We start from the raw sequence: 47,553 nt of genomic DNA, 5'->3' as shown, positions 1-47,553 counted from the left end.
ACCGCGGGTTCCGTCGACGACGGCAAGTCCACCCTGGTGGGCCGCCTGCTGCACGACTCCAAGTCGGTCCTGGAGGACCAGCTGGAGGCCGTGGAGCGGGTTTCGCAGGACCGCGGGCAGGACGCCCCCGACCTGGCGCTGCTGACCGACGGCCTGCGGGCCGAGCGGGAACAGGGCATCACCATCGACGTGGCCTACCGCTACTTCGCCACCACCCGGCGCCGGTTCATCCTCGCCGACACCCCCGGGCACGTGCAGTACACCCGCAACATGGTCACCGGCGCCTCCACCGCCGACCTCGCCGTGGTCCTCGTCGACGCCCGCAACGGCGTCATCGAGCAGACCCGCCGCCACGCCGCCGTCGCCGCCCTCCTGCGCGTCCCCCACGTCGTCCTCGCCGTCAACAAGATGGACCTCGTCGACTACCGGGAGAACGTCTTCGCCACGATCGCCGAGGAGTTCACCGCCTACGCCTCCGCGCTCGGCGTCCCGGAGATCACCGCCATCCCGATCTCCGCCCTCGCCGGCGACAACGTCGTCGAGCCCTCCGCGCACATGGACTGGTACGGCGGACCGACGGTGCTGGAGCACCTGGAGACCGTCCCGGTCAGCCATGACCTCACCGCCTGCCCGGCGCGTTTCCCCGTGCAGTACGTGATCCGCCCGCAGACCGCCGAGCACCCGGACTACCGCGGCTACGCGGGCCAGATCGCCTCCGGCGTCCTGCGCGTCGGCGAGTCCGTCACCGTCCTCCCGTCGGGGAGGACCTCGGTGATCGAGGGCATCGACGCCCTCGGTGAGCCCGTGGACATCGCCTGGTCCCCGCAGTCGGTGACCCTGCGACTGAAGGACGACATCGACATCTCGCGCGGCGACCTGATCGCGCCGAGCGCGAGCGCCCCGGCCACCACGCAGGACGTCGTCGCGACGGTCTGCCACGTGGCCGACCAGCCGCTGGCCGTGGGTGCGCGGGTGCTGCTCAAGCACACGACGCGCACGGTCAAGGCGATCGTCAAGGAGATCCCCTCGCGGCTGACCCTCGACGACCTGTCCCAGCACCCGAACCCGGGCCGGCTGGTGGCCAACGACATCGGCCGCGTCGTCGTCCGCACCGCCGAGCCGCTCGCGCTCGACGCGTACGCCGACTCGCGCCGCACCGGGTCCTTCCTGCTGATCGAACCGGCCGACGGGACCACCCTGGCGGCGGGCATGGCGGGCGAGTCCTTCGCCTCCAAGGCCGAGACCGTACCGGCGGACGAGGAAGGGTGGGACTTCTAGGTCATGCGAACCGACATCTACACCACCTTCGCGAAGGAGGGCGGCCGCGTAGGCAGCGGCGCCCTCGGCAGCGGCCAGGGAGGAGTGGCGCGATGTGCGCGATGACGTACGCGCACCGCATGCGCGCCCTCACCCCCCACGAGCCGTACCTGCCCCCGCTCCACAGACGAAGACCTGCGCCGTAGTCCCGAGACGGCGCGTCGAGAGGAAGTCCTCCCGTGCCTGCACCCCGTTCCACCGGTAAGACCCTGCGCCGCGGTCTCGCCGCCGCTGCCGCCCTGCCGCTGCTCGTCGGCCTCCTCGCCTCCTGCGGCTACGGCTCCCAGGCGCAGAAGGACGAGCCGAAGGCCACCGGCGCCTCCGCCGGCGGCAGAAAACTCTCCGCGTCCGAGGTCCGCATCGGGTACTTCCCGAACCTGACCCACGCCACCGCGCTGGTGGGCCTTCAGGAAGGCCTCATCGCCAGGGAACTGGGCGCCACCGCGATCAAGCCGCAGACCTTCAACGCCGGCCCCTCCGAGATCGAGGCCCTCAACGGCGGCTCCCTCGACATCGGCTTCATCGGCCCCTCGCCCTCCATCAACGGCTACGTCAAGGCCAAGGGATCCAACCTGCGGATCATCTCCGGCTCCGCCTCCGGCGGCGTCAAGCTCGTCGTCAACCCGGAGAAGATCAAGACGCCGGACGACCTCAAGGGCAAGAGGATCGCCACTCCCCAGAAGGGGAACACCCAGGACGTCGCGTTCCTCAACTGGATCTCCGAGAAGGGCTGGACGGTCGACCCCGAGTCCGGCAAGGGCGACGTCTCCGTCGTCCGCACCGACAACAAGGTCACCCCCGACGCCTTCAAGCAGGGCTCCATCGACGGCGCCTGGGTCCCCGAACCCACCGCCTCCAAGCTCGTCTCCGACGGCGGCACCGTCCTCCTCGACGAAACCTCCCTGTGGCCCGACAAGAAGTTCGTCATCACGAACGTCATCGTGTCCCGGAAGTTCCTCAAGGAACACCCCGACGTGGTCGAGGCCGTCCTGCGCGGCACCGTCAGGACCAACGAGTGGATCAACGCCAACCCGGACCAGGCCAAGGCCTCCGCCAACGCCAGGCTCAAGGCCGACAGCGGCAAGGAACTCGACGCCAAGATCCTCGACCCGGCCTGGCAGTCCATCCTCGTCACCGACGACCCCCTCGCCTCCACCCTCAAGACCGAGTCCGAGTGGGCCGTCAAGGCCAAACTCCTGGAAAAGCCCGACCTCACCGGCATCTACGACCTCACCCTCCTCAACAAGGTCCTCAAGGCCGCCGGCAAGCCCGAGGTCTCCGACGCCGGCCTCGCCGCCGAGTAACCCCGTAGTCCAGCAAACCCAGGAGGTGACGACCATGGCCACCACTCTCGCCAAGGCCGCCGAGGGCGCGGTTGCGGAACTGACGCACGCCGCGCGTATCGAGCACGTCTCGAAGTCCTTCTCCGGCCCGGCCGGATCGCAGCTCGTCCTGGACGACATCAGCCTCGATGTCGCCCCCGGCGAGTTCGTCACCCTTCTGGGGGCATCGGGGTGTGGCAAGTCCACCCTGCTGAACCTGGTCGCGGGTCTGGACAAGCCGTCCGCGGGGTCCATCGAGACCCCCGGCGGCCGTCCGGCGCTGATGTTCCAGGAGCACGCCCTCTTCCCCTGGCTGACGGCCGGCAAGAACATCGAGCTGGCGCTGCGGCTGCGCGGCGTCGCCAAGGCCGACCGCAAGGCGGAGGCCGAACGGCTGCTGGAGCTGGTCCGGCTCGGCGGCGCCCACGGCAAGCGGGTCCACGAGCTCTCCGGCGGCATGCGCCAGCGCGTCGCCCTCGCCCGCGCCCTCGCCCAGGACAGCCGCCTCCTGCTGATGGACGAGCCCTTCGCCGCCCTCGACGCCATCACCCGCGACGTCCTGCACGGCGAACTCACCCGCATCTGGGACGCCGCGAACACGAGCGGCTCCGCCGCGGGGGGCCTCTCCGTCCTCTTCGTCACCCACAACGTCCGCGAGGCCGTCCGCCTCGCCCAGCGCGTCGTCCTCCTCTCCTCCCGCCCCGGCCGGGTCGCCAGGGAATGGACCGTCGACATCCCGCAGCCCCGCCGCATCGAGGACGCCGACGTCGCCGAGCTGTCCCTCGAGATCACCGAACACCTGCGTGGGGAGATCCGCCGCCATGGCCACCACTGACACCACCCCCAAGGCGGCGAAGGGCGAGGACCTGGCCGGCCTGGAGGCCGGCCTCGACGCCCTCGACGCGGTCCAGACCCACCGCACCCCGGTGCGCGAGGTCCTCACCAAGAAGGTCCTGCCCCCGCTCCTGGCCGTCGGCCTGGTGCTGGTGGTCTGGCAGGTGCTCGTCTCGGCGAAGGTCACCGACGAGACCAAGCTGCCCGCGCTGTCCGCCGTGTGGAACAGCCTGTCCGACATGTGGCTGAAGGGCACCCTGCTCGACGTCATCTGGACCTCGGTCTCCCGCGGCCTGCTCGGCTTCCTCCTCGCCCTGGCCATCGGCACACCGCTCGGCCTGCTCGTGGCGCGGGTGAAGTTCGTCCGCGCCGCGATCGGCCCGATCCTCCAGGGCCTGCAGTCGCTGCCCTCGGTCGCCTGGGTGCCGCCGGCGGTGCTCTGGTTCGGCCTCGACGACGCCATGATGTACACGGTGATCCTGCTGGGTGCCGTCCCGTCCATCGCCAACGGCCTCGTCTCCGGCATCGACCAGATCCCGCCGCTGTTCCTGCGGGCCGGACGCACCCTGGGCGCCACCGGCCTGCGCGGCGCCTGGCACGTCGTCCTGCCGGCGGCCCTGCCCGGCTACGTCGCCGGCCTCAAGCAGGGCTGGGCCTTCTCCTGGCGCTCCCTGATGGCCGCCGAGATCATCGCCAGCTCCCCCGACCTCGGCCTGGGCCTGGGCCAGCTCCTGGAGAACGGCCGGAACAACATCGACCTGCCGGGTGTTTTCCTGGCGATCGTCCTGATCCTGGTCGTGGGCATCGCCATCGACCTGCTGATCTTCAGCCCGGTCGAGCGCTGGGTGCTGCGCAGCCGCGGTCTGCTGGTCAAGAACTGAGATCCGGAAATCCCATGTCCTCCCCCGCACTCCTGGTCATAGCCCACGGCAGCCGCGATCCGCGGCACGCGGCGACCGTGCACGCCCTCGTCGGGCGCGTCCGGTCGCTGCGGCCGGGGCTCCGGGTGGAGACGGCCTTCCTCGAATTCAACGGCCCGAGCGTCCCCCAGGCGCTGGCCTCCCTGTACCTGTCGGGCGTCCGCGAGGCCGTGGCCCTGCCGCTGCTCCTCACCCGGGCCTTCCACGCCAAGGCCGACATCCCGGCCGTCCTCGCGGAATCGGCGACCCGCCTGCCCGACCTCTCGGTCAGGGTCGCGGACGTCCTGGGCCCGCACCCCCTCCTGGTGGCCTCCCTGGAGCGCCGCCTCGCCGAGGCCGGCGTCGGCCTCACCCCGGCGGACCGCGCGAGGACGGGTGTCGTCCTCGCCTCCGCCGGCTCCTCGGACCCGGAGGCGATCGCAGTGATCGCTGAAATCGCGCGGGAGTGGCGGCACACCGGTTGGTGCGCCGTGCGGCCTGCGTTCGCCTCCGCCGCCCTTCCCCGCACGGAGGATGCCGTACGCGCCCTGCGCGCGGAGGGCGTCCACCGCGTGGCGGTGGCCCCGTACGTCATCGCCCCGGGCTTCCTCCCGGACCGCATCACGGGGGGCGCCCGCTCGGCGGACGCGGACGCGGTGGCGGCCGTTCTGGGCGCGACCCCGGAACTGGCCCGCCTCCTCCTCCACCGCTACGACGAGTCCGCCGCGGCCCACCCCGCCCGCCCGGCCCTGACGGCCTAGCACTCCGGCGGCCGGCACGGGTCGGGTGGACGGGGGGACGTCCTAGCCTCGGCGTTCGGCCTCGTCGGCGAGGGCGGTCAGGTCCGTGATGGACATGGTGCCCGGGGGCAGTGATTCACGGGCGAAGATGTTCGCCGCGTGGCGCAGGACGTCGTTGACCGGGGTGGGGACCGCGTGGAGGCGTCCCAGGAGGGTGATCTCACCGTTCAGGTAGTCGGCCTCGACGGAGCCCGTGCCGCGGGCCAGGCTCTGCCAGGAGGAGCCGCCGCGGACGCCCGCCGGCTGGTCGACCTTGCCGTCGCGGGCCGCCGACTGCTCGGCGTCCGAGGCGTAGGCGATGCCCGCCGCGTCGAAGGCGGCCCTGGCCTCGCGGACGGCGCGCAGCAGCAGGGCCGCCTTGGCCGGGTCGGGTTCGGGGCCGGTGGTCGCCTGGATGGCGTTGCCCAGGTTGCCGAGGAGCTTGGCGTACTTCCAGCGCATCACGTCCTCGACGACGGGCGCCTCGAAGCCGGCCTGGTCCAGGTCGGCGGCGACCGCGCGGATCCGTTCGTCGGCCCCGCCGGCGGCGCGGCCGAGGTGGAGGATGCCGGTCAGCGGGGTGCAGAGCGCCGAGACCACGCCCGGTTCCAGGAAGGTGGCGGGGAGCCAGACGCAGACCCCGTAGACGCGCGAGAAGCGGCGCAGGGCCAGGCGCTCGCTCTCCACGCCGTTCTGCGCGCACAACAGCGGCAGCCGCTGGGCGGCCGTGCCGCCGCCGGCGACCTCGGCCGCGCCCCACGTGTCGAGGGCGGCGACGGCGTCCTGGGTCTTCACGGTCAGCAGCAGGACGTCGTCGGGGCGCAGTGCGCCGAGGTCGGCCGGTTCGACGGCCACGGGGAGGCGGTGGACGCGCTCCCCGTAGGCGGTGGTGAGCCGCAGGCCGTTCGTCCGCAGCGCCTCGGCGTGCGCGCCGCGCGCGACGAGGACGACCTCCCGGCCGGTCTCCGCGAGCCGTCCCCCGATGGTCGCGCCGATCGCTCCGGCGCCGATGATGATGTACCGCATGTCCAGAGCCTGGCACACGGTGCGCGCCGCAGGCCCACCGGGCCGTGCTGAAGAACGAGTTGCCGCGGGCGGGGCGTCCCAGTGCGCCGGCCGCGGCCGCCTCCAGGGCACGCTCGTCCTGCGGGTCCCGCAGGGCTAGGCTTCCTCGTCCGCCGTGAGCTCGACGAGTTTGGCGACCGTGTTCCAGTTGCGGGTGGTCGCGTCGATGCCCTTGAGGAGGGCCGGCCGGTGGAGGGCGGCGCCCAGTTCCGAGGTGCCCAGGCCGCCCGGGGCGTAGAGGTAGAGGACGCGGTCGCCGAGGCGGTAGTCCTCGGGGTGGTAGGCGGCCGGGTCGAGCGCCGCGAAGCGTTCCGGGCGGGGCTGCTCCGAGAGGAAGGTGGCGTGCAGCTGCCTGCCCTCCAGTCCGGCGGCGGGGAAGGGGCAGGCCTCGGCGACGGCGCGCAGGTAGGCGCCGTCGACCACCAGGCACTTCACCGGGAAGCCGAAGCGGACCTCGACGGCCGCCTCCAGTTCCCGGGCGAGGGCGGCGGGGTCCTGGACCGCACTGCTGAAGACGGCGTTGCCGCTCTGCAGGTACGTCCGCACGTCGCCGTGGCCGAGTTCCTCCAGGACGGAGCGGAGTTCCGCCATCGGGACCTTCTTCTTCCCGCCGACGTTGATGCCGCGCAGCAGGGCCGCGTACTTCTTCCCGGGGGCCGGTCGCTTCGTCATGGCCGCACCCTAACCCCCTGCGGGAGGGCGGCCTCGATGAGGTCGGCGGCCCGCCGGGTGCCGCCCTCGGCGGCCATCTGCGTGCGGATCTCCTCGGCGCGCTCGGCGACCCGGGGGTCGGCGAGCAGTCCGAGGACGGCTTCCCGCAGGGTGGCGGCGTCGGCCTCGCCCATCGGGACGTGCCGGGCCACCCCGAGCGAGGCCAGCATGTCGGCGTTGCCGAACTGGTCGACGGCCTGGGGGACCGCGACCATCGGGGTCCCGGTGGCCAGGCCCTCCTGGCTGCCGCCCGCGCCGGCGTGGGTGATGAAGGCGTCGGCCTGGCGGAGGATGTCCAGCTGGGGAACCCATCGGTGGACCTCGACGTTGGCGGGGACCTCCCCGAGGTCGGCCTCGTCGGTGAACTTGCCGATCTGCAGGACGACGTGCCAGTCGGGCAGGCCCCCGAAGGCCTCGATGCAGGCGCGGTAGAAGGCGGGCTGCTTGGTGAAGGTGGACCCGAGCGAGACCAGCAGGACCTTCCTGCCCTCGGCGGACGCCGGCCGCTCCCAGGTGCCCTGGGTGGCGCTGCGGTCGCCCTGGCAGGCCCCGACGAAGGTGTAGACGGACTCGTCGACGCGGTCGGCGTACGGCTGGAGGGCGCGCGGGATCAGCACGATGCTGCGGCGCGGCCGGCCGACGAAGCGGTCCGCGTCCTCGTCGATGCCGTTCTCGTCGAGCCAGGCGCGGAAGCGGGCGTAGTACGCCCTGCCGCGCTCGCTCGCGCGGAGTTCGGCGGTCATCGGGGCGGCCACCTCCTCCTCGTACCCCTCCCAGGCCACCAGGTTCGGGGAGAGGGAGATGGCGGGGACCCCCCAGCGGTGGGCGAGGACGCCGGCCGGGTAGGAGGTGATGTCGTGGAGGACGAGGTCGGGTTCGTCGCCCTCGAAGGCGGCCGCGAGCTGCGGGAGCGCCTGGACGGCGTCGGTCAGGAAGGGCTCGATGTTGTCGATGAGCTCGGTGCCCCAGGCCTCCGGCTCGTCCTCGGTGGGCAGGACGGACGTCCAGACCACCGGCGTGGCACCGGTCTCGGCGACCTTCCCGGCGAAGGAGGCGGGGATCGCGTAGCTGACGCGGTGCCCCCGGGCGACGAGCTCCCGGATCACCTCGATGCTCGGGTTCACGTGCCCGGGGGCGGCGATGGAGAACATGGCGATGTGGGCGGGCTTGGCTGAGGTCATGGGAGCGACCTTAACGAGACGAGACGTCTCGTACAAAACGAATACACCCTTCGCGGCGGTCATGCGCCGAAAACCTCCCTTCCCCTCCCACCAGGTGTTTCCCCGCCGGAGGATGCGAGACTGGGCGGATCCGCGATCACCGGCACGACCACCACGAACCCCCGGCGAAGGACGAGACGAACGCATGGACGAGGCACGGGCCAGGGACGTACTGACGCAGGCGGGTCTCACGGCACCGGCCGAGCTGCTCGCCTTCGGCGAGAACGCCGTCTTCGCCCTCGGGGACCTGGTCGTCAAGGTCGGCCGGGAGGCGGGTCTGCTGGAGCGGGCCGAACGGGAGCTGGCGGTCTCCGGATGGCTCGCCGCCGCCGGGATCCCCGCGGTCCGCGCAGCGGAACCCGGGCCGCGGCTGGTGGCCGGGCACCCGGTGACCCTGTGGCACCGGCTCCCCCGGGCGGTCCGCCCGGCCGGCCCGGAGGACCTCGCCGCGCTCCTGCGACCGCTGCACGCTCTGCCCGCCCCGCCCTTCGCCCTGCCCGCCCGGGACCTCCTCGGCGGGGTCGAACGCTGGCTGCGGCTGGCCGGGGAGGCCGTCGACCCGGAGGACGCGGCCTACCTGCGGGCCCGCCGCGACGCCTTCGCCGGCGAGGCGGCCGCCCTCACCCCGCACCTGCCCCCGGGCCCGATCCACGGCGACGCCCTGCCCCGCAACGTCCACGTGGGCCCGGGCGGGCCGGTCCTGGTCGACCTGGAGACCGTCTCGGCCGACCTGCGCGAGCACGACCTGGTGGTGATGGCCCTCTCCCGCGACCGCTACGGACTGCCCGCCGCCGACTACGAGGCCTTCACCGCCGCCTACGGCTGGGACGTGCGCGCGTGGGAGGGCTGCGCGCTGCTGCGCGGCGCCCGCGAGACGGCCAGCTGCGCCTGGGTCGCCCAGCACGCCCCGGCCAACCCCAAGGCGCTGGCCGAGTTCCGCCGCCGCGTGGCCTCCCTGCGCGACGGAGACCCGGAAGTGCGCTGGTACCCGTTCTAGTGGACCTGAAGCTGCACCTCACCGTGCACGAGGTCCGGCGCGGCGGGGAGTTCCTCCGGGTCGTCCGCCCGGCCCGGGCGCCGGAGCGCGCCGAGCTCTTCGACGACGCCTGGTGGCTGAACGCGTACGTCGACCGGGACGCGGCCCTGCTCATGGCCGGGCTGTGGACCCTGGCGGCCGGCTCGCCGCGCTCGCTGGTCCACCTGCCCCTGCGGGGCCCCGCCCCGCCCGCGGGCTCCGGCCGGCTGGACCTCGTCCTGCTGCACCACTCCCTGCACGTGGCCCCCTCCCACTGGAAGGGTCTGCGGGGCCGGCTCTCCCCGGGCCGCCCGCGGACCGTGGACCTGAGGCTCGACGAGCCCGGCGAGGAGGACCACGCGTCCCTGCACCACGCGGAGAACCGGGACCGGTTCCACCAGGCCGTCCACGCCGAGACGCTGTTCATGACGGGCAGCGCCAGGACCTTCCGGCAGGGCGCCGCCGTCTTCCTCGACGTGGCCCGCAACGGCCCGGAGCACACCGTCGCCCACCCGGACCGCCCCTACCGGCACCGGCACTACTGCCGCAACGTGCTCTGCGACGCCCGGTTCCGCGACATCCACGTCGAATACCGCGAACCGCCGGCGCCCGAGGCGGATCCCGCCCGCGCCTGAGGCCAGCACCCACCCCCCGGGCCGTGCCCGGTTCAGGCCGTGACCGGCACCCGCATCGGCCACGCCGTGTCGATCACCGCGTCCGGGCTGCCCTGCCCCCGCAGGTACGCCTGGAAGTCGCGGGCCCACCGGGCGTGCCAGCCGCCCTGGCGGTCGTGCAGCTCGGCCGGGCTGAGCGCGGCCACCCGCGGGTGCCGGACGGCTATCGCCCGCGCCACCTGGACCGCCGCCAGCGCATCGGCCCCCGCGTCGTGCGCCGCTTCGAGGGTGACCCCGTACACCCCGCAGACCGCCTCCAGCGTCCGCTTGCCGCGCCGGTAGCGGTCCACGGCCCGGTCTATCGTCAGCGGGTCCACCACCGGCCCCGTCTCGGCCCCGCCCAGCCGGTCGGCGAGCGAGGGCAGGCCGTACCGGGCGAGCTCCGCCGTCAGCAGGGTGAGGTCGAAGGCGGCGTTGTACGCGACCACCACCGCGCCGTCGCGCCAGTGACCGACCAGCGCCGTCGCGACCTCGTCCGCCACCTCCCGCGCCGGACGGCCCTCCGCGACGGCCCGCTCCGTGCTGATCCCGTGGATCGCCGCCGCCTCCTGCGGGATCGGCGTCCCCGGATCCGCGAGCCAGCCCCGCCGCCCGCACACCTCCCCGGCCCGCACCTCGACCACCGCGGCCGTCACGATCCGGGACTCCGCCGGCTCCGTGCCCGTCGTCTCCAGGTCGAACCCGACCAGCACTCCCCCGTGCCACGCCTCCATGACGCGCCCCTCCCCCGTTTTCCGGTCAACGCGTTTCAGCCTGCCACGGGGCACTGACACCGGACGCGACCGCCCCCCGGGGCCCGGGGGTCAGGACACCGGACGCGAGTCCTCCCACACCGACTCGAACTCCTCGCGGTAGGTCTGGAAGAGCCCGTGGTCCGCGTCCTTCGGCACCCCCCGGCCGCCGCCGCGCAGCACCAGCACCGGGGCCTCCATGCCGCGGGCCCGGCGCAGGTACGACTGGACCACCGCGATGCCCGGGGACTGCCCCTCCACCAGGTAGGCGGTGAAACGCGGGGTCTCGTCGAAGACGTGGATGTCGAAGCGCGAGGGGTCCGTGAGCCCCGCCCGCACCCGGCGCACGTGCAGGATGTTCATCTCCACCGACCGGCTGAGCTCGCCCTTGCGCAGCCCCAGCTCCCGCTCGCGCCGCTTGACCGCGCTGCTCGCCGGGTTCAGGAACAGCAGCCGCACCCGGCAGCCCGCCTCCGACAGCCGCACCAGTCGGCGGCCCGAGAAGTTCTGCACCAGCAGGTTGAGGCCTATGCCGATCGCGTCGAGCCGCCGCGCGCCCCCGAACAGGTCCTCCGCCGGCAGCTGCCGCTGGAGCCGCACCCGGTCCGGGTGGACCGAGATGACGTCCGCGTACCGGTCCCCGACGAGGTCCTCGACCGCGTCGATCGGCAGCCGGTCCGCCGACGGGCTGCCCGAGCCCGCGCCCAGCACCTCGAGCAGCCGCGCCGACGCGCGCTCCGCCTGCTCCAGCACGGCCCGCGACAGCGCCCGGTTGCGCGAGACCACGTTCCGCGTGACCTCCAGCTCGTCGAGCGCCAGCTCGATCTCGCGCCGGTCGTCGAAGTACGGTTCGAAGCAGGGCCAGTGCTGGACCATCAGCTCCCGCAGCTGCGGCAGCGTCAGGAAGCTCAGCACGTTGTCGTCGGCCGGGTCGAGGAGGTAGCCCTTGCGCCGGCTGACCTCGCGGACCGCCACCGCCCGCTGCACCCACTCCTGCCCGGCGGGGCCCGCGGCCGCCACCACCCAGTCGTCCCCGCCGTGCACGGGCTCGTAGACCGGCCGCAGCACCGCGCCGACCACCGACCGCAGCCGCTGCTCGATGAGGTTCAGCCAGATGTACGCACGGCCCGCGCGCTGGGCCCGCGTACGGACCTCGCTCCACGCGTCCGCGCTCCAGTCCAACTCCGCCCCGGCCGCCGGCTGGGCCAGCGACACCGCCGCCCCGGCCGCCACCGCCCCCGGCACACCTCCTGGGGCGTCCGCCGGACCGCCCTCGTGGCCGCTGTCACCAGGGGGCAGCTCCAGACCTCCCGAGCTCACTCGTGCACCGCCTTCTGCGTCCGGACGCCCGTCTCCAGTGATCACGGAAGGGTACTCCGCGCGCGCGGCCCGATGCAGCCCGAAGCCGTCCGGGGTGACGCTGCGCACCCCGGTCCGGCTGTCCGTCGGACCATTATGTGATGCCCGGACGGTCCGTCGATCCGCATATCAGCTCTCCGGTTCACCCGGCAGGAGCATTCCAAGTCCACGCGTGCGGAGACTCTTTCGGGGAAGATTCGGCAGAGGCGCGATCCGCGCCGGATCGACCCGGACCAGGATGGAAAGAGACGTTGTCTATGCAGGTCTGGCCGGGACAGGCGTATCCGCTGGGTGCCACCTACGACGGCGCCGGCACCAACTTCGCCGTCTACTCCGAGGTCGCGCGCCGCATCGAGCTGTGCCTGCTGCACGACGACGGTTCCGAGACCGCCGTCGAGCTGCGCGAGACGGACGCCTTCGTGCGGCACGCCTACCTCCCCGGGGTGATGCCCGGCCAGCGGTACGGGTTCCGGGTGCACGGCCCGTACGAACCCGAACGGGGCCTGCGCTGCAACGCGGCGAAGCTGCTCCTGGACCCGTACGCGCGGGCCATCAGCGGGCGGGTCAACTGGGGCGAGGAGGTCTACGGCTACCACTTCGGCCGGCCCGACTCCCGCAACGACCTGGACTCGGCCCCGCACACCATGAGTTCCGTCGTGGTGAACCCGTACTTCGACTGGGCCAACGACCGGCCGCCGCGCCACGAGTACCACCACACGGTGCTCTACGAGGCCCACGTCAAGGGACTGACCATGCTCCACCCGGACCTCCCGGATGAGCTGCGCGGCACCTACGGGGCGCTCGCCCACCCGGCGGTCATCAACCACCTGGTGAAACTCGGGGTGACGGCGCTGGAGCTGATGCCCGTGCACCAGTACGTCAACGACCACCGGCTGGCCAACGACGGGCTCAGCAACTACTGGGGCTACAACACCATCGGCTTCTTCGCCCCGCACAACGGATACGCCTCGGGCGACCGGGGCCAGCAGGTGCTGGAGTTCAAGTCGGCGGTGCGGGCGCTGCACGAGGCCGGCATCGAGGTGATCCTCGACGTGGTCTACAACCACACCGCCGAGGGCAACCACCTGGGCCCGACCCTGTCGTTCCGGGGGCTGGACAACGCCTCGTACTACCGGCTCGCGGAGGACCCCCGGCACTACACGGACACCACCGGGACCGGGAACTCGCTGCTGATGCGGTCCCCGCACGTGCTCCAGCTGATCATGGACTCGCTGCGCTACTGGGTGACCGAGATGCACGTGGACGGCTTCCGTTTCGACCTCGCGGCCACCCTGGCCCGGCAGTTCCACGAGGTCGACCGGCTGTCGTCCTTCTTCGACCTGGTGCAGCAGGACCCGGTGGTCAGCCAGGTGAAGCTGATCGCGGAGCCCTGGGACCTGGGCGAGGGCGGCTACCAGGTGGGCAACTTCCCGCCGCTGTGGACCGAGTGGAACGGCAAGTACCGCGACACCGTACGGGACCTGTGGCGCGGGCAGCCGCGGACGCTCGCGGAGTTCGCGGGACGGCTGACGGGGTCCTCGGACCTCTACCAGGACGACGGGCGCCGCCCGCTGGCCTCCATCAACTTCACCACCTGCCACGACGGTTTCACCCTGCACGACCTGGTCTCGTACGACGAGAAGCACAACGAGGCCAACCGGGAGGGCAACCGGGACGGCGAGACCCACAACCGGTCCTGGAACTGCGGCGTCGAGGGCCCGACCGAGGACCCGGAGGTCCAGGACCTGCGCGAGCGCCAGATGCGCAACTTCACCGCCACCCTGATGCTGTCGCAGGGTGTGCCGATGCTCAGCCACGGCGACGAGTTCGCCCGCTCGCAGGGCGGCAACAACAACGCCTACTGCCAGGACAACGAGCTGTCCTGGGTGAAGTGGCCCGAGCCGGGCAAACCCGCGCCCTCGCTGCTGGAGTTCACCCGGCGGATGGTGTGGCTGCGGCGCGACCACCCGGTGTTCCGCCGCCGCAGGTTCTTCCACGGCCGGCCGGTGGAGGGCACCCACGACGAGCTCTCCGACATCGCCTGGTTCACCCCGCAGGGCGAGGAGATGCGGGCCCGGGACTGGCAGGCGCAGCACGCGCGGGCGCTGACGGTGTTCCTCAACGGCGAGGCGATCTCCGAGCCGGGCTCGCGCGGGGAGCGGATCACCGACGACTCGTTCCTGCTGATGTTCAACGCCGGCCCCGACCCGCAGGAGTTCACCATCCCCTCCGGGCACGGCGCGCGGTGGCGGCTCGTCGTGGACACCGCCCGGCCGGAGGTGCTGCCACCCGGCACCGGGCCGCAGTACGCGGCCGGGGACCGGGTGGCGCTGACGGGCCGGTGCCTGGCGGTGCTTCAGCGGCCGGCGTAGCCCGTGGCGCCGCCGGGCGCGCCCCCGAGCCCTCGGCGGCGCCGGTGCGCGGGGCCGGGACGAACGCCTTGACGGGTTCCGCGGCGGAGGCGCCGGAGGCCCGGGGCCGGGCCGACGGCACGCGGGTGACCAGCGCGACGGCCAGGCACAGCGCGGCCGCCGCCACGGCCACGGCGAAGGCCCGGCGGACCCCTACGACTCGGCGAGCCGTCCGGAAACGGCCAGCGCGACCGCCTGCCCGGCCACCAGCGAACTGGCCGCGAAGGCCATCGACCGCGAGGGCCCCGGCGACGAGGGCGGCGGTGGCCACGGCGTTGACCGCCGCAGCGACGAGGACGACGGGCCGCTGCCCGTGGCGGTCGGCGAGCCGCCCCAGGACGGGCCCGCAGACCACCTGGCCCGCGGAGAGGGTGCCGCCGACGATGCCGGCGGCGGCGAGGGAGCCGCTGGTCGCGGACACCAGCAGGACGCTCCCGAACTGGGACGTCGCGACGGGCAGGCGGGCGAGGAACGAGACGAGCGGGAGGAGGGGCCCGGTCAGGGCGATGACGTTTCGGTAGGTGCTGAGGGCTGAAACCACTTGATTGACCCTAACGCGGCGCAGTCACCCGGATGCATGGGGTAATGGCACGGAATGGCGCGGGCTGGGTACGTACGTTCTCATGAGCCTGCGGTATTCAATCAGCCAATCGGAATCCGACGTTCAAACGCCCGTCGTTCCCGCGTCGACGTACCGTCTCCAGCTGACGCCCGCGTTCCCCTTCGCGGCGGCCGAGGCAGCCGTACCGTACCTCGCCTCCCTCGGCGTGTCACACCTCCACCTGTCCCCCGTACTGGAGGCGGTGCCGGGTTCGGCCCACGGGTACGACGTCACCGACCACGGGCGGGTGCGGGAGGAACTCGGCGGCGAGCGGGGCCTGCGCGCGCTGGCGGCGGCGGCCCGGGAGCGGGGGCTCGCCCTGGTGCTCGACATCGTGCCGAACCACATGGCGGTCCCGTCGCCGCTGCGGCTGAACCGGCCTCTGTGGGAGGTGCTGCGGGAGGGGCCCCGGTCGCCGTACGCGCGGTGGTTCGACATCGACTGGGAGGCGGGGGGCGGGCAGGTCCTGCTGCCGGTGCTCGCGGAGCCGGACGAGCCCTTCGGGGTGGACGCCGCCGCCGGCCTGCTGCGCTGCGGGGAGAGGGAGTTCCCGCTGCGCGCCGGGACGTCCGGGCTGCCGCTGCCCGAACTGCTGGCCGCCCAGTGGTACCGGCCCGCATGGTGGCGCGAGGCCCGGACCTCCCTCAACTACCGCCGCTTCTTCACCATTTCGGATCTGATCGGGGTACGGGTGGAGGACCCCGCCGTCTTCGCCGCCACCCACGCCAAGGTGCTGGAGCTGGTCCGGGACGGCGTGGCGGCGGGCCTGCGGATCGACCACGTCGACGGACTGGCCGACCCCGAGGAGTACCTGCGGCGCCTGCGGACGGCCGCGGGGGCCGACTGCTGGGTGGTCGTCGAGAAGATCCTGGCCCGCGGCGAACGGCTGCCGCCGGCCTGGCCGGTGGCGGGCACCACGGGCTACGACGCGCTGCACCGGGTGGACGGGGTGTTCACGGACACCGCCGGAGCGTCCCGGCTGGCACGCGCGTACGCGGAGTCGACGGGCACACCCCCCTGGGAGGAGACGGCCTCGTCGGCCGCCCGGGAGGTGCTGACCGGCGACCTGGCCGCCGAACTCGGCACGCTGGAGCGCCGGGCGGGGCGGGACCTCGCCCCGGGAGTACGGGAGTTGCTGATCGCCTCTCCGGTGTACCGGGACTACCCGGGCGGCCCGGGACCGGACGCGCGGACCCTGGAGCGCGCCGCCGCACGGGCCGGGACGGCCGCGGTGGACGGCGTACGGGACCTGCTGCTGCGGGACCCGGCCTTCGCCGCCCGCTTCGCCCAGACCTCGGCGGCCCTGCGCGCCAAGTCCCTGGAGGACCGCGCCTTCTACCGCTGGGCCCCGCTGCTGTCCGCGACGGAGGTCGGCGGCGAACCGGGGTCCCCGGCGGTGTCGGCCGCGGAGTTCCACGCGTACTGCGCGGAGCGCGAGCGGGACTGGCCCGCCTCGGGCACGGTCCTGTCCACCCACGACACCAAGCGCAGCGCCGACGTCCGGGCCCGCATCGCGGCGCTGTCGCAGGCACCGGGGGCGATGGACGGGGCCGCATGCGGCGGGGCCGACCCGCAGCTGGCCTGGGTGGCCCGGCAGAGCGCGCTGGGGCTGGGCGACGTCCCCGAGCGGCGCCCCCGGCTGGCGGCGGCCCTGGTCAAGGCCGCCCGGGAGGCGGGGCTGCGCACCTCCTGGACCGACCCCGACGAGGCGTACGAGGCCGGCATCGCGGACCTCGTCCCCCGGGACCCGGTGGAGCTGCCGCCGTCCCTGGCGGAGGCGGCCCGGGCCAACATGCTGGGCATGACCCTGCTGCACCTGGCGATGCCGGGGGTGCCGGAGGTCTACCAGGGCTCCGAGTACGAGTTCCGTGCCCTGGTGGACCCGGACAACCGCCGCCCGGCCGCCTTCCCCCGGGAGGCCCTGGCCGCCCTGGACGCGGGCAGCGCCCCGCGGACCCTCGCGGAGGAGAAGCTCGCCCTGACGGCCGCCCTGCTGCGCCTGCGGCGCGCCCGGCCGGCCGTGTTCAGGGGCTACGCCCCCCTGACGGCGCACGGCCCGGCGTCCGACCACTGCCTGGCCTTCACCCGCCCGGGCGGGCTGGTGGCGGTGGCCACCCGCCTCTCCCACCGCCTGGCGGAGGCGGGCGGCTGGCGCGACTCCGTCCTCCCCCTCCCGCCCGGCCCGTGGCTCCCGGCCCACGGCCCCGCCCCGTCGGCTCCGTACGAGGGGGAGGTCCTGCTGACGCGGCTCCTGGCGACGGGCCCGGTGGCAGCCCTGGTCCGGGCGGGGTAGGGAGCCGCTCGCCGGCCGCTCCCCGCCCGGGCGGTACGGCGCCGGGGGCTCCGTACGGCACCGGCACAGAGATTCGGATGCAGTAGGCGGGGGTGTGGCGGGCATGGCATGGGGGTGAGCCTCCTCCGTGACATGTGCTACCCCGCCCCGCACGAACTCGCCCTGGCCGCCCGCGCGCTGGCGGGGGAACACCCCGCGCGGATGCGGCTGCGCCAGGTCGGGCAGTCGCGGGGCGGGCGGCCGCTGTGGGTGCTCTCCGTCGGCGGGCGGGGTGGGGGCGAGGTGCTGGTCGTCGCCGGGGCGCACGCCAACGAGCCCGTCGGCGGGGCGACCGCGCTGGAGCTCGCGCGGCGGGTGGCCGGGGCCCCGGGGGACGGTCCGGGGTGGCACTTCCTGCTGTGTGCCGACCCGGACGGCGCCGGGCTGCACCGCACCCCGTGCCCGGATTCGCTGCTGGACTACCACCGGCACTTCTACCGTCCGCCGGGCCCCGAGCAGCCCGAGTGGGCGCCGGCGCTGCTGCCCCCGGACCGGCTCCCGCCCGAGACCCTCGCCCTGACCGGGCTCATCGACGAGCTGCGTCCGGTCCTCCAGGTCTCCCTGCACGGCACGGACCTGGGCGGCTCGTGGGTGCAGCTCACCCGGGACCTGCCCGGGCTCGCCGAGCCCTTCCGGAAGTCGGCCGCCGAGCTGCGGATCCCGGTGGAGACCGGGGCGTCCGACGCCGCCGGCTGGGCGTCCCCCGGCCCCGGCGTCTTCGTGATGCCCAGCGGGGGCGTGATGGGGTCCCACTCCGAGGACACCCGGCTCAGCACCTGGTGCCACCGCGGGACCACCACCGCGATCGTCGAGGTGCCCATGTGGGCCTCCGACCTGGTGGCCGATCCCGCCCCGCACCCGGACCCGCGGGGCGCGCTGCGGGCGCTGGCCGGGCGGCTGGCCGGGGAGGCGGCGCGGGTGGCCGAGCTGCGCGAGGGGGTCGGGGCGGCGGACCCGGACTCCGCCGCGCTGCTGCGGGCGGTGGACTGGACGCTCCGGCTCATCCCGCAGGTCACCGCCGCCTGGACGGGGTCCGGGGCGGCCACCGGGACGACCACGGCCGCCCTGGCCAGTCTCGACGCCTTCGCGCGACGCCTGACGCTGCGCGCCGCCGCGATGCTGCTGCGGGCGGTACGGGCCCAGGGGCATCCGGCCGGGCCGGGCCTCGACCGGATGGTGACGGGGTGGTGCGAGGAGTTCTCGGCCCGCTTCCGGGCCCGGCCGGTGCCGGTGGCCACGCAGGTGGAGCACCAGTGCCGGACGGTCCTCGCCCTCCACCGGTGTCTTCAGACGGGCCAGGCGTAACGGCGCTTGGCCTGGCCGGTGGCCCCCAAGCGGTCGTAGAAGCGGATCGCGCCCTCGTTCCAGTCCGGGGTCTGCCATTCGACGTGGCCGAGCCGAGCTCGCGGGCGAGTCCGGCCACGCCCGCCATCAGGGCGGCGCCCAGTCCGTGGCCGCGGGCCTCCTCCGCCAGGTAGAGGCAGTCCATGTGGAGGTAGGGGGCGGCGGCCCAGAAGGCGAACTCCTCCGAACAGGCGGCGTACCCCGCCACCGCGCCGTCGGGGGTCTCGGCGAGCAGCACCCGGAGACGGGAGCCCTCGGCGAACAGCGGCGGCCCGAGCCGGTCGGCCAGGCCCGCGGGCCTGGGCGTCGACTTCTCGTAGGCGATGTGCTCGTGGATGAGCTCGGTGAGGCGGGGGAGGTCCTCGGGCCGTGCGGGGCGGATGCGCGCGTCGCGAACGCGGTCGCAATCGCTGTCGTGGTCGCGATCGCTGTCGTGGTCGCGATCGCTGTCGTGGTCGCGATCGCTGTCGTGGTCCATGGGAGGACATCCTGCCGTCGGCCGCCGCGTCCCGCGCGGGCCGGCCGCCCGGTCCGTCAGTCCGCCGACAGGCGGAAGGACATCTGCCCGAACCCCACCTGGTCCCCCGCCCGCACCACGGCCACCCCCGTGACCCGACGCCCGTTGACGGTGGTGCCGTTGGTGGAGCCGAGGTCCTTGAGCAGCCACACCCCGTCCCGCAGGCCCAGCTCCGCGTGCGCCCGCGAGACCGTGTCGTGGCTGAGCCGCAGCCCGTTGCCCGGGTCGCGGCCGATCCGCAGCGGGCCTGCCGCCGGATGCGGGAGCAGCAGCTTCGGCAGGCGTTCGGTCTGCCAGGCCCGCCGGACCCCCGCCGAGACGGCCGAGGCCCGCCCCACCCAGCCGAACAGACGGCGGGTCCAAGGGGTTTCGGCGCCGAACGGCCCCTCGCGGGTCTGGAGGTCGGCCAGCAGCACCGCCAGGTCCTCGGAGCGGCGGGCGACCAGTGCGAGTTCCATGCGGCGCAGGAAGGTGTCGTGCGACAGCCTCCCGAGGGCCGCGCCCTCCCTGAGCTGGCCCAGCGCCCGGTCCCGTTCCGCGTCGGACACGCGCGGGACGGGGTAGGCGGGGAACTCGAAACTCGACGTCACAGGGTGATTGTCGGCCCGTCGGGTGCGGAGTGTCCAGAACTCCCCCGGCCGTCCCGGAATGATGGGCACGATATGCAGGCCGGAGGACGCCGCCCGCTGCGACCGGGAGGGCCGGGCCCGGCGCGCTCCGGGCCGCGGCGACCGGAACACGGCCGAAGACGACGACCGAGACCGAGGGGACCGTCCGTGCAGTTCGAGGTGTGGGCACCGCTGACAGGCCGGGTCGCCATGCGACTGGGCGACACCGACCACGAGATGACGCCCGATCCGGCCCCCGGCCGCTCGGGCTGGTGGACGGCCGAGGCCCCGGCCGCCGACGGCGACCGGTACGGGTTCCGGCTCGGCGACGATCCGACGGTCCGCCCGGACCCGCGCGGCCGGCGGCTGCCGGACGGCACGGAGGGCCTCTCCGCCGTGGTCGACTTCGAACCGCTCACCCCCCGCACCGCGCCCCCGCACGTCCCGCTCCAGGACGCGGTGCTGTACGAGCTGCACATCGGCACCTTCACCCCGGAGGGCACCTTCGACGCCGCGGCCGACCGCCTCGGGCACCTGGCCTCGCTGGGCGTGACGCACGTGGAGCTGATGCCGGTCTGTCCCTTCCCGGGCCAACACGGCTGGGGCTACGACGGGGTGGCCCCCTGGGCGGTGCACGAGCCGTACGGGGGTCCGGCGGGGCTGGCCCGGTTCGTGGAGGCGGCGCACACGGCGGGCCTGGGGGTCGTACTGGACGTGGTCCACAACCACCTGGGCCCCTCCGGCAACCACCTCCCCGCCTTCGGCCCGTACTTCACCGACTCCCACCACACCCCGTGGGGCGCGGCGGTGAACCTGGACGCGCCCGGTTCCGACGAGGTGCGGGCTTACCTGATCGGGAGCGCCCTGGCCTGGCTGCGGGACTACCGGGTCGACGGGCTGCGGCTGGACGCCGTGCACGCGCTGGCCGACGGGCGGGCGCTGTCCTTCCTGGAGGAGCTCTCGGCGGCCGTGGACGCGCTCGCCGCGGAGTCGGCGCGCCCGCTGTTCCTGATCGCCGAGTCCGACGCGTGCGACCCGCGCCTTACCACGCCCCGCACGAGCGGCGGCCTCGGCCTGCACGCGCAGTGGAACGACGACTTCCACCACGCCCTGCACACGGCGCTGACCGGTGAATCCCAGGGCTACTACGCCGACTTCGCCGCGGCCTCGCTGGGCGCCCTGGCCAAGACCCTGACCCGGGCGTTCTTCCACGACGGGACCTGGTCCTCCTTCCGCGGGCGCTCCCACGGCCGGCCGGTGGACCGCCGCCACACCTCCGCGCACCGCTTCCTGGGTTACGCGCAGACCCACGACCAGGTCGGCAACCGGGCGCTGGGCGACCGGCTGTCGGCGTCGCTCTCCCCCGGGCTGCTGGCCTGCGCGGCGACGCTGGTACTGACGGGACCGTTCGTGCCGATGCTGTTCATGGGCGAGGAGTGGGGTGCGGGGACGCCCTGGCAGTACTTCACCGACCATCCCGATCCGGAGCTGGCGGAGGCCGTCCGCAGCGGCCGGCGCCGGGAGTTCGCGGCGCACGGCTGGAGGGCGGAGCAGGTCCCGGACCCGCAGGACCCGGCCACGCGGGAGCGGTCCTGTCTGGACTGGGCCGAGCCGGAACGGGAGTCGCACGCCTGGCTGCTGGAGTGGTACCGGACGCTCGTGCGGCTGCGCCGCTCGCAGCCGGACCTGCGCGACCCGGACCTGGCGGCGGTCCGGGTCGCCTTCGACGAGGAGCGGCGGTGGCTGACGTTCCGCCGGGGTGACGTGCGGGTGGTCGTCAACCTGGGGACGGAGTCGGTGACGGTCGCGCTGGGCCGCAACGGGGTGCGGGTGCTGGCCTCGTGGGAGCCGGTGGAGCACCCGGGCGCGGACGGGCGCATCCACGTGCCGGGCGAGTCGGCGGTGGTGCTGGGTCCGTAGCGCGGCGGGGCTACTCCACGACGGCCATCTCGCGCGGGGCCTCGTTGAGCCGCCGGCCGCCGTCCTCCGTGACCGTGACGATGTCCTCGATGCGGACGCCGAAGCGGCCGGGCAGGTAGACGCCGGGTTCCACGGAGAAGCACATGCCGGGGACGAGGGGCTGTTCCTCGCCCTCGACCATGTACGGCGGCTCGTGGGTGGTCACGCCGATGCCGTGGCCGGTGCGGTGGATGAAGCGGTCGCCGTAGCCGAACTCGGTGATCACGGCGCGGGCGGCACGGTCGACGTCCTGGCAGGCGGCGCCGGGGCGGACGGCCGCGAAGCCGGCCTGCTGGGCCTCGCGGACGATGTCATGGACGCGCTGCTCCTCGGCGGTGGGTTCGCCGACGTGGACGGTGCGGGAGATGTCGGAGCCGTAGCCGTGCTTGAGGCCGCCGAAGTCGAGGACGACCATGTCGCCGTGCCGGATGACCCGGTCGCCGGCCTCGTGGTGCGGGTTGGCGCCGTTGGGGCCGGATCCGACGACGGTGAAGTCCACCTGGGAGTGGCCGTGGGCGCGCAGCAGTGCGGCGAGGTCGGCGGCGACGTCGCTCTCGCGGCGGCCGGCGAAGGGGACGTGGAGGATCTGCTCGTAGGCGGCGTCGGCGGCGGCGCCGGCGGCCGCGAGCCGGGCGAGTTCGCGGTCGTCCTTGACGGCGCGGAGCATGGGCAGGACCTCGGTGAGCGGGGCGTAGGAGCCGGCGGGCAACTCCTTCTGCAGGCCGAGGAGGTGGAGCGCCCAGGTGTTGTCGCTGACGCCGAAGCGGCCGCCGGCGTCGAGGAGCGGGGCGGTGGTCCGGTACGGGTCCGTGCCGTCGGCCCAGTCGCGCAGGGTGAGGGCGCCGGCGCCGGGGGCCCTGGCGGCGTCGGGGGCCTCCAGGGCGGGGACGACGAGGACGGGCTCCCGGCCGCCGGCGAGGACGAGCACGGTGAGCCGCTCGGTCTCGGCGGTGGGGCGGTATCCGGTGAGGTGGGCGAGGTCGGGGCCGGGTGCGATGAGCAGGCCGGCCAGTCCGGCGTCGGCGGCGGTCCGGGCCGCGGCGGCCATGCGGGCGGCGTAGTCGGCGGTGGTGAAGGGGGCCGGGTCGGGGTGGGCGGACGCGGCGGGGGCGGCCTCAGGACGGGGTGCGGTGGTCATACGGGGATCCTGCCGCGAGGCGTGCGGCGAGCGCAGCGGCCGCGCCGGACACCGTCGCGGGTGCGAGGAGCTCCGTGCGGTGCACCAGGCGCGGGGTGTCGAGCGGTACGGCGACGCCCGCGCCGGAGGCCGTGGCGGCGGCTTCGGCGACGCCACGGGGCAGGAGGACGAGGCCGTGCCCGGCGGTGGCGAGGGCGCACAGGGCGTGCAGGTCGGTGCCGTCGTAGCGCAGGGACGTGCGCGCGGAGCCGTGGGCGGCGGTGAGCGGGAGTCCGGCGTCGGGGGCGTCGAGCCAGCGGGCGTCGGCGAGGTCGTCGAGCCGGACGGCGGCCCGCCGGGCGAAGGGGTGTCCGGCCGGGAGGAGGAGGGCCAGCGGCTCCTCCCCGACGCCGGTGGTCTTCAGCGGGGCCACGTCGGGCAGCCGGAGGGGGTCGCTGGGTGCGGCGAGGCCGTCCACGAGGCCGAGGTCGCACTCCCCGGCGGCGACGGCGGCGGGCACCCGGTCCGGGGGCAGGACGCGCAGGGTGACGCCGGTGGCGGGGAGTGCGGCGAGCAGGCGCGGGCCGACGGCGAGGGGGGAGGCGGCGAGGGCGACCCGGCCGGGCGGGGCGGCGGCCAGGCGCAGCACGTCGGCGCGGGCGGCGTCGAGCCTCAGCAGGAGGGGTCCGGCGTGTTCGAGGAGCCGGGACCCGGCGGGGGTGGGGGCGACGGGGCGGCGGGTGAGGAGTTCGGTGCGCAGGTCGGCTTCGAGGGCGGCGATGTGCTGGGAGACGGCCGACTGCGTGTAGCCGAGTTCGCGGGCGGCGGCGGAGAAGGAGGCGAGGCGGGTGACGGCGACGAAGGTGCGCAGGAGGTGCGGGTCCATGGCTCCATGATCGCAGCGGGGACGCCGGGGACATCAGCTCTGCTTATCGAGGATGCAGGAACAATCGTTGGCGCTGAAGTGGGACCGGCCCGCAGGATGATCCGCATGACCACCGCACAGGCCGCCGCACAGGCCGCTCCCGCCGACCCGTCCTCCTTCCCGCCGGCCTCGCCCCCGGCCCGGATCGCCCTGGTCGGCGACCGCTCCCCGCACGTGAAGTCCCACACCCGGCTCCCCCTCCTCCTCGACGCGCTGGCCGCACGCGAGGGGCTGGTCCTCGACGCCTACTGGATCCCGACCGGGGACGCCGCGGCGGAGGCCGCCGCCGGGACGCTGGCCCGGTTCGACGCGGTGTGGGTGCTGCCGGGCAGCCCGTACGCCAGCGAGGCGGGGGCGCTGGCCGCGATCCGGGTGGCGCGGGAGGAGGGCATCCCCTTCCTCGGCACCTGCGGCGGGTTCCAGCACGCCCTGCTGGAGTACGCCCGTACCGTGTGCGGTCTGACGGGGGTCGCGCACGCGGAGAACGACCCCGGGGCACAGGACCTGCTGATCGCGCCGCTCGCCTGCTCGCTCGTGGGGCACGAGGGGGTCGTGCGGGCCCAGCCGGGCTCGCTCGCGGAGTCGGTGCTCGGGGCGGAGCGGTCGATGGAGCGCTACCACTGCAGCTACGGTCCGGCCCCGCGGCATCTGCCGGTGCTCACCGCGCACGGGCTGCGGCTGTCGGGTCACGACGAGGAGGGGCAGGTGCGGATGGCGGAGCTGCCCGGGCACCCCTTCTTCCTGGCCACGCTCTTCCAGCCGGAGCTCGCCGGGGACGGTACGCGGCCGCACCCGGTGGTCCGGGCCCTGGCCGCGGCGGCCGTCGCGCACGCCGCGCGCCGCGCGGACGGTCTCGTCGCCCGGCTGGCGCAGAGCCTGGCCGGCAGCCGGGCCGGCGGATAACCCGGCGCGGAACCACCCATCTGATCGGCTATGCTGTGCTTGCACAACGAACGGGTGGTCCGCCGCCCTTCGTGGTGGGTGTAGCTCAGTTGGTAGAGCACCTGGTTGTGGTCCAGGTGGCCGCGGGTTCGAGTCCCGTCACTCACCCTTTCCGTCCCGTAGGGGGTACGAGGTCCGCCTCGTACCCCCTACGGGCGTTGCCGCCGGCGTTCACCCGCGGAGGAAGGCCTCCACCTCCGTGACGAAGGCCACGGGGGTCTCGTGCGGCGGGTAGTGGCCGGTGCCGGGGACCGTGACGACCGTGCAGTCCGGGTACCAGGCCTGCCAGGTGGCCCGCATCACGTCGGCCGTCAGGGCGAGGTCGTACTCCCCCACCAGGACCAGGACCGGGACGGTGTTGCCCTTGACGGCGGAGGCCAGGTCGCGGGGCTGCCAGTCGGCGAGGTAGCCGGCGAAGGCCTCCGGGCGGGAGACGGCCAGGGAGTGGGCGACCATCCGGTCCAGCCAGTGGCGGCTCGCACGGTGGCCGGTGACGAGGTCGAGGATGGTGCGGCGCTTGGCAGGGTCCTCGGCGGCGCCGTGGAAGAGGGCGTGGGTGGCGTCGTCCATCGCGTAGGGCGCGGCCGGGACGGGACAGAGGCCGATCAGCTTCTCGACCCGCTCGGGCGCCCGGACCAGGACCTGCTGGACGGCCTTGCCGCCCATGGAGTGGCCGAGCAGGGAGAAGGCGTCCCAGCCGAGCTGGTCGGCGAGTTCGAGGACGTCGTCCGCGATCTCCGGGAGGGTGTGGCGGCCGGGGACGTCGCGGCGCTCGCCGTAGCCGCGGTAGTCGAGGAAGGCGTACGAGAAGCCCTCGGGGTCCATGTAGTCGAGCGCGGAGCCCCAGTTGGCGGAGGTCCCGAACCAGTCGTGCAGCACGATGACGCGGACGGGTCCGGTGCCGATCCTGCGGTGGGCGATGGCCATGCGCTCTCCCTGGGTGAACGGGGACGGGGAATCCGACGCCGTTCGTTCTGCCCACCGCGCCTACGATCACACCGTGCAGCCGAAACCGCCCCGCAAGCCGCTGGTCATGGGGGAGTTCTCGCGGCCCGACGGGGCCCGCCACCCCCACCACCCCGCGCGCTACGAGATCGCCGACCCCGCCGAGATCCGCGAGGTCCGGGCCGTCCGCCGGATCGGGCGCCGGAGGGCGGCCGCGGCGGCCGCCGGAGGCGTCGTCTTCTGCGCCTGCGGGGACGACGACGGGACCGCGCACCCCACCCCCGAGTCGAACCGGCTGCTCGACCCGCTGTCCCCCGACGGGATCCCCGCCCGGCACCGGGAGCGGTGGGCCGCGGCGGCGCCGCAGGCCCTGCGGGCGTACGCCCGGGCGCTGGCCGGGGGCGAGGAGGAGCCCGGACCGCCGCGCGGGGTGCCGTACGCGGTGGTGTTCGGCTGGCTCGGCGCCGTTCGCGCGGAGCCCCGCGACGCGGCATGGCTGCTCGCCGAGCGGGGCCCCCGGCGGCTGCTGGCCGGGGTGTCCACGGAGGAGTTGGCCTGGGCGGTGCGGGGGACGGACCGGGCCGGGCTGGAGGGGGCGGTGCGGTTCTTCGCGAGCGAGGAGTTCACCACCCGCCACCCCAAGCGCCGCCGCGTCCCCGACACCGCCCGCGACCTGCTGCTCCGGCACGCCCGCAGCCACCGCCCCGCGGACCTGCCGGTCCTGGAGCGGCGGCTGCTGCACACGCCGGACGACCGGATCAGACGGTCCTGATCGCCGGGTCCGAGACGCCCGGGGCGCCCGTCTCCACGTGGCCGGCGAAGCGGCGCAGGAAGGTGCTGTCCGTGTCCGAGACCACCGTCACGTCGTACCAGCGGCCCGAGGCGCGCAGGTCGACGGTGCAGGGGACCGTGGCGCCCGGGTTGACCTTGAAGGTCTGGGCGGCGCCGCCGTAGGCGTGGGTGACCGTGAGGTTCACCGCGGTCGAGCCGCCGTTGGTCAGGGTCAGGGCCAGGTTGCCGGTGGCGTCCACGTGGCGGGCCGTGACCTCGGGGCCGGCCTTCTTCGCCGGGCCCTTCCAGGTGCGCAGGAAGCCGTTGGGGCCCCAGACGGTGAGGTCGATCTTGTTGCCGGTGGAGCTGCTGGTGCTCCAGGTGTCCGAGAGGGTCTTGCCCGCCTCGACCGTGTAGGGCCAGGGGCCGTCCGTCCGGTTGCCGGAGGTGCTGTGGAAGTGGGCGCCGAGCTTCGGGCCGGAGGAGAAGGTGAGCGTGAACTTGCCGGTGGAGGTGGTGCGGGAGCCGTCCACGTACGGGCTGTAGCCCAGGGCGCGGGTGGGCTTGGAGCCGGCCTCCTGCCTGGGCAGGGTGCCCGTCGCCGGCGGGACCGGGTGGTAGGAGGGGTGCGCGTTGTGGTCCGCCGGGACGTAGGCGCTGGTGGAGGGCAGGGACGCGGGGGTCGCGTCGGCCTGGGTGAAGTCGAACGCCGAGGTCAGGTCGCCGCAGACGGCCCGGCGCCAGGGCGAGATGTTGGGCTCCTGCACCCCGAAGCGCTTCTCCATGAAGCGGATCACCGAGGTGTGGTCGAAGGTCTCGGAGCAGACGTAGCCGCCCTTGCTCCACGGGGAGACCACGATCATCGGGACGCGCGGGCCCAGACCGTACGGGCCGGCCGTGTAGCCGCCGCCACCGGCGTACAGGTCGCGGGTGACGTCGGCCGTGGACAGGCCCCAGGCGGAGGAGGCCGGCGGGTACGGGGGCACGACGTGGTCGAAGAAGCCGTCGTTCTCGTCGTAGGTGATGAAGAACGCCGTCTTCGCCCACACCGCCGGGTTCGCGGTGAGCGCGTCCAGGACCTGGGAGATGTACCAGGCGCCGAAGTTGACCGGCCAGTTCGGGTGCTCGCTGAAGGCCTCGGGGGCCGCGATCCAGGAGACCTGCGGCAGGGTGCCGCCCATGACATCCGCGCGCAGCCGGTCGAAGTAGCCCTCGCCCGCCTTGGCGTCGGTGCCCGTGCGCGCCTTCTCGTACAGGGCGTCTCCGGGCTGGGCGTTGCGGTAGTTGTTGAAGTACAGGAGGGAGTTGTCGCCGTAGTTGCCGCGGAAGGCGTCGCCGATCCAGCCCCAGCCGCCGGCGGCGTTCAGGCCGTCGCCGATGTCCTGGTAGATCTTCCAGGAGACGCCCGCGGCCTCCAGGCGCTCCGGGTAGGTCTTCCAGCCGTAGCCGGCCTCCTGGTTGCCGAGGACGGGGCCGCCGCCGGTGCCGTCGTTGCCGGTGTGGCCCGTCCACATGTAGTAGCGGTTGGGGTCGGTGGCGCCGATGAAGGAGCAGTGGTAGGCGTCGCACACGGTGAAGGCGTCGGCGAGGGCGTAGTGGAACGGGATGTCGTTCCGCGTCATGTACGCCATGGTGGTGGACGTCTTGGCGGGCACCCACTTGTCGTACTTGCCGTTGTTGTACGCCTGGTGGCCGCCGGCCCAGTCGTGGTTGAGGCCCTCGACGAACTGCATGCCGAGGTCGTTGACCTGCGGGTTGAAGGGCAGGATGTCCTTCGTGCCGTTGGACTGGTAGAAGACCGGCTTTCCGTTGTCCTGGAGCACGGGCCGCGGGTCCCCGAACCCGCGGACGCCCTTCATGGAGCCGAAGTACTGGTCGAAGGACCGGTTCTCCTGCATGAGGACGACGATGTGCTCGATGTCCTGGATGGTTCCGGTGCTGCCCTGCGCCGGTATGGAGGCGGCGCGGGCGATGCTCTCGTTCAGCATCGCGGCGGCGGCGGTGCCGCCCGCGATCTGCAGGAACCTGCGCCGGTTCAGTTCAGCCATGGTGGACGACCTCTGGGGGTGAGGGGGGAGACGGGCGCCCCAAGGACAGCGGGCCCGGGGTACCGGACGGCGATCCCCGTCTGACGTCGGGCCGTACAGCGGGCGAACGGAAGCCGCCGGGGCGGAACTCCCGAACTGCTCGCACATCTGGTGGAATGACCTCCCACACACAGCACGGGGGGCGCGGGGCATGGCGGGGAACGGGGCCGGGTATGCCGTGCGCCGGGGCGGCGGAACGGGTCGGGAAGCGGTTCGGGACACGGTGCGGGGAATGACGGTACGGGCAAGAGGGCTCTGCGCAACAGACCCTGACGGCACGTCAGTGACGGGTGCGGCCGGGTCGGAGGGGGACGCGTGAGCCTTCCGCAGCTCCACTACGACGGCGGGCCCGGTTTCGCCGCGGTGACGCCCGGGGTGTCCGAGGCGCTGCTGCGCGCGGCGGAGCCGCTCCTCGCGGACGGGCCACCGCCGGGTCCCGGGGTGCTGAGCCTGAGCCTGCTCCCGGACGGCGGCCGGCTGCTGGCCCGCGCGGTCCGCACCGCGTCCGGGTTCCACGCGCACGCCGTGCACCTGCCCGAGGAGGCCGGGGGCGCCCTGCCGATCACCGCCTGGGGTTCGGCGCAGTGGCGGGAGCGGACCCCGCAGGACGGGCCGCCGCCGGCGCTCGACCGGATACCCGCGCCGGGGCCCTACGACCGGGCCGCGATGGCGGGGTTCGTCGCCGCCCGGGGGCCGTGGCTCGCCGCGTTCTTCGACGACGTGCGCCGGGCCGCCGAGGAGCCCGGTGCGCCGCGGATCGTCCTGGTGGAGGCGGACGGCGCGGACGTGGCCCGGTGGGTCATGCTGGCGTGCGGGGTGCTGCCGCACGCGCGCGGCCGGCGGCTGAGCTTCACCACGTCCGCGCGGCACCCGCTGGACGCCCCGCAGCAGCTGGTCGGCGTCCTGCCCCGGGACGCCGGCGCGGTGGCCGGCGCCACCGGGTGTACGAGGCCGGGCGCGGTCCGGCCCCGGAGGTACCCCGGGGCCCGGCGGCGCTGTGGGCGCGGACGGCCGCCGCGGTGTGGTCGGCCGGGCGGGCGGAGCTGTTCGCGCAGGTGCGCCGGCTGCCCGGGGAGCCGTATGCGGCGGGCCCGCTGGCCGCGCTCGCGCTGGCCGCCGGGGTCCCGCTGGGCTCGGCCGCCCGGGCGGCGGCGGCCGAGTGGGCCACCGGGCACGGGGACGCGCTGGACGGCGTACCGCTGCGCGCGCTCGCCGGAGTGCTGCTGCGGCCGGGCGGGGAGCCGCGTGGGGCGGCGGAGGCGGCGGCGTCGGAGCGGCTGCTGGCCTCGTTGGACACGGGGGCGCGGGACGGGCTCGCGGCGGAGCTGGAACCGGAACTGCGGGCGGCCCTGGCCGACCCGGAGGCCGAACCGGCGGCGCCGGCGCTGCTGCTGGTGTCCGCCACCGCCCTCGGCGCGGACACCGCCGGGCTGCTCCCCCAGGCGGCGCGGAAGCTGGCGTGGGGCCTGTTCACGGATCCGGAGGGGGCGTGCGGGGAGGAGGTGCGCGCGGCGCTGGCCGAGCTGCCGGCGCTGCGGGCCCTCGTGCTCGACCGCCTGGACTCCCTCGCGGCGGGCGATCCGCCCGCCGGGGAGCGGCTGTTCGCGCGGACCGCGCTGCGACTGGGGGCGGCGGAGGCGCTGCCGCACCTGCGGATGTGCGCCCTGGGGCGGCCCGCGGGCGACCGGGTGGTGGCGCTGGACGCCCTCCTGCGGGAGGCCGGGGTCTCCCCGTACGCGGAGCCGCTGGCCCTGCGGACGGGGATGCGGCTGGTGTGGGACGAGGGCGTGCCGAGCCCGGTGGAGGCCCGCCTCCTCCTGGCCACGACGGGCGCCCCGGTCCACCGCCGGGCGGGCACCTGGGAACTCCTGGCCCGTACGGCCGCCGAGGCCCCGGCCGCGGACCCGGAGGCCCCGGAACTGGCGGCGGAGGTCCTGCGCCACTTCGGGGAGGAGCTGCCGGCGGAGCTCCGGGAGCGTCTCCTGGAGCGCGCGGAAACGCCGTCGGCGGGGGCGCGGCAGGAGCTCCCCGCGTGGCTGTCGCAGGAGGCGGACCACGCCGGACCGTCGTCGGAAGACCCCGCCCGGACCGGGCGGCCGACGGAGGACACGAGCCGCACCGGGCGGCCGACGCGGGACGCGGCCCGGGCCGCCGTGCGGCTCCCGGAGGCCTCCGGCGTCGCCCCCGGAACCGAGCCGCCGCCGCAGGCCCCCCACGACCGGCCCCGCCGCGGTCGCCTCGCTCGCCTGCGCGGGCGTCTCACCGGCCCAGGGGGCCGCGGGGAGCCGCCTGCGGCGGCGGACTGACCCGGCGCCGGCCTGCTCGCCGCGCCCGGCTGCCGGCCGGCTGCCGGCCGGCGGCCGACGCCCGGCTCGGACGACGGGCGGGACCGCCCCGCCGGCGTCCGGGGCCCGAGGTCCGGGGCGCCAGGTCCGAGGCACAGGGCCCGGGGCGCGAGGCCCGGGGCACGCGGTCCGAGGCCCGGGGCACGCGGTCCGGGGCACGCGGTCCGGGGCCCGAGACACGGGGCCCGAGACACGAGGCCCGAGGTCCGAGGCCCGAGCACGCGACACGGGGCGCGAGGCCCGGGGCCCGGGGCATGCGACACGGGGCGCGAGGCCCGGGGCACGCCGTCCGAGGCCCGGGGCACGCGGTCCGGGGCACGAGGCGCCAGGCGCGGGGTCCGGGGGGCGGAGCCCCCGGCGAGCGGTGGAAGGGTGGGTGGGGGATCCCCTCCGCGCAGCCGCACCCCGCCCCCGCCGCCGGCCCCGCTGCCCGGCGGCCCGGCGGCCCGCCGGGGGACGGACGGCCGCCCTGTACCTGAGCCGTCGTACCGATCCCCTACTCAGCACCCCCGCAACGGATCTGAGCACCCGTACTCAGGCCCGGCCGCCCCCCGCGTTGCCATCGTGGACGCATGCCCATACAGCCTTGTGATCCGCGGCCGCGCGTCGGCATCACCGCCGTCGGCAGCCTGCTGCCCGAGAACGCGCTGTCCTCCGACGACCTCCAGCGGGAGGTCACCCGCCGCAGCGGCATCGCGCTGCCCGCCCGGATCCTGACGCAGGCCACGGGGATCGTCTCGCGGCGGGTCGCGGCCGAGGGGGTGTACGCCTCGACGCTGGCGGCGGGCGCGGCCCGCCGGGCGCTGGACTCCGCCGGGCTGGACCCGCTCGACATCGACCTGCTGGTGTTCGCCTCCGCCTCGCGGGACGTGGTCGAGCCCGCCACCGCGCACATCGTGCAGGCGGAACTCGGTTCGCGGGCGCACGCCGTCGATGTCACCAACGCCTGCAACAGCTTCGTCAACGGCATCGACCTCGCCCGGAGCATGGTCCTCGCCGGCCGGTCCCGGCGGGCGCTCGTGGTCACCGGGGAGACCCCGAGCCGGGCGGTGCGCAAGGACCCGGCCGACTTCGCGGAGTTCCGCCGCGGTTTCGCCGGCTACACCTTCGGCGACGCCGGGGCGGCCGTGGTCGTCGAGGCGGTGGAGCGCGGCGGGATCCTGGACGTGGACAGCGAGACGCATTCGGAGCACTGGGAGGTCGGCGGCATCCCGGGCGGCGGGTCGCGGCACCCGCGCGGGGACGCGTACACCTACTTCCAGGGCGACGGGCACGAACTGCGCGGGGTCTTCGAGAAGGCGGGCACGGCGGTCGTCGACCGGACGCTGCACCGCGCGGGCACGGGCTGGGACGGGTTCGCGAAGGTGCTGGTGCACCAGGTGACAGTGCCGTACCTGGAGCGGTTCGCGGAGCTGACCGGGGTGCCGGCTCGGAAGCTGGTGGTCACGGTGCCCGAGCTGGGCAACGTGGCGAGCGCGAGCATCGGGGTGCAGCTGGACCGGGTGTTCGGCGGGCTGGAGTCCGGCGAGCGGGTGCTGTTCGTCGGGCTGGGCGGCGGGATCAGCATCATGACGATGGTCTGGGAGAAGTCGTGAGCGGCGCGCGGATGTGGGTGGTGGTGCCCGCGCACGAGGAGGCGGCCCGGATCGGGGGAACGCTGCGGGCGCTGGCCGCGCAACGGGACCGGGACTTCACCCTGCTGGTCGTCGACAACGCCTCGACGGACGGGACGGGCGCCATCGCACGGGAGTTCGCGGCGGAAGCTCCGTTCCCGGTGGAGGTGGTCGAGGAGCCGGAGAAGGGGGTCGGATCGGCGGTGGACACCGGATTCCGGTACGCGATCGCGCGGGGCGCGACCCTGCTGGCCCGGACGGACGCCGACTGTCTTCCCGGGCCCGGCTGGGCGGGTGCGGCGCGGGCCGCGCTGCTGGAGCGGCCGGGGCTGGTGTGCGGGCGGATCACGGCGCGGCGCGACGAGCACGGGCCGCTGGGCCGGGCCGGGTTCGCCGGACTGGTGGGGCTGGCCGCGCTGTTCGGGCGGCTGCGGCCGCGGCACGCGCGCCGGCACGGCTACCGGGCTCCGTACCGGATGCACGCGGGGAACAACATGGCGATCACCGCGGAGCTGTACCTGGCGGTGGGCGGGATGCCGAGGCGCCCCTCGCCCACGGACCGGCTGTTCCTGAACGCGGTCCGCCGCCACACCGACCGGATCTCCCGCTGCCGGGGCATGGTCGTGGAGAACTCCACCCGCCGGCTGCGCGCCTACGGGCTCGCCGGGACCGCCCGCTGGTACCTGGACCAGGGGAGCGGCACGCACGGAACGGACGACCCCCGCTGATGCTGGACCGACTGGATCACGCGCTGCGCTCCCGGCCCGAGCGGCCCGCCGTGCTCAGCGCCGCCCTCGGCGGCGCCACCCGGGTGCGGGCCACCCGGGGTGAACTCGCCGATCTGGCCGACGCGTTCGCCGCCGCGCTGCACGCGCGCGGGCTGCAGGCCGGGGACACCGTCGGGGTCGCCGTACGGCCGGGGCCGCGCGCGCTGGCGGTGCTGCTGGCGCTGTGGCGGCTGGGGCTGCGCGGGGCGGTGCTGGACCCCGGTGCCGGGGCTCAGGTGCTGCGGGCCCGGCTGGCACTGGCCCGGCCGGCGCTGGTGCTGGCGGACGCGGCGGCGCAGGCGGTGGCGGGGTGGGCGGCGCCGCTGGCCCGGCGGGCCCGGCTGGAACTGCCGGAGCTGGCCGCGCTGGGGCCGGTGGCCACGGTCGGGCCCCGGCTGCCGGGCTGCGCGCCCGCGCTGGACCTCGGGGCACCCCGGGCGGGGGTGCCGGCCGGGTACGGGGGCGACGGGGACGCGGTGGTGGTGTTCACCTCCGGGACCACCTCCCGGCCGCGCGCGGTGGTGCACACCCGGGCCGGACTGGCCGCCGGGATGGAGACGGTGTCCGGGCTGTTCGAGGCCGGGGGCTCCCCGGGGGAACCGGTGCTGGGCGGGACCTTCTTCGTCCTGGTGCCCTCGCTGGCGCACGGGGCGCCGGTCGCGCTGCCGGCCCGCTCCCCCGCCGTGCTGGCCCGGCAGCTGGCGCGGCTGCGGCCCCGGGACACGTACCTGACGCCGCCGCAGCTGCGGGACGCGCTCGGCGCGGGAGCCCGGTTCGGGGGCCGGGTGTGGACGGGTTCGGCTCCGGCGAGCGCGGCCCTGCTGGGGCGGGTGCGGGAGGCGGGGGCGGAGCAGGCATGGGGGGTGTACGCACTGACCGAGCTGTTCCCGGCGGCCGCGGTGGAGTCCCGGGAGAAGGCCGCCTTCGACGGCGCCGGTGACCTGGTGGGCGCCCCGCTGCCCGGGGTGCGCACGGCCGTGGACGCACGGGGGCAGCTGCTGCTGGCCGGGCCCGCGGCCAGGGACCGCTACCTGGGCGAGGAACCCGACCCGTGGGTGCGGACGGGAGACCGGGCACGGCGCGACAGTGCGGGGCGGATCGTGCTGGAGGGCCGCTGCAAGGACATGGTGCTGCGGCGGGCCGAGAACATCTACCCCGGGCTGTACGAGCCGGGCCTGCACGTGCCGGGCGTGGAGCTGGGCGTGCTCGTCGGGGTGCCGGCGGGCGACGGGGACGAGCGGCTCGTCGCGGTGGTGCAGCCGCAGCGCGGGGTGCCCGAACCGGCCCTGCGCGCGGCCCTGTCGGAACCGCTGCGGGCGATGGGCGCGGCCCGGCCGGACGCCCTGCTGTTCGCGGACATCCCGCTCTCGGGGCGCTCGCGCAAACCGGACCGGGCGGCGGTGTCGGCGCTGGCGGCGGCCCGGCTGGGAAGGGGCGCGGGATGAGCCTGTGGGTGGTGGTCCCGGCGTACGACGAGGCGCGGTCGATCGGGGCGACCCTGGCGGCGCTGGCCGCGCAGGAGGACACCGGCTTCCGGCTGGTGGTCGTCGACAACGCCTCGACGGACGGCACGGCCCGGATCGTACGGGAGTTCGCGCGCTCGGCGCCGTTCCCCGTCGAGCTGGTCCACGAACCCGAGCCGGGGGCGGGGACGGCGGCCGACACCGGGTTCCGGCACGCGGTGCGCGGCGGGGCGCGCCTGTTGCTGCGCACCGACGCGGACTGCCTGCCCGCCCGGGACTGGACGGCCGTCGCCCGGGCGAAGTTCGGGCGGGGGGCGCAGATGCTGTGCGGGCGGAGCGTGCCGCGCCGGGACGAGCGGCCGACGTTCGCCGAGGCCCGGCTGCTGCCGGCGCTGGTGCGGCTGACCGCGCTGTACGGGCGGTGGCGGGCCGCGCACCGCGACGCGCGCTTCCGGGCCCCGTACGTGCTGTGCCACGGCCACAACCTCGGCATCACGGCGGAGCTGTACCTGCGCTGCGGCGGGGCGCCGCGCGAGCGGCTGGAGGAGGGCTCGGAGGACGTCACCCTGCTCAACCGTGCGCGGGAGCACAGCGCGCGGATCGTGCGCTGCGAGCGGCTGGTGGTGGAGAACAGCCTGCGGCGGCTTCGCTCCTGGGGTGCGCGGCGCACCCTGCTCTGGTACTGGGACCGGCGCTACCGGCCCGTCGACACGAAGGAGGTCCACGTCCGATGACCACTCCCCACACCCGGGCCCGCAGGCGGGACCGCCGGGTGTACCTGCGCAGCCATCCCCTCCTCTTCGGGCTGCTGGCCGCGACGCGCGGGCGCGGTGTGCGGCGGCTCGGCGGGACCGTGCTGGTGCACGACGCGGAGGCGTACCGGCAGGCGCTGACCCGGCTGCCGCTGGACCGCACGGCGGCGGGGACGACGGGCGGGGCCGCCCGGGAGGCGCTGCGCGGCGCCGGGGGCGTGCTGTTCGACCAGGAGGGCGGCGGGCACCGGACCGGCCGGCGCGGCGTGGCCGAGGGGCTGGGCGCCGCCGGGGTGGAGCGGCTGCGGGAGGTGTGGCGGCCGCTGCTGGTACGGGGGCCGGCGCCGCTGGAGCGGGGCGGGGAGGTGGACGTGGTGGCGCTGGCGCGGGAACTGGCCGGGTCGGTGGTGTGCGCCCTGCTGGACTGCTCCGCCGACCCGCGGGAGCTGGCGCGGGCGGCCGCCGGGGCCGCGGCGGCCTCGGTACGGGACCACCTGCCGGGCCTGCCGAGGCCGGGCGCGGCGGCGGAGGCGGCGCGGGCGGCGGAGCGCCTCCAGGTGCTGCTGGGGGACGCGGACCCGCTGTCCGCGATGCTCGCGGTGGCGGCGGTGAACACCACGGTGGCGGCGCTGCCGCGGGCGGTGGCGTGGTGCGCGGACGCCGGGCTGTGGGAGCAGGCCGCGGACGCGGAGCTGCGGCCGCGGCTGGCGGAGGAGCTGCTGCGGGTGACGGCGGCCTCGCCGGTGCTGCCCCGGGTGGCTGCGGCGGACGGGGTGATCGGGGGCTGCCCGGTGCGCGGCGGGGACCGGCTGCTGCTGGTGGCCCGGCACGCGGCGGGGGCGCACCGGCGCGACCCGGACGGCCGGACCCCGGCCGGGCCGGGGGCGGCGCGGCTGGTGTTCGGGGCGGGCCCGCACGGCTGCCCGGGCGCCCGGCTGGCGACCGTCCAGCTGGCCGACGTCCTGGAGGCCCTGGCCCCGTACCGGCCGGTGGTGACGCACGCCCGGGCGGACCGGCGTGCGGCCCTGCCGGGCTGGCACGAGCTGACGGTGAGGGCGGGCGCGAGTGGCTCCCGCGCAGCCCCCACCACCCCCGCCGGCCGCCCGGGCACCCGCCCGCGGGGACGCGGGCGGCCGGCGGGGGCCGGCGCATGAGGACGGCGCTCCAGGAGGCCGGCGGCTCCCGCCCCCACACCGCCGGCGCATCCGGCCTCCCGACGGACGGCCGGCACCGGAAACAGGACGACGGGAGGAACCGGCGGATGAGGATCGCGGTGACGGGTGCGAGCGGATTCTGCGGGGGCCATGTCGCCCGGGCGGCCGCCGCGGCGGGCTCGTCGGTGGTGTGCCTGGGGCGCAGGCCGGGGCCGCTGGGAGAGCAGCGGTTCTGGGACGCGGCGTCGGCCGAGCCGGACCTGTCGGGGGTGGACGTGGTGGTGCACTGCGCGGCGGCGGTGGGCGATCCGGCGCCGGGCTCGCGGGCGGAGGCGGTGATGCGCGCCGTCAACGTGGACGGCACGGCGCGGCTGCTGCGGGCCGCGGCGGGCCGGCCGGTGGTGTGGGTGGGGAGCGCGAGCGTCTACGACCCGCTGCGCGACCGCTCCCGCGTGACGGAGGACCATCCGCGCGGGAACCACCTCAACGCCTACGGCCGTACGAAGGCGCGGGGCGAGGCCCTGGCGCTGGCGGCGGGCGCGGTGGTCCTGCGCCCGAGGGCGGTCTACGGCCCGGGGGACACGCAGCTCCTGCCGCGCCTGCTGTCCCGGGTCCGCGCCGGCACGCTCCTGCTGCCGGGCCCGGACGTCCGCCTCAGCCTGACGGCGGTGGAGAACCTGGCGGACGCCTGCCTGGCGGCCGCGGCCTGGGCTCCGGGCGCGTACAACATCGCGGACGCGGCCCCGTACGGACGGGACGCGGCGGTCGCGGCGGTCCTGCGCGCCCACGGCGTCCCCGCCCGGATCCGCCACCTCCCGCTGCCCCTGGCCGCGGCGGCGGCCCGGGCGGCGGAGGCGGCGGCCCGCCTGACGGGCGGGGAACCGGCCCTGAGCCGCTACGCGCTGGACCAGCTGTCCCGTCCGGTGGTGCTGGACCTGTCCAGGGCCCGAGCCCGGGGCTGGACCCCGCACCGGACCCTGGAGGACCACCTGGGGTCCGGCCTCAGCCCTCGGTCGGGGTGAGGCGCAGGGAGATGCTGTTGATGCAGTAGCGCTGGTCCGTGGGGGTCGGGTAGCCCTCGCCCTCGAACACGTGGCCGAGGTGGGAGCCGCACGTCGCGCAGAGGACCTCCGTGCGGACCATTCCGTGGGAGGTGTCCGCTCTCAGTTCCACCGCCTCGCTGTCCTTCGGGTCGAAGAAGGACGGCCAGCCGCAGTGGGACTCGAACTTCTCCGAGGAACGGAACAGTTCGGCGCCGCAGCCCCGGCAGGAGTAGACGCCCTCCGTCCTGGTGTCCGTGTACTCACCGCGGAAGGCCGGCTCGGTGCCCGCGAGGCGGAGCACCTGGTACTCGGACGGGGTCAGCTCCGCCTGCCACTGCTCGTCCGTCTTCTGGACCTCGTACGCCATGACGCTCCCGCTCCCTCAGCTCGACAGGCGGGCGAGGATCTGGGGTCCCAGGTCCGTGACGTCGCCCGCGCCCATCGTGAGAACGAGATCGCCGGGCTTGGCCATTCCCGCGATCACGTCGGCGACGGCGCCCTTGTCGTGCTCGGGGGTGACGTCGGCCCCGGCGGCGCGGGCGGCGGAGATGATGATCTCGCTGGTCACACCGGGGACCGGGTCCTCGCGGGCCGGGTAGATGTCGAGGACCACGGAGGCGTCGGCGAGGGCGAGGGACCGGCCCATCTCCTTGCCGAGCTCCTGGGTGCGGGAGAAGAGGTGCGGCTGGAAGACGACCAGGATGCGGGAGTCGCCGGCGGCGCCGCGGATGGCCTCCAGGTCGGCGGTCATCTCGGTCGGGTGGTGCGCGTAGGAGTCGATGACCTGGACCCCGGCCGCCTCGCCCTTGAGCTGGAGGCGGCGCTTGACGCCGGTGTACTTGCCGAGGGCGGAGGCCAGGTTGTGCGCGGGGATGCCGAGGGCGACGCCCGCGGCGAGGGCCGCGACGGCGTTGTGCGCGTAGTGGCGGCCGGGCACGGAGACGGTGAAGGTGAGCGGGCGGCCGTCGAGGAGGACGGTGACCTCGCTGGCCAGGCCGCGCGGGGTGATCTTGGTGATGCGGACGTCGGCGTCCTCGTCCTCGCCGTACGTGACGACGTCCAGGCCGTCGCGGCCGGCGACGCGGCGGGCGATCTCGGCGGCGCCGTCCTGGCCGTGGGCCACCACGAGGGTGCCGCCGGGGACGACCTTGCCCACGAAGGTCTCGAAGGACTCGTAGATCTCGTCCATCGACGCGTAGTTCGCGTGGTGGTCGAGCTCCGCGTTGAGGATGATCGCGACCTGCGGGGCGTACTTGTGGAAGCTGCGGTCGCTCTCGTCGGCCTCGGCCACGAAGATGTCGCCCTCGCCGTGGTGGGCGTTGGAGCCGGGGGCGTCCAGGTCGCCGCCGATGGCGTACGAGGGGTCGAGGCCGAGCGCCGCGAGGGAGACCGCCAGCATCGAGGTGGTGGTGGTCTTGCCGTGGGTGCCGGCGACGGCGATCGGGCGCAGGCCGTCCATCAGGCCGGCGAGCGCGTCGGAGCGGTGGATGACGGGGATGCCGAGCTCGGCGGCGCGGGCCAGCTCCGGGTTGTCGGCGCGGATGGCGCTGGAGACGACCACGCAGGTGGACCCGGGGGCGAGGTGGTCGGCGGCGTGCCCGATGTGCACCGTGGCGCCGTGGGCGCGCAGCGCCTCGGCGGTCTCGGAGTCGCGGGCGTCGCTGCCGGCCACCTGCGCGCCGCGCCGGGCGAGGATCTTCGCGATGCCGGACATGCCGGCGCCGCCGATGCCGATGAAGTGGGGCCGTTCCATCGCGGTCGGCAGGCCGGGCTTCATTCAGGTCGCTCCAGGATCGAGTGCGGGGGCCCGCAGGCGTCGTCCGCGGGGTCCGCGGGAGGGGTCCGCGGGGTCTGTCGCCCCCAGCCTATTCGTTGTGGGCGAAGAGCTTGAGCACCGGAACCCCGACCTTGTGCCGCGCGCGGGAGGCCCAGTCGCGGTGGAAGAACTCCTCGACGTAGTGCGGGGCGGTCAGGACGATCACCTCGTCGGCGTTCACCTCGTCCACGACGTCCTTGAGCTTGTCGAGGGGGTGTTCCTCGACGATCTGGCCGACGGCCTGGGCGCCGTGCTTGCGCAGGGAGGCGAGCGAGTGGGCGAGGGCCTGGGCGGCGGGGCCGCGGGCGGCCTCCCCCTCGGGTTCGTCGGCCTCGTGGAGGGCTTCGGGGAGTTCGCCGAGCGCTACGTCGTCGATGGCGCGGAGCAGTCGGTCCCGGTCACCCCTGGGTTGCATGAGGACGACGAAGGAGACCGGCTCGTCTCCGTGCAGGGTGGTGACGAAGTCCACGTCCACCGTGGTCAGCGGCTGCTCGATCATCAATACGCTCGTGAACACGGACGCCCTCTCCTTCATGCGCCGAGGCCGGTCGGCCGGCCCCTGCGGAAACCATCCTGCCCCTGCTGTGGCGCGGGGCCTGCGCAGGTATACGTGCCCAGCTACGTACCCTTCGGAAGCTAAGCGGAACGCGAAATTCCGCTCCCTTGTCAGATCCGACGGTAGCTCGTGAAGAGGAACCCGGCCTCTTCCAGCACGGAGGCCGGTGCGAGCCGGTGCGGAACCGTGACGGAGGGGCCGCCGGCGATCCGCTGGGCGCCGCCCGCGGTGAGCGTCGGGGAGATCGTCAGGCACAGCTCGTCCAGCGCGTCGGCGGCGACGAACTGGCCCAGCAGCCGGGGTCCGCCCTCGGTCAGCTGGCGCCGCAGCCCGCGCGCGGCCAGCTCGCGCACGGCCCGCGCCGGGTCCACCCCGGCGCCCTCGCCCGCCACCACGACCTCGACCCCGGCCGCGGCGGCCGCGGCGACCCGGTCGGACGGGGCGCCCGCGCCGGTCAGCAGCAGGGTGGGCACCAGCGGGGAGGTGAACAGGGGGAGGGTGAAGTCGAGGTCCAGACTCGCACTGACCACGGCGATGGCCGGGGCCGGGCCCTGGCCGGCGGCCTCGCGGCGGGCCGCGAAGGCCTCGCGGGCCCGGGCCGGTCGGTAGCCCTCCTGACGAACCGTTTCCGCGCCGGCGATCACCACGTCCGCCAGGGCCCGCAGGGTGCCGAAGATCCGCATGTCGGTCTCGCCGGAGATGGGCTGCGAACGTCCGTCGTGCTGGGCGGCCCCGTCCAGGGTCGACACCATGTTCGCCCGCAGCCAGTGCGCACCGGGGGCCAGGCCGGGGTAGGCGTAGGCCTCCGCCAGCTCGTCCAGCGACCACGCGCGGTCGGCCGTGGCCCCGGAGGGGCCGGATGTCTGATCGGTCACAGGGAACAGGCGTCGCATCGGTGCAGTCTGACACGCCCCGTAGAGTTAAGAGCTGTGTCAACGTCACTCTCCACCTCCGGTCCTGCCTCCGGGCAGCCCCCGATAGCCGACGCGGGTCCGCTGGCTCTGTGCGCCCGCGAGCCGCGCGTGCCCGCCGAACGGCTGGTGGCCGAGATGGTCCCGCCGCCGCGCTTCGACTCGGTGCGCTTCGACACCTACGACCCGGACCCGGCCCAGCCGAGCCAGAGCGAGGCCGTCACCGTGCTGAGCGGCTTCGGCGCCGGCCTCGGCGGGGCCCACGCCAGCGGCGCCGGCAAGCGCAAGTGGTTCCAGAAGAAGGCGCCCGCCCCGGCCGCCGGCCCCCGCGGCGTCTACCTCGACGGCGGCTACGGCGTCGGCAAGACCCACCTGCTGGCCTCCCTCTGGCACGCCACCCCGGCCGAGCCCGCGCTCAAGGCCTTCGGCACCTTCGTCGAGCTGACCAACCTGGTCGGCGCGCTCGGCTTCCAGCAGACCGTGCAGACCCTGGGCGGGCACCGGCTGCTGTGCATCGACGAGTTCGAGCTGGACGACCCGGGCGACACCGTGCTCGTGTCCTCCCTGCTCAGCCGCCTGGTCGAGCAGGGCGTGGCGCTGGCCGCCACCTCCAACACGCTGCCCGGCAAGCTCGGTGAGGGCCGCTTCGCCGCCGCCGACTTCCTGCGGGAGATCCAGGGGCTGTCCGCGCACTTCCGGCCGCTGCGCATCGACGGCCAGGACTACCGCCACCGCGGCCTGCCCGAGGCTCCGGCGCCCTTCTCGGACGAGCAGGTCACCAAGGCCGCGTACGCGAACCCCGGCGCGAGCCTCGACGACTTCCCGGGCCTGCTGGAGCACCTGGCCAAGGTGCACCCGAGCCGCTACGGCGCGCTCACGGACGGGGTCGCCGCGGTCTGCCTGACCGACGTCGTCCCCGTGCCGGATCAGTCGACGGCGCTGCGCCTGGTGGTACTGGCCGACCGGCTGTACGACCGCGAGGTGCCGGTGCTGGCCTCCGGGGTGCCCTTCGACAGGCTGTTCAGTGAAGAAATGCTCAACGGCGGTTATCGGAAGAAGTACTTCCGAGCCATATCGCGGCTCACCGCGCTCGCCCGCGACGCAAAACCCCTGGTGTCCCAGTAGGTTGGGCACGGCCGGGACGCTTTCGCGGCCCGGCCGTTTCCACTTCCATGAAGGGACCCGCCATGGCCACCACGCGTACCGCGCACACCGAGTGGGAAGGCAACCTGCTCAAGGGCGCCGGCACCGTCACCCTCGACTCCTCGGGCCGCGGCTCGTTCGAGGTCTCCTGGCCCTCGCGCGCCGAGGCCGCGAACGGCAGGACCAGCCCCGAGGAGCTGATCGCCGCCGCCCACTCCAGCTGCTACTCGATGGCGCTCTCGCACGGCCTCGACGGCGCGGGCACCCCGCCCACCCGGGTGGAGACCAAGGCCGACGTCACGTTCCAGCCGGGTGAGGGCATCACCGGCATCCACCTGACGGTGCGCGCCGAGGTCCCCGGCCTGGACGCCGAGGGCTTCGCCGCCGCGGCCGAGGACGCGAAGAAGAACTGCCCGGTCAGCCAGGCCCTGGCCGGTACGACGATCACCCTGAGCGCCGAGCTCGTCTGACCCCCTCCCGCACCGCCGCCTCCGGGCCCCGCGCGCACACCGCGCCGGGGCCCGGAGCCGTGCCGGGGCCCGGCTCACGCGTCCCGGCGGGGTGACGGAGGCGGGCGCGCGCACGCGCCGCCGGGGCCAGGACACAAGTGGCACCGGAACTGGGCGGACAGCGGGCTGCCGCTGGAGCACCTGGAGGAGACGGACCCGCAGTACCCGCCGGCCGCGTTCGACGTGGAGGCGTGCCGTGCCCGACTGATGGCCGGATAGTCATATATTTTGCGTGGGTGACCCTTTCTGTACGCACAGTGGCCGCTGCGGCCGTGCTCGGCGCCGCCCTCACCGGATGCGCGAGCGGCGCCGGCGCCCCCCAGGGCGCGGGCCAGGCCCGGATGGGCACCCCCGCCGCCTCCGGCCCCGCCGCCGCGTCCACCCCCTCCGCATCCGCCGCCCCCTCCGCCTCGCCGCAGGCCGGCGCGCCCGCTCGGGTCCCGACCCTGGCGCCCGGGCCGGGCGGCCTGACGCCGGTCTTCGAACGGGCCCGGCAGCGGACCGAGAAGACCGTGGCCCTGACCTTCGACGCCGACATGACCTCCGACCAGGGTCCGCGCGCCGCCTCGGGGGAACGTTTCGACAACCCCGAGCTGATCGCCACCCTGCGCCGGCTGAAGGTGCCGTCCACCGTCTTCATGACGGGCCGCTGGGCGGAGGAGTACCCGGACCAGGCGAAGGCCATCGGCACCGACCCGGACTTCGAGATCGCCAACCACTCCTACAGCCACCACGCCTTCAAGTCCCCCTGCTACGGGCTGCCCGCGCTCGAAGCGCCCGCCGCCCGGGCCGACGTGGACCGGGCCTTCGCCGCCTTCAAGAAGGCCGGGGCGGTCAACACCGTGCCCTACTTCCGCTTCCCCGGCGGCTGCTACGACGACCAGGCGCTGCGCGCCCTGGCCCCCGCCAAGGTGACCGCCGTGCAGTGGGACGTGGTCAGCGGGGACGCCTTCGCCAAGGACCCCGACGCCGTGGCCGAGCAGGTGCTGGCCGGGGTGAAGCCCGGCTCGGTGGTGGTCATGCACTGCACCCACAGCGCGGCGCCGGTCACCGAGCAGGCCATCGAGAAGATCGTGCCGGAGCTGCGCAAGCGGGGGTACCGCTTCGTCAAGGTGTCCGAGCTGATGGGGAAGTAACGTTTCATCACACCGGCGTGACCGTCGGCGCCGGGACCCCGTCACCGCCGCCGACGGGCCGGGGATCAGCCGGAGCAGGCCGAGCGCTGCGCCTCCTGCCACTCGCACACCGGGCACCGCACCACGCCCGGGGTCGCCGCTCCGTAGTCGGTGGGCCCGCCGCACTCCACACAGTCCGCGTAGGGCGGCCCGGGCAGCCGCCCGGCGGGCGCGGCGGGGGCGGGACCGGAGGGGGCGGCGTCCTGTAACGGGTCCATGCGGGCGAGCCTACTCAGCCCCGGCGCGTGCCCGCCAGACATGCCGCCGCCCCCGCCGCCCCGGCCAGCAGCAGCGCCCCCGCCGACGCGCCCGCCGCGAAGGCCGGCTCGGCCGCGCCCGCCCGTGCGCCCCCGACCAGCACGGACACCGTGCCGCGGGCCGGTGACAGGGGCAGGACCCAGGCCGACAGGCAGCCCAGGGCCGCCCCGAGGACGCCGAGGCCGCGCCCCGGCACCAGCGGCGGGCTGCACACCGCGCCCACGGCGGCCCCCGTCAGCGCGCACACCGCCACCGCCACCACCCCGGCGAGGACCGCCGCACCGGGGGCGTGCCCGGCCAGGTTCCCCACCAGCAGGGTGTAGGCCGCCGCGAGGACCCCGGTGAGCAGGGCCCCGCACAGACCGGTCAGCAGGGCCGCCGCGTGCACCCGGGCCGGGCCGGCCGCGGCCGCGGCGCAGGCGCGGGCCGCCGGGGGCTCGGCGGTGACGCAGATCCGGACCAGCCAGGCCGCCAACGGGACCAGCCCGGCCGCGGCGTAGCCGAGGGAGTCCAGGGTGCGGTCGCCCGGCTGGATGCCGATGCCGGTGAAGACGGCGTAGACCGCGAAGGGGGCGAGCCAGCGCTGGGACCGCAGCAGCAGCGCGGCCTGGTAGCGGAGCAGGGCGGTCACGGAAGTTCCTCCACGGCGCGGATGTGCCAGGGCGGCCGGGCGGTGAGCAGCTCGCGCAGCGCGGCGTCGGAGCGGTTGGCGCCGACGGTCAGGAGGATCCCGCCGCCGGGGGCGGGTACGGCCCCCGGCGGCGGGACGCTGCCGGGCGGGCCGGACGCGTGGATCCGCACCGCCGTCGGCCCGGTCCGTACGAGGGGCGCCGGGCTCCCCGTAATCGGCGCCCCGTCCCGGGCGGCCGCCGCGCCGGCCCCTGCCACGGGCTCCGCGGCCACGCTCTCCAACGCCCCGTCCCGCAGCCGGTAGCGGCGGTCGGGCAGGCCGGCGAGCCGCGCCGGGTCGTGGTCGACGAAGACCACCGTCCCTCCGGCGGCGGTGCGTTCGGCGACTGCGCGGTCCAGCTCGGCTCGTGCGGAGGGGTCCAGGCCGGTCCAGGCCTCGTCGAGGACGAGCAGCCCGGGCTCGGCGAGCAGGGCCTGGGCGACGGCCACCTTCTGGCTGGTCCCCTTGGACAGCTCGGCCATCGGGGTGCGGGCGTACGCGGCGGCGCCGAACCGCTCCAGCCGGTCGGCCGCCCGCCGGGCCGCCCCCGCGCCGGTGAGGCCCTGGATCCGGCCGAGGTGGGTCAGGTAGTCCAGGGCGGTGAGGGGCAGGGCGGCGGGGAAGCGCTCGGGGACGTACGCCGTACGGCGCGGCCGGCCGGTGATCCGCCCCTCGGTCGGGGCGTCGATGCCGGCGAGGAGCCGCAACAGGGTGGACTTGCCGCCGCCGTTGCCGCCCTCGATCCGCACGAGGGCGCCGGGCGCCAGCTCCGCCCCGACCCCCCGCAGCACCCAGGGCCGCCGCCGGCCGTAGCGGCGGCCCACTCCGGTCAGATTCAGTGCGCCGCCGCCGTCTCGGTGACCTCGCTGGGCCGGACGATGACGAAGCCCTCGCCGCGCAGCATCAGCTGGACGGCCTCGCCCGAGCCGCCGCGGATCATCGAGCCGATGGACTGGGAGCGGTGGAGCCCGGTCTCCAGCTGGGCGCTCCAGCCGACGACCGCGTCCGTGTCCACGTACACCGGGGACTGCGCGGTGACCGGGATGATGATCGGGTGGCCGTCGCAGACGACGGCGAGCTTGCCGGTGCCGGTGAAGAGGCTGTTGAAGAGTCCGCCGCCGGTCATCCCGGCGCCCTTGACCATCCGTATCTCGTAGGACAGCGTCGGGTCGAAGCACAGGACGTTCCGCCCGTTGACGGTGAAGGCGTCCCCGGGCTCGAAGTCGATGATGAAGCAGTTCTCGGCCCGGTGCGCGAACCAGGCCTCGCCCTGCCCGCGTACGGACATCAGCGCGAGGCCCTCGCCGGTGACGGCCCGCTTGAGCATCCCGCCGATGCCCTGGCCCTTGCGCTCGAACTGGAGGTTCCCGCGGAAGGCGACCATGGAGCCCTGCCGGGCGAGCATCTCGCCGTTGACGGCGTACTTGACGGATTTGGCGTTCTGCAGTGTCATCCCGGGGACGGCGGCGGGCTGGGCCAGGTTCTCACCGGCGAAAAGGTCGCTTATCAATGCACTTTAACCTTGTCTCTCAAGATGGTTGAGAAAGAGTGCAACTATCTTTCTATTCAGTCTACTTGAGCGTGTCCCAATCCTTCCGGTGCGGGCATGTCGCCGACGCGCTTCACCCGGGACGGACGGGAGCCCTGGGGCCTGGACCGCAAACCCCTGATCCGTGAGGGGACCTGCACGTTCACGCCGTGGCGGCGGTGCGCTGGTGTAGGCATGGGCGGTGGACTCGCTCATCCTGAACCCGGCTGCGATCTCCGCCAGAGTGATGTGCTCGCGCAGGTACACCAGTGCCACCATGGCTCGCCGGGACGAACAAAGCTTGCAGCGCCGGTCGCCCTCACGGGTGACGATCAGCATCGTGACCCACTCCACGGATGCATGCGGCAGGTCGAGTGCGGCAGGATGGATGACCGACGAGGCCCCCGAGCAACGCGATTGAGACGTCAGACATCTCGATCAACAGCCCGGGGACCTCGCTCGTTGCGCTTCACGGACCGTCACCCGATCGGTGGCCACATCGAAGAAGCTCAATGACGGCCTGCGGTTCGAGGACGAGGACGGCCTCCGCCCCTCCGTCGCGGGAAACGCCCGGCTCCGCGAACTCCCCGTCAGCGGGGTGTCGGCACCGCGAAGTCCTGGAGGTCCTGCGCCCGGTCACTGCGGGCCTGGCTGGAGTGGGGACGGGGCGGTACGCGCCGCCGACGCACGCTGCGCCATCCGGGTTAACCTGGCCGTCAGCCATAGCATGGCGTTCCGCCATTCCCTTCAATCGGTGCTAACGACGTGGGGTGCCCATCCCTGTCGGGGACCGTGGACGGCTGCCGGCGTGATGGCGCCACTTCGCCGTGTTCTTCAGGGCACCCCCGACAGGTGCGAGCGCTCGGACGGCTCCCTGTCCCTCTGGGCGCAGCAGCTCCCCACCTCCTTCACGGAGCCTTCGAAAGGGGCTGTCCAGAATGGCACTCGCTCTCACTCTCACCCCGGCAACCGTCACGGTGGGCCAGACCTTCACAGCTATCGTCACCGGTGCCGCACCGGGAGAATTGATCACTTTCACCTACGACGCGGTGGCCCCGCAGACGGCAACCGCCGACGCCCTCGGCAATGCGAGCGTCACTTTCACAGCGACGACATCGGACGCGGTAGTTGCTGCCGGTGCCACAAGTGGCGCCGCGACGGCGACCGTGACCGTTACCGCCGCACAGAACTGTGTGGTCACCCTGTCGTCCACGCCCGACAACCCGGTCGCAGGCCAGCCGGTGACCCTCACCGCCACCGTCACCTGTGACGGTGTTCCCGTCTCCGGTGCGACCGTCCTGTTCGCCACCACCAGCGGCTCCCTGGGAGTCGGCGTCACCACCGCAGCGGGCCAGGCCACCGTCA

41 protein-coding genes, 1 tRNA gene and 4 pseudogenes are annotated in these 47,553 nt (G+C 74.9%); 26 read left to right on the top strand and 20 right to left on the bottom strand.

Annotated features, from left to right (window positions below; all coding sequences use genetic code 11):
• The 5 genes from ACFY15_RS20835 to ACFY15_RS20815 all read left to right on the top strand — a co-directional run.
• Positions 1-1,278 (top strand): sulfate adenylyltransferase subunit 1 (locus tag ACFY15_RS20835; protein WP_390825898.1); only part of this gene is annotated, 1,278 nt, incomplete at its 5' end.
• Positions 1,279-1,496: 218 nt separating this feature from the next.
• Entirely contained in the window at positions 1,497-2,621 is a 1,125-nt protein-coding gene (locus ACFY15_RS20830; protein WP_390825897.1) for an aliphatic sulfonate ABC transporter substrate-binding protein, read from the top strand.
• A gap of 34 nt (positions 2,622-2,655) precedes the next feature.
• Positions 2,656-3,474 (top strand): ABC transporter ATP-binding protein, encoded by an 819-nt coding sequence (locus ACFY15_RS20825; RefSeq protein WP_390825896.1) that lies wholly within the window; start codon positions 2,656-2,658, stop codon positions 3,472-3,474.
• Positions 3,461-4,354 (top strand): ABC transporter permease, encoded by an 894-nt coding sequence (locus tag ACFY15_RS20820; RefSeq protein ID WP_390688756.1) that lies wholly within the window; start codon positions 3,461-3,463, stop codon positions 4,352-4,354. Before ACFY15_RS20825 ends, ACFY15_RS20820 begins: the two co-directional genes overlap by 14 nt.
• 14 nt (positions 4,355-4,368) lie before the next feature.
• On the top strand, positions 4,369-5,133 hold the full coding sequence (locus tag ACFY15_RS20815; RefSeq protein ID WP_390688757.1) for a sirohydrochlorin chelatase: 765 nt from the start codon (positions 4,369-4,371) through the stop codon (positions 5,131-5,133).
• Between the two features lie 42 nt (positions 5,134-5,175).
• Here the strand turns inward: ACFY15_RS20815 and ACFY15_RS20810 are convergent, their stop codons facing one another.
• From ACFY15_RS20810 to mgt, 3 genes are all read right to left on the bottom strand, one after another.
• The gene (locus ACFY15_RS20810; RefSeq protein WP_390688758.1) at positions 5,176-6,177 is read right to left on the bottom strand and encodes a ketopantoate reductase family protein; all 1,002 of its coding nucleotides are present in this window, start codon (positions 6,175-6,177) and stop codon (positions 5,176-5,178) included.
• 135 nt (positions 6,178-6,312) lie between these two features.
• Complete coding sequence (locus ACFY15_RS20805; protein ID WP_390825895.1) at positions 6,313-6,888, bottom strand: DUF1697 domain-containing protein; 576 nt, start codon at positions 6,886-6,888, stop codon at positions 6,313-6,315.
• Positions 6,885-8,108, bottom strand: a complete 1,224-nt coding sequence (mgt, locus tag ACFY15_RS20800; RefSeq protein ID WP_390688760.1) for a macrolide-inactivating glycosyltransferase — start codon at positions 8,106-8,108, stop codon at positions 6,885-6,887. Before mgt ends, ACFY15_RS20805 begins: the two co-directional genes overlap by 4 nt.
• A gap of 184 nt (positions 8,109-8,292) precedes the next feature.
• Here mgt and ACFY15_RS20795 point away from each other — a divergent pair, with 184 nt between their 5' ends.
• Both ACFY15_RS20795 and ACFY15_RS20790 read left to right on the top strand, forming a co-directional pair.
• Positions 8,293-9,144: a phosphotransferase enzyme family protein gene (locus ACFY15_RS20795; protein ID WP_390688761.1), complete on the top strand. Its 852-nt coding sequence runs from the start codon at positions 8,293-8,295 to the stop codon at positions 9,142-9,144.
• Positions 9,144-9,797 (top strand): hypothetical protein, encoded by a 654-nt coding sequence (locus ACFY15_RS20790; RefSeq protein ID WP_390688762.1) that lies wholly within the window; start codon positions 9,144-9,146, stop codon positions 9,795-9,797. Before ACFY15_RS20795 ends, ACFY15_RS20790 begins: the two co-directional genes overlap by 1 nt.
• A gap of 32 nt (positions 9,798-9,829) precedes the next feature.
• Here the strand turns inward: ACFY15_RS20790 and ACFY15_RS20785 are convergent, their stop codons facing one another.
• Together ACFY15_RS20785 and ACFY15_RS20780 are read right to left on the bottom strand one after the other, a co-directional pair.
• Entirely contained in the window at positions 9,830-10,549 is a 720-nt protein-coding gene (locus tag ACFY15_RS20785) for a 3'-5' exonuclease (protein WP_390825894.1), read from the bottom strand.
• 90 nt (positions 10,550-10,639) lie between these two features.
• On the bottom strand, positions 10,640-11,887 hold the full coding sequence (locus ACFY15_RS20780) for an SAV2148 family HEPN domain-containing protein (RefSeq protein ID WP_390688764.1): 1,248 nt from the start codon (positions 11,885-11,887) through the stop codon (positions 10,640-10,642).
• Positions 11,888-12,183: 296 nt separating this feature from the next.
• Here ACFY15_RS20780 and glgX point away from each other — a divergent pair, with 296 nt between their 5' ends.
• The 3 genes from glgX (at position 12,184) to ACFY15_RS20765 (ending at position 18,575) form a co-directional block, all read left to right on the top strand.
• Positions 12,184-14,298: a glycogen debranching protein GlgX gene (glgX, locus tag ACFY15_RS20775; protein WP_390688765.1), complete on the top strand. Its 2,115-nt coding sequence runs from the start codon at positions 12,184-12,186 to the stop codon at positions 14,296-14,298.
• Positions 14,299-14,960: 662 nt separating this feature from the next.
• On the top strand, positions 14,961-17,231 hold the full coding sequence (gene treY / locus ACFY15_RS20770; RefSeq protein WP_390688766.1) for a malto-oligosyltrehalose synthase: 2,271 nt from the start codon (positions 14,961-14,963) through the stop codon (positions 17,229-17,231).
• Between the two features lie 114 nt (positions 17,232-17,345).
• Positions 17,346-18,575: a M14 family zinc carboxypeptidase gene (locus tag ACFY15_RS20765; protein WP_390688767.1), complete on the top strand. Its 1,230-nt coding sequence runs from the start codon at positions 17,346-17,348 to the stop codon at positions 18,573-18,575.
• 151 nt (positions 18,576-18,726) lie between these two features.
• On the opposite strand, the pseudogene ACFY15_RS20760 reads toward ACFY15_RS20765, so the two are convergent.
• A pseudogene (locus ACFY15_RS20760) lies at positions 18,727-19,092 on the bottom strand (GNAT family N-acetyltransferase); the annotation flags it as partial.
• A gap of 56 nt (positions 19,093-19,148) precedes the next feature.
• The gene (locus ACFY15_RS20755) at positions 19,149-19,721 is read right to left on the bottom strand and encodes an FHA domain-containing protein (RefSeq protein ID WP_390688768.1); all 573 of its coding nucleotides are present in this window, start codon (positions 19,719-19,721) and stop codon (positions 19,149-19,151) included.
• 186 nt (positions 19,722-19,907) lie between these two features.
• On the opposite strand from ACFY15_RS20755, the gene treZ reads away from it, so the two are divergent.
• Entirely contained in the window at positions 19,908-21,659 is a 1,752-nt protein-coding gene (gene treZ, locus ACFY15_RS20750) for a malto-oligosyltrehalose trehalohydrolase (RefSeq protein ID WP_390688769.1), read from the top strand.
• 10 nt (positions 21,660-21,669) lie between these two features.
• On the opposite strand, the gene ACFY15_RS20745 is transcribed toward treZ, so the two are convergent.
• The gene (locus ACFY15_RS20745) at positions 21,670-22,836 is read right to left on the bottom strand and encodes an aminopeptidase P family protein (RefSeq protein ID WP_390688770.1); all 1,167 of its coding nucleotides are present in this window, start codon (positions 22,834-22,836) and stop codon (positions 21,670-21,672) included.
• Positions 22,814-23,701: a LysR family transcriptional regulator gene (locus tag ACFY15_RS20740; RefSeq protein WP_390688771.1), complete on the bottom strand. Its 888-nt coding sequence runs from the start codon at positions 23,699-23,701 to the stop codon at positions 22,814-22,816. The genes ACFY15_RS20745 and ACFY15_RS20740 overlap by 23 nt, the downstream gene beginning before the upstream one ends.
• 105 nt (positions 23,702-23,806) lie before the next feature.
• Here ACFY15_RS20740 and ACFY15_RS20735 point away from each other — a divergent pair, with 105 nt between their 5' ends.
• Together ACFY15_RS20735 and ACFY15_RS20730 are read left to right on the top strand one after the other, a co-directional pair.
• The gene (locus ACFY15_RS20735) at positions 23,807-24,643 is read left to right on the top strand and encodes a hypothetical protein (protein WP_390688772.1); all 837 of its coding nucleotides are present in this window, start codon (positions 23,807-23,809) and stop codon (positions 24,641-24,643) included.
• A gap of 74 nt (positions 24,644-24,717) precedes the next feature.
• Positions 24,718-24,790: transfer RNA gene (locus ACFY15_RS20730), tRNA-His, on the top strand.
• 63 nt (positions 24,791-24,853) lie between these two features.
• On the opposite strand, the gene ACFY15_RS20725 is transcribed toward ACFY15_RS20730, so the two are convergent.
• Positions 24,854-25,609 (bottom strand): alpha/beta fold hydrolase, encoded by a 756-nt coding sequence (locus ACFY15_RS20725; protein ID WP_390825893.1) that lies wholly within the window; start codon positions 25,607-25,609, stop codon positions 24,854-24,856.
• A 73-nt stretch (positions 25,610-25,682) separates the two neighbouring features.
• On the opposite strand from ACFY15_RS20725, the gene ACFY15_RS20720 reads away from it, so the two are divergent.
• On the top strand, positions 25,683-26,399 hold the full coding sequence (locus tag ACFY15_RS20720) for a hypothetical protein (protein WP_390688774.1): 717 nt from the start codon (positions 25,683-25,685) through the stop codon (positions 26,397-26,399).
• On the opposite strand, the gene ACFY15_RS20715 is transcribed toward ACFY15_RS20720, so the two are convergent.
• Positions 26,386-28,446, bottom strand: a complete 2,061-nt coding sequence (locus ACFY15_RS20715; RefSeq protein ID WP_390688775.1) for a phosphocholine-specific phospholipase C — start codon at positions 28,444-28,446, stop codon at positions 26,386-26,388. The genes ACFY15_RS20720 and ACFY15_RS20715 overlap by 14 nt on opposite strands.
• Positions 28,447-28,800: 354 nt before the next feature.
• Between ACFY15_RS20715 and ACFY15_RS20710 the strand changes: the two are divergent.
• The 8 genes and pseudogenes from ACFY15_RS20710 to ACFY15_RS20675 all read left to right on the top strand — a co-directional run.
• Positions 28,801-29,400, top strand: a pseudogene (locus ACFY15_RS20710) (hypothetical protein); the annotation flags it as partial.
• A 26-nt stretch (positions 29,401-29,426) separates the two neighbouring features.
• Positions 29,427-30,791 (top strand): GTPase-associated protein 1-related protein, encoded by a 1,365-nt coding sequence (locus ACFY15_RS20705; RefSeq protein WP_390825892.1) that lies wholly within the window; start codon positions 29,427-29,429, stop codon positions 30,789-30,791.
• A 611-nt stretch (positions 30,792-31,402) separates the two neighbouring features.
• On the top strand, positions 31,403-32,425 hold the full coding sequence (locus ACFY15_RS20700; protein WP_390688777.1) for a 3-oxoacyl-ACP synthase III family protein: 1,023 nt from the start codon (positions 31,403-31,405) through the stop codon (positions 32,423-32,425).
• Complete coding sequence (locus ACFY15_RS20695) at positions 32,422-33,171, top strand: glycosyltransferase (RefSeq protein ID WP_390688778.1); 750 nt, start codon at positions 32,422-32,424, stop codon at positions 33,169-33,171. Before ACFY15_RS20700 ends, ACFY15_RS20695 begins: the two co-directional genes overlap by 4 nt.
• Positions 33,171-34,655: an AMP-binding protein gene (locus ACFY15_RS20690; protein WP_390688779.1), complete on the top strand. Its 1,485-nt coding sequence runs from the start codon at positions 33,171-33,173 to the stop codon at positions 34,653-34,655. Before ACFY15_RS20695 ends, ACFY15_RS20690 begins: the two co-directional genes overlap by 1 nt.
• On the top strand, positions 34,652-35,407 hold the full coding sequence (locus ACFY15_RS20685; protein ID WP_390825891.1) for a glycosyltransferase family 2 protein: 756 nt from the start codon (positions 34,652-34,654) through the stop codon (positions 35,405-35,407). Before ACFY15_RS20690 ends, ACFY15_RS20685 begins: the two co-directional genes overlap by 4 nt.
• Entirely contained in the window at positions 35,404-36,579 is a 1,176-nt protein-coding gene (locus ACFY15_RS20680) for a cytochrome P450 (RefSeq protein WP_390825890.1), read from the top strand. Before ACFY15_RS20685 ends, ACFY15_RS20680 begins: the two co-directional genes overlap by 4 nt.
• A 107-nt stretch (positions 36,580-36,686) precedes the next feature.
• Complete coding sequence (locus ACFY15_RS20675) at positions 36,687-37,601, top strand: NAD-dependent epimerase/dehydratase family protein (RefSeq protein ID WP_390825889.1); 915 nt, start codon at positions 36,687-36,689, stop codon at positions 37,599-37,601.
• On the opposite strand, the gene msrB is transcribed toward ACFY15_RS20675, so the two are convergent.
• The 4 genes from msrB to ACFY15_RS20655 form a co-directional block, all read right to left on the bottom strand.
• Positions 37,582-37,989 carry a peptide-methionine (R)-S-oxide reductase MsrB gene (gene msrB / locus ACFY15_RS20670; protein ID WP_390688784.1) on the bottom strand — a complete coding sequence of 136 codons (408 nt, stop codon included), beginning with the start codon at positions 37,987-37,989 and terminating at the stop codon, positions 37,582-37,584. The genes ACFY15_RS20675 and msrB overlap by 20 nt on opposite strands.
• A 15-nt stretch (positions 37,990-38,004) precedes the next feature.
• Complete coding sequence (murC, locus tag ACFY15_RS20665) at positions 38,005-39,399, bottom strand: UDP-N-acetylmuramate--L-alanine ligase (RefSeq protein ID WP_390688785.1); 1,395 nt, start codon at positions 39,397-39,399, stop codon at positions 38,005-38,007.
• Positions 39,400-39,487: 88 nt separating this feature from the next.
• Positions 39,488-39,955, bottom strand: a complete 468-nt coding sequence (locus ACFY15_RS20660; protein WP_390688786.1) for an indole-3-glycerol phosphate synthase — start codon at positions 39,953-39,955, stop codon at positions 39,488-39,490.
• 149 nt (positions 39,956-40,104) lie between these two features.
• Positions 40,105-40,887: a pyrimidine reductase family protein gene (locus tag ACFY15_RS20655; protein WP_390688787.1), complete on the bottom strand. Its 783-nt coding sequence runs from the start codon at positions 40,885-40,887 to the stop codon at positions 40,105-40,107.
• Between the two features lie 36 nt (positions 40,888-40,923).
• Between ACFY15_RS20655 and zapE the strand changes: the two genes are divergently transcribed.
• The 3 genes from zapE (at position 40,924) to ACFY15_RS20640 (ending at position 43,693) form a co-directional block, all read left to right on the top strand.
• Positions 40,924-42,030 carry a cell division protein ZapE gene (gene zapE / locus ACFY15_RS20650; protein ID WP_390688788.1) on the top strand — a complete coding sequence of 369 codons (1,107 nt, stop codon included), beginning with the start codon at positions 40,924-40,926 and terminating at the stop codon, positions 42,028-42,030.
• Between the two features lie 62 nt (positions 42,031-42,092).
• The gene (locus tag ACFY15_RS20645) at positions 42,093-42,518 is read left to right on the top strand and encodes an OsmC family protein (protein ID WP_390688789.1); all 426 of its coding nucleotides are present in this window, start codon (positions 42,093-42,095) and stop codon (positions 42,516-42,518) included.
• A 275-nt stretch (positions 42,519-42,793) separates the two neighbouring features.
• Positions 42,794-43,693 carry a polysaccharide deacetylase family protein gene (locus ACFY15_RS20640; RefSeq protein WP_390688790.1) on the top strand — a complete coding sequence of 300 codons (900 nt, stop codon included), beginning with the start codon at positions 42,794-42,796 and terminating at the stop codon, positions 43,691-43,693.
• Between the two features lie 65 nt (positions 43,694-43,758).
• On the opposite strand, the gene ACFY15_RS20635 is transcribed toward ACFY15_RS20640, so the two are convergent.
• The 5 genes and pseudogenes from ACFY15_RS20635 to ACFY15_RS20615 all read right to left on the bottom strand — a co-directional run.
• Positions 43,759-43,950 (bottom strand): hypothetical protein, encoded by a 192-nt coding sequence (locus tag ACFY15_RS20635; RefSeq protein ID WP_390688791.1) that lies wholly within the window; start codon positions 43,948-43,950, stop codon positions 43,759-43,761.
• Positions 43,951-43,964: 14 nt separating this feature from the next.
• Complete coding sequence (locus ACFY15_RS20630; RefSeq protein WP_390688792.1) at positions 43,965-44,621, bottom strand: ABC transporter; 657 nt, start codon at positions 44,619-44,621, stop codon at positions 43,965-43,967.
• A complete protein-coding gene (locus tag ACFY15_RS20625; protein WP_390825902.1) occupies positions 44,618-45,499 on the bottom strand; it encodes an ATP-binding cassette domain-containing protein in 882 nt (293 codons plus the stop codon). Before ACFY15_RS20625 ends, ACFY15_RS20630 begins: the two co-directional genes overlap by 4 nt.
• Positions 45,496-46,170 carry an AIM24 family protein gene (locus tag ACFY15_RS20620; protein ID WP_390688793.1) on the bottom strand — a complete coding sequence of 225 codons (675 nt, stop codon included), beginning with the start codon at positions 46,168-46,170 and terminating at the stop codon, positions 45,496-45,498. Before ACFY15_RS20620 ends, ACFY15_RS20625 begins: the two co-directional genes overlap by 4 nt.
• A 201-nt stretch (positions 46,171-46,371) precedes the next feature.
• Positions 46,372-46,527, bottom strand: a pseudogene (locus ACFY15_RS20615) (transposase family protein); the annotation flags it as partial.
• A gap of 599 nt (positions 46,528-47,126) precedes the next feature.
• Between ACFY15_RS20615 and ACFY15_RS20610 the strand changes: the two are divergent.
• Positions 47,127-47,553, top strand: a pseudogene (locus ACFY15_RS20610) (Ig-like domain repeat protein); the annotation flags it as partial.

The sequence above is a fragment of the Streptomyces sp. NPDC001373 genome (genome assembly GCF_042895815.1).
Classification (GTDB): Bacteria; Actinomycetota; Actinomycetes; order Streptomycetales; family Streptomycetaceae; genus Streptomyces.
This window is presented reverse-complemented; position numbering and strand designations above follow the sequence as displayed.

What these genes read in the sequence shown, in the direction of transcription:
- ACFY15_RS20680 (WP_390825890.1), top strand. Translation starts at nt 35,404, where the DNA reads ATGACCACTCCCCACACCCGGGCCCGCAGGCGGGACCGCCGGGTGTAC.
- mgt (WP_390688760.1), bottom strand. Translation starts at nt 8,108, where the DNA reads ATGACCTCAGCCAAGCCCGCCCACATCGCCATGTTCTCCATCGCCGCC.
- ACFY15_RS20675 (WP_390825889.1), top strand. Translation starts at nt 36,687, where the DNA reads ATGAGGATCGCGGTGACGGGTGCGAGCGGATTCTGCGGGGGCCATGTC.
- ACFY15_RS20685 (WP_390825891.1), top strand. Translation starts at nt 34,652, where the DNA reads ATGAGCCTGTGGGTGGTGGTCCCGGCGTACGACGAGGCGCGGTCGATC.
- ACFY15_RS20810 (WP_390688758.1), bottom strand. Translation starts at nt 6,177, where the DNA reads ATGCGGTACATCATCATCGGCGCCGGAGCGATCGGCGCGACCATCGGG.
- ACFY15_RS20655 (WP_390688787.1), bottom strand. Translation starts at nt 40,887, where the DNA reads ATGCGACGCCTGTTCCCTGTGACCGATCAGACATCCGGCCCCTCCGGG.
- ACFY15_RS20735 (WP_390688772.1), top strand. Translation starts at nt 23,807, where the DNA reads ATGACCACCGCACAGGCCGCCGCACAGGCCGCTCCCGCCGACCCGTCC.
- ACFY15_RS20635 (WP_390688791.1), bottom strand. Translation starts at nt 43,950, where the DNA reads ATGGACCCGTTACAGGACGCCGCCCCCTCCGGTCCCGCCCCCGCCGCG.
- ACFY15_RS20725 (WP_390825893.1), bottom strand. Translation starts at nt 25,609, where the DNA reads ATGGCCATCGCCCACCGCAGGATCGGCACCGGACCCGTCCGCGTCATC.
- ACFY15_RS20825 (WP_390825896.1), top strand. Translation starts at nt 2,656, where the DNA reads ATGGCCACCACTCTCGCCAAGGCCGCCGAGGGCGCGGTTGCGGAACTG.
- ACFY15_RS20815 (WP_390688757.1), top strand. Translation starts at nt 4,369, where the DNA reads ATGTCCTCCCCCGCACTCCTGGTCATAGCCCACGGCAGCCGCGATCCG.
- msrB (WP_390688784.1), bottom strand. Translation starts at nt 37,989, where the DNA reads ATGGCGTACGAGGTCCAGAAGACGGACGAGCAGTGGCAGGCGGAGCTG.
- ACFY15_RS20690 (WP_390688779.1), top strand. Translation starts at nt 33,171, where the DNA reads ATGCTGGACCGACTGGATCACGCGCTGCGCTCCCGGCCCGAGCGGCCC.
- ACFY15_RS20820 (WP_390688756.1), top strand. Translation starts at nt 3,461, where the DNA reads ATGGCCACCACTGACACCACCCCCAAGGCGGCGAAGGGCGAGGACCTG.
- murC (WP_390688785.1), bottom strand. Translation starts at nt 39,399, where the DNA reads ATGAAGCCCGGCCTGCCGACCGCGATGGAACGGCCCCACTTCATCGGC.
- ACFY15_RS20715 (WP_390688775.1), bottom strand. Translation starts at nt 28,446, where the DNA reads ATGGCTGAACTGAACCGGCGCAGGTTCCTGCAGATCGCGGGCGGCACC.
- ACFY15_RS20805 (WP_390825895.1), bottom strand. Translation starts at nt 6,888, where the DNA reads ATGACGAAGCGACCGGCCCCCGGGAAGAAGTACGCGGCCCTGCTGCGC.
- ACFY15_RS20700 (WP_390688777.1), top strand. Translation starts at nt 31,403, where the DNA reads ATGCCCATACAGCCTTGTGATCCGCGGCCGCGCGTCGGCATCACCGCC.
- ACFY15_RS20785 (WP_390825894.1), bottom strand. Translation starts at nt 10,549, where the DNA reads ATGGAGGCGTGGCACGGGGGAGTGCTGGTCGGGTTCGACCTGGAGACG.
- ACFY15_RS20745 (WP_390688770.1), bottom strand. Translation starts at nt 22,836, where the DNA reads ATGACCACCGCACCCCGTCCTGAGGCCGCCCCCGCCGCGTCCGCCCAC.
- treY (WP_390688766.1), top strand. Translation starts at nt 14,961, where the DNA reads ATGAGCCTGCGGTATTCAATCAGCCAATCGGAATCCGACGTTCAAACG.
- ACFY15_RS20740 (WP_390688771.1), bottom strand. Translation starts at nt 23,701, where the DNA reads ATGGACCCGCACCTCCTGCGCACCTTCGTCGCCGTCACCCGCCTCGCC.
- glgX (WP_390688765.1), top strand. Translation starts at nt 12,184, where the DNA reads ATGCAGGTCTGGCCGGGACAGGCGTATCCGCTGGGTGCCACCTACGAC.
- ACFY15_RS20645 (WP_390688789.1), top strand. Translation starts at nt 42,093, where the DNA reads ATGGCCACCACGCGTACCGCGCACACCGAGTGGGAAGGCAACCTGCTC.
- ACFY15_RS20795 (WP_390688761.1), top strand. Translation starts at nt 8,293, where the DNA reads ATGGACGAGGCACGGGCCAGGGACGTACTGACGCAGGCGGGTCTCACG.